We start from the raw sequence: 57671 nt of genomic DNA, 5'->3' as shown, positions 1-57671 counted from the left end.
CGCAGCCGGCCAGCACGCTGCGCACGGTGTCGTGCGCCGCGGCCCAGTCCGTCATCACCAGGCCGTCGAAGCCCCATTGGCCGCGCAGCACCTCTTCCACCAGGCGCCGGTGGTCGGCCATGAAGCTGCCGTCGACGCGGTTGTAGCCGGTCATCACCGCCCAGGCGCCGCCCTCGCGCACCACGCGCTCGAAGGGCAGCAGGTAGAGCTCGCGCAGCGCGCGTTCGGGGATGTCGGAGCTGATGGTCAGGCGCTGGAACTCGCTCTCGTTGCCGACGAAGTGCTTCACCGTCGCCGCCACGCCGGTGCGCTGCAGGCCGCGCACATAGGCCACCGCGATCTCGCCGGCCAGCCAGGGGTCCTCCGAGTAGCACTCGAAGTTGCGGCCGTTGTAGACGGTGCGGTGCAGGTTCACGGTGGGCGCGAGCAGCACGCGAGCGCCCTTGAGCCGCGCCTCGCGGCCGAGGGCTTCGCCGGTCTGCTCGATCAGCGCGGCGTCCCAGGTGGCCGCGAGCGCGATGCCCACCGGGAAACACGCGGTGCTCGGCCCGTCCTTGAAGATGCCGCCGCGCGCGCCGTTCGGCCCGTCGCTCACCTTCACCGACGGCACCGCGAGCCGCGGGATCGGCACGGTGTGCCAGAAGTCGGCACCGGCGAGCAGGCTCACCTGCTCGGGGAGCGTCATCGCATCGAGCAGGGCGTCGAGGTCGAGCGGCATGGGGGCTCCCGGGGTTGTGTGCCGCCGCATGCTAGATCGGCGCGCCTGCCGGGGCCGCTCCGACACCTGCCGAACTAGGGATACGCGCGTGCGGCCAAGGGACTACGGTGCCGGTGCCGCGTGCGATGGGCGCCGTGGCACCGGCCCGAGGAGACCCCGCGCGTGGAACTGCCGTTCGTGCTGGCCGGCCCGATCCTGCGGCGTGTGGAGCCGCGTGCGGTGGCGGTGTGGGTGGCGCTGAGCCGCAGTGCCACGGTCACGCTGTCGGTCTGGGAAGGGCTGCGCAAGTCGGGCACCACGGTCAAGGCGATCTCCGTGTCGCCGGCCACGGCCACGCTGCGCATCGGCGAGCGGCTGCACGTGGCGCTGGTCGTCGTGCGCCGGCCGGCCCCAGCGGTGGCGCTGCAGCCGGGGGTCAACTACGCCTACGACCTGGCCTTCCAGCCGGCCGACGGCACGGGCAAGCGCAGCCTCGCCAGCGAAGGCCTGCTCGGCCGCTTCAGCGCCGCCGGGCTGCCGCCGAGCGCCTGGGTCAGCGAGGCGCCGCTCGGCTACACCGCCGGATTCCTGCCCAGCTTCGCGCTGCCGCCCGCGCTGCTGACCGACCTGAACGTGCTGTACGGCTCGTGCCGGCGCGTTGCCAACGACCACTACGACGCGATGCCGTGGATCGACACGCTGGTCGAGCAGGCGTTTGCCGGGCAGTCGCGCCAGGAGGGCGATCCGCTCGGCCCGGCGGCGCTGAAGCGCCCGCACCAGCTCTACCTGGGCGGCGACCAGATCTACGCCGACGACGTCTCCGCGCCCCACCTGATGCTGCTGAACCGCCTGGCGCACCGCCTGCTGTCGGACAGCGAGTCGCCCGCGGCGCCCAAGGTCGAGACGCTGCGGGCCGCCGGCACGCGGCTCAAGACCTTCGCGACCTTCCCCGAATCGCTGCTGGTCGGCCGAGTGCCGGTGCTGAAGGACGCGAAGCTCGACCTGGCATCGCAGCGCTACCCGGCCACGCTCGATGCCTTCCCGCCCGGCGGGCGGCTCGAGCTGACGCGGGCCGATGCGCGCTTCACCTCGAGCGATGGCAGCAGCCACCTGCTCTCGTTCGGCGAGTTCGCGGCGATGTACCTCACCGTGGATGCCGACTGGTGCTGGGAGGCGCTGAAGGAGATCCCGCTCGACGCGGTGGCGCGCTCGCCCGGCAAGGACAACATCGACGCGGCGCCGATGTACGCGCGCAGCCGGCTGGACGATGCCTCGGTCGACTACTTCGGCAACGCGCGCTGGTCCGACTGGAACGCGATCCGCCCGCGCCCGGACGAGAAGACCGGCGTCGTCGGCCCGCGCAACAAGCGGCGCCTGGCCGACTGCTTCGCGCACTTCATGCTGCAGCGCCTCGCGCGGTCGAATCCGCCCCGAGGCCATGCCGGCTTCCTGGCGCTGATCGGCGACCCCGACAGCCTGGCGCTGCTGGGCGCCGAGCAGCGTGCCGAGCTCGACCCCGACACCGGCCGCGCGATGGAGGAGCTGGCGCGCAAGCATGCCGCGGTGGTGCAGACCTTCATGCGCCAGCTGCAGGCGCGCGTGATGCGCGCGCTGGTCAAGCGCTTCGGCATCGCGCGCGTGGCGGACGTCGACTGCGTGATCGACCCGCAAGCGCAGCCGCCGCAGCGCGTGCTGCTGGCCGGACCCACGGCCATCCTGGCCGAGCTGCGCCGGCGCCGGCAGCGCTACGACGACCAGCAGGAAGATCGCTGGTGCGAGCACCTGAAGACGCTGGTGCCCGCCGCGCAGTGGGCCGCCTTCCTGCGCGAGGCGCTGCAGGTGGCCGAGGCCCGGCCCTGGCTCGCACCCGAGGTGCCCACGCTCGGCGGCGTGGCCGTGTCCGCGCCGCCCGACGTGGCCGACGCGGCGCTGGAGGGCGCGCTGCTGGAGTGCCTGGTCACCGGCTGGACCGACGACCCGACACCCGCCCAGCGCAAGACCTTCGCGGACGACGGCTACGTCAACCTGGGCCAGACCGCGCTGGCGCGCTGCGTGGAGGAATTCGCGCGCGAGCATGTCTGGCCGGTGTGGCGCGGCGTGCATGTCGACCTGGCGCGGCTGCGCCGCTTTGCGGCCGGCCAGCCCAAGGTGCGCCGCGCGCTGGCCAACGTGCCCACCTACATGGTGTTCGACGACCACGACGTCACCGACGACTGGAACCTCAACCCCGAGTGGTGCCGCCGCGTGCTGGCCGCCGACGCGGTGCGCACGCAGCCGCTCGGCCGCCAGGTGGTGCGCAATGCGCTGGCCGCCTATGCGGTGTTCCAGGACTGGGGCAACGATCTGCTGCGCTACGAGGCCGGCGCGCCGGGCCGGCTGGTGCTCAACCAGGTGGTGCGGCTGTTCGGCGCCGCTGCCGCCGAGTGGCCGCTGCCCGCCGCCACGCGCGAGCTCGACCGGCTGTTCGGGCTCGACCTGCTGCCGCAGCCGGTGGACCCGGCGCGCCCGCACGGCCGCCACGCACCGGTGAACGCACCGATGAAGTGGCACTACACGGTCGACGGCTCGAGCTTCCAGGTCGCCGTGCTCGACAACCGCACGCGGCGCAGCTTCGCGTCGCGTTTCGGCCCGCCGGGCAACGTGGCCGCCACGATGATCGACGACCAGGTGCCCGCCGCGCCGCTGCCGGCCGGGCGCGAGGTGCTGCTGGTGGTGGCGCCGCTGCAGGTGCTGGCGCCCTCGGTGTTCGACGAGGTGGTGGCGCCGGGCGCGTACCGCGCGTTCGATCTCTCCACGCCGGGCCAGATCGGCGCCGGCCGCGGCGGCGAGGGCATGCCGGGGCTGAACCCGGACGCGATCGAGAGCTGGGCGCTCGACCCCGCCACCTTCGAGGCGCTGACGGCGCGGCTCGCGCCGCACCGCCGCGTGGTGCTGCTGTCGGGCGACGTGCACTACAGCAGCGCCACGCAGATGAGCTACTGGCGGCGCGGCGAGGCGCAGCCGGCGCGGCTGCTGCAGTTCACCTCGAGCGGCCTGAAGAACGTGATGCCCTCGTACATCACGCTGATCGACCACAGCCTCTCGTTCGCGCAGGACCTGGTGCGCCGCGACATCGGCGGCGACCGGCTCGGCTGGCTCGACGGCGCCGATGGCGCGTTCGCCTTCCCGCCCGGGCGCAGCGAGCGCGACGTGCCGATCGTGCTGCGCAAGCGCATCCCGCAGCGGCCGGCCTTCCTGCCCACACAGGGCTGGCCGGCCGGCACCACGGTGCGCAGCGAGCGCCGGCCCGACTTCTCGTGGACCCTGCGTCCGGTGTTCGACCTGCGGCCGGATGCCGGAACGACGACGCGCCCGGCGATGGCGCGGCCGGCGCCGATCGCCGGCGGCGCGCCGAGCCGCGCGCAGCTCGAGGAAGGCGGCGACCGCGCGCGCGACGCCTATGCGCAGGTGGCCGCGCGCCACGTGCGCCAGCTCGACCGGCTGAGCCACTCGCGCTTCATCCTGTTCCGCAGCAACCTCGGCCGCGTGCTGTTCGCTCGCCGCACCGAGGGCAGCGGCAGCGCGCGGCGCGACGTGCTCGAGGCCGTGCACCAGGTGATCTGCCCCTTGCCCGATCCGCTGGACGGCGCCGAGCAGCCGCACCTGCTGACGCCCGAGGTGGCGATGGAGCAGCGCGCCGAGCTGACGCCGCCGGCCGGCGCGGTGCGGCCCGAGGACGAGCCGCTCAAGGCCCCGCTCGGCGAATCGCTGGTCGACAGGCTGCGGGCGCTCGGAAGCTGACGCGATGACCGACGACCACGACGGCTCCCTGCTGCGCGGACTGGTCGGCGAGCTGATCGCCTTCCTGCGCTACGTCGAGGCGACGCTGGGCGATGCGGCGCAGCGCGAGGCGCTGGCGCGCACGCTGGGCATCGCGCTCGGCCCGCTCGGTGCCGCGCCGGCACCGTCGGGCGGCGACACGGCGCTGGACCGCTACGTCGGCGGCGAGGACATCGACCTGCTCGCGCTGCTGCAGGCCCTGACCGAGCGGCGCAAGAAGCTCGACGAGCTGCTGGTCGACGTGGCCGACGAGGTGCAGGTGCTGGCCATCGACCTGCTCGCCACCGACTACGTCTACCGGCACCGCCCCAAGCTCTGGTTCGTGATGCAGTTCGTCGGCTGGATGGCCGAGACCGCGTCGCCGCTCGGCGAGGGCTACACCACGCTGGACCGGGCGCTGTCCGCGGTGGTCGGGCTGCTGAAGTTCCTGTTCGCCGGCAGCGGGCCGTTCGAACGGCTCGCGAGCGAGGGCGACGCGCAGGCGCTGTCCAACCCGACATTGCGCCTGGCCGCCATCGTGCTGGCGGTGATGCGCATCGCGAAGAAGGGCCTGTTCCAGGACTGGGCGAAGCAGGACGCGCTGGACATGCTGTACGGCTGGGACACCGTGCCGCCACTGCAGGCCATCCCCACGCCGGAGTCCACCGCCGACCTGCTGTCCAGCCGCATGCTGACGGTGCGCTGGCATGCCCGCGACAAGGACGACGACCCGACCAGCACGCTCGACGCCTCGCTCGCCACCACGCTTGCGCTGATCCCCGAGGCGCATGGCGGCCCCGGCCTGTTCGTGGGCCTGAGCGGCGAGGAGGACCTCGAGGTCGCGCTGTCGAAGCGGCTGCGCCTGCGCTTCGAACTGCAGGCCGCCGGGCTGCCGCTGTGGTTCAGCGCGAACGACATCAGCGCGGCGGCGCCGGCCGGGCAGCGCATCGCGCTCACCCTGCGCTCGACCGAGACGCCCGACCGTGCGCTGCTGTTCCGCTTCCCGGACACCAGGATGCTCAGCTTCGGCGTGCGCAGCGTCGCGCTGAAGGCCGCGGTCGACGAGGGCGGGCCGAGCCTGGACCTGGCGCTGCTCGGCTGCGTGCTGAGCTTCGACGCCAGCACCATCGACGGCTTCATCGGCTCGCTGCTGCCGGACCGCAAGACCACCGTCAAGTTCGACATCGGCACGCGCTATGCCAGCGGCCAGGGCTGGCAGCTGACCGGCGGGCTGAAGGACTTCGAGAGCCAGAAGGTGCCCGCGCCGCCGCCCAAGCCGCCGCAGCCGGTGCCCGACCAGCCGCTGCCGCTGCTGCCCGGCGGCGAGCCGGCCGCCAAGGGCCTGCACCGGCGCATCGCGGTGGGCCGCAGCCTCGGGCCGGTGCGGCTCGACGAGCTGCTGCTCGGCGTGGACGGCGGGCTCGACCCCGCGCCGCACCTGGACCTCTCGCTCGGGCTGTCGCTGTCCGGCCGCATCGGGCCGGTGCTGGCGCGCGTGGACCACATCGGCCTGCGCGCCACCGTCACGCACCCGCAGGACATGGCCAAGGCCAACCTCGGCCTGGTGAACCTCGACCTCGGCTTCCTCGCGCCGCGCGCGATCGGACTCGTCGTCGACGCCAAGAGCGTCAAGGGCGGCGGCTTCGTGTTCCACGACCCGGTCAAGGGGCAGTACGCCGGCATGCTCGAGCTGGAGATCTCGCAGCTGGTGTCGGTCAAGGCGGTCGGGCTGATCTCCACGCGCCTGCCCGACGGCGCGCGCGGCTACTCGATGGTGCTGCTGATCACCGCCGAGGGCTTCCGCCCGATCCGCCTGCCGATGGGCTTCGAGCTGGCCGGCATCGGCGGGCTGCTGGCGATCCACCGCACCGTCAGCGAGGACGCGCTGCGCGAGGGCCTGCGCCAGCGCACGCTCGACCTGATCCTGTTCCCAAAGGACCCGGTGGCCAATGCGGCAGCCATCCTGGCCGGGCTGGAGCGCGTGTTCCCGGCGCAGCGCGGCAGCTACGTGCTCGGGCCGATGCTGCGCATCACCTGGGGCGTGCCGGTCATCGTGACCATGGACCTGGCGGTGCTGGTCGAGTGGGGCGTGCGCGACCGGCTGTTCGTGCTGGGCCGCATCAGCGCGCTGCTGCCGCGCGAGCAGAGCCCGCTGCTGGTGCTGCGCATGGACGCGCTCGGCGTGTTCGACCTCGACCAGGGCACGGCCGCGGTCGACGCGGTGCTGGTCGACTCGAAGCTGCTCGACAAGTTCGTGCTGACCGGCGCGATGGCGCTGCGCATGCGCTGGCGCTCGCCGCGCAGCTTCGCGCTCGCGGTGGGCGGGCTGCACCATGCGTTTGCGCCGCCGGCCGGCTTCCCGAAGCTCGAGCGCCTGGCGCTGAACCTCACCACCGGCAGCAACCCGCGCCTCTCCTGCGAGGCCTACTTCGCGCTCACCTCCAACACCGTGCAGTTCGGCGCCGCGGCGCACCTGTATGCCGAGGGGCCGATGAGCTTCAACGTCACCGGCGACGTCGGCTTCGACGTGCTGATCACGCTGAACCCGTTCCACTTCCTGGCCGAGTTCCTGGCCAGCATGCAGATCCGCAAGGGCACGCGCAACCTGTTCAAGGTGAAGGTCGAGGGTGCGCTGGAGGGCCCGCGGCCGCTCGCGCTGCGGGCCAAGGCGACGTTCGAGATCCTGTGGTGGGACGTCTCGATCCGCGTCGACGCGACGCTGATCTCCGGCGCCCGGCCGCCCGCGCCGCCGGCGGTGGACCTGCTGGCGCAGCTCGTGGCCGCGCTGACGGACGCGCGCAACTGGCATGGCGAGCTGGCGCCCGGGCAGTCGCGCATCGTCGTGCTGCGCGAGCCCGGCGGTACCACGAGCGCGGGCGCGCCGGTGCTGGTGCATCCGCTGGCCAGCCTGGTGGTGCGCCAGGGCGTGGTGCCGCTGGCCACGCCGCAGCCGGTGCGGCGCTTCGGCGGTGCGCCGGTGCTCGGTGCGCGCACGCTCGCCATCGGCGCGGTGAGCGTGGACGGCCGGGCCGAGCCGCCGCAGACGCTGACGCGGCTGCACGAGGACTTCGCCCCGGCCCAGTTCTTCGAGCTGAGCGATGCGCAGATGCTGGCCAGCCCGTCCTTCGTGCCGATGGAGGCGGGCGTGCAGCTCGGCCTCGGCACGCCGGCCTTCCGGCTCGACCAGGCGGCCGAGTACGCGCTCGAGTACGAGACCAAGGTGATCGACCGCTCGCTCGCGCCCGAGTCGCCGCAGCGCGTGCGGACGCTGCCCCGCTACGCCCTGGCCGGCGCGCAGGCCGAGCTGCACGCGCGCCAGGGTGCCGCCGCGCGCAGCACGCTGCGGCGCGCCGAGCCGCTGCTGGCCGACGCGCCGCCGGCGCCGCGTGTGACGCTCGCACCGGTCGCCATGCCGGCCTTCCTCGAGGCGAACTGAGAAGCTGTGAGAGAACCCAACACACCCGCGTGGGCCCCGGGAAAGGGCCCAATGGAGGCGCAAAGCACAGACGTGCCGGGTGGCACGTCGAGCATTTGCATCGCGCAGTGGGCCCTTTCCCGGGGCTCACCCTTCGGGCCGGGGTACCCAAGGGCCTTGGGCCGCGTTGCGCCGCTGGCCCAGACGGCCAGTCTGGGCGGCGCGCCGCGCCTCGCCCAAGGCCCTTGGCCACCCCGGCGCGGGTGCGTTGGGTTCTCCCACAGCTTCTGAGATGGCCACCGCGCGCCTGCTCTTCTTCCCCTGGCTGCGCCAGGGCTTCGCCGCGCGGCTGGCGCAGCCCGACACCGGCGCGCCGGGCCTGCCGGCCTCGGTGAACCTGAAGGTCAGCCTGGCCGTCACCGGCAGCGCCGCCACCGACCCGGGCGTGGACGTGCGCGTGCGCGGCCCGGCCGACGTGATCGGCATCGATCCACGCCAGGTGCTGCGCACCGAGCCGCCGGACGGCAGCACCGACTTCGAGGCGCTCGACCTGGCGGCCATCGAGTTCGACAACCCGGACCTGCCGTGGCTTTTCACGCCCGCCGCGGCCGATGCGCAGGGCCGGCTGCGGCCGTGGATCGCGCTGGTGGTGGTGCGCGTGCAGGACGGCGTGCGCCTGCGCCCGGCCGGCAGCGAGCCGCTGCCGGTGCTGGAGATCGGCGCGCCGGCGCGCGTGGCCGAGGAGCTGCCGGACCTGGCGCAATCCTGGGCCTGGGCGCATGCCCAGCTGAGCTGGACCGGCGATGCGCCGCCCAGCCCCACGGCGCTCGAGCAGCTGGTGGCCACGCGCCCGGAGCTGTCGGTGGCGCGGCTGCTCAGCCCGCGCCGGCTCGAGGCGCACACCGAGTACCTGGCCTGCGTGGTGCCCACCTTCGAGGTCGGCCGGCGCGCCGGGCTGAACCTCCCGCCGCCGGCCAGCGCCACGCTGGCGCCGGCCTGGCCGAACGCGGAAGACCCGTCGCGCATCGCGCTGCCGGTCTACCACCACTGGCAGTTCCGCACCGGTGCGCGCGAGGACTTCGAGACCATCGTCGACCGGCTGGTGCCGCGCGACCTGTCCGAGTTGGTCGGGCGCCGCCCGCTGGACATCGGCCGGCCCGGCTTCGCCTATGCCGCCACGCCGGGCCGCGACGGCCTGATCGCACTCGAGGGCGCGCTGCAGCCGGTGGGCATGGCGCGCATGGCGCTGGCCGACGCGGCCGGCCCGGGCTGGCAGGCCGCGCTGCAGGCGCTGCTCAACACCAGCCTCGGTGCCGACGACGACGACCCGCTGGTCGGCCCGCCGGTCTACGGCCGCTGGCTGGCCGGACGCCGGCAGGTGGGCAGCACGCTGCCGCCGACCTGGCTCGACGAGATCAACCTCGACCCGCGCGAACGCGTCGCCGCCGGGCTCGGCACGCGCGTCGTGCAGGCGCAGCAGGACGAGCTGGTCGCGCAGGCCTGGGCGCAGGCCGGCGAGATGGCGGCGGTCAACCAGCGGCTGCGCCAGCTGCAGCTGGCCGGCGCGGTGGGCACGCGGCTGCTGCAGCGCCACGTGCGCCCGTTCACGCAAGGCGCCGCGGGGCAGGACGACATGCTGTGGCGCCTGGCCGCGCCGGCGCGCGCGCAGCTGCGCCTGCCCGATCCGCAGGACCCGGCGCCGGGCGCCACCGCGTCGATGCGCGCGCTGATCGCGCGCACCAACGCGTCGGACGCGACGCTGTCCGCGCCGCTGCGCCGCCTGACGCGGCCGCGCGGCGCGCTGGCGCGGCGCTCCGCGCGGGTGGCGCGCAAGCTCGACGTGGCCGCGCCCCCGGTGGTCGCCACCGGGCGGCTGTTCCAGGTGTTCTTCACCGCGTCGGTGATCTTTCGCCCGGTGCCCGAGGCCCGCGGCTGCGTCACGGTCGACGACGTCAGCCGCCGCGCGCCGGCGCCCAACCCGTCGCTGCTGTACGCCGGCATGACCGACGCCGCGGTGGCCGGCGCGCCGCGGCGCCCGGGCTTCGTGGTCGCGCCCGAGCCACCGGCGCTGCTGGTCGCGACGCCGGCCACGGTGGTCACGCGCGGCGCGCCGGCGCCGGCGCGGCTGATCCCGATCTTCCCGCCGGGCGAGGGCCCGCCGCCGATCGACCCCGATCCGGACCCGCCGCCGCCGGTGGAGCCGCCGGCGCCGCCGCCGGTGCCGGTGGACAGCGCCGACGCGGCCCGCTTCCGCGCCGCGGCCCGGCGCCACCTTGCGCTGGTCAACCCGGCGCCGGCGCCGACGCCGGTGCTGACCCTGCTGGCCCTCGAACCGCTGCTGGTGGCGCAGCGGCCCAGCGTGCAGGCGCAGCTCGACCCGGCGCCGATGCTGGCGCAGCGCTGGCGCGCCGCGGTGCAGCGTGCGGAACCGGCGCCGTCCCCCGCGGCCGCCACGCTGCCCGGTGGCGCGCTGGGCCTGATCCCGCGCTACACGCTGCCGGCCTCCGAGGCGCTGGCGCGGCTGTCGCAGGACTGGCTGCTGCCCGGGCTGCAGCAGGTGCCGGCCGACACGGTGGCGCTGCTCGAGCCGAACCGGCGCTTCATCGAGGCCTTCATGCTCGGCCTGAACGTCGAGATGACCCGCGAGCTGGTCTGGCGCGACTTCCCGCTCGCGCACGAGACGGGCACGTATTTCGAGCGCTTCTGGCGCAGCGCACGTGCCACGGTGCCGGGCGACATCGTGCCGCTGGCGGGCTGGGGCACGGCGCGGCTCGGCGAGCAGGCCCCGCGCGAGGTGACCGGCGCGCCGATGCCGCCACCGCTGGTGCTGCTGCTGCGCAGCGTGCTGTTGCGGCGCTACCCGGGCACGGCGGTGTACGCGGTGCGCGGCGTCGCGCAGGGCGCGCAGCGCCGGCCGCCCGAGGGGGCGGGCGAGGAACGCCTGCCGCTGTTCCGCGGCGCGCTCGAGCCCGACATCGCGTTCTTCGGCTTCGACATCCCGGTCGCGGAGGCGATCGGCCACCCCGGCTGGTACTTCGTGCTGCAGCAGCAGCCCACCGAGCCGCGCTTCGGCGTCGACGCGCCGCCGGCCACGGGCGCCGGCAGCCACCTGCGCCTCGACCTGAACCCCGATGGTTCGCCGCGCCCCGCCGCCACGCCCTGGGCCGTGCATGCCGGGCAGGCCGCACGTGCGCTGCTGCAGCTGCCGGTGCGCGTGCTGATCCACGCCAGCGAGCTCTTGCCCGCCTGACCGCGCCCCCACCATGCCGACGGTACTGCCCTCGATGATCCAGCTGCTGGCCTTCTCGCCGCAGCCCGTGCCGGCCGAGCTGGCCGCGCCGCTCGCACCCGGCGACCTGCCGCTCGCGCTGCTGCCGGTGCGGCTGGAGACGCGTTTCTTCGCGCAGCCGGACGGCCGCAGCGAGCTGCGCGTGCGTGTGTTCCCGGACCAGCTCCATGTCGACGCGCACGAACGTGCGCTGACCGCCGCCGAGATCGAATGGGGCAAGCACTTCTGGACCCAGACCTGGCTGGCCGGCACCAGCGAGGACAAGCGCCGCGCCGCCTGGCAGCAGCTGGCCGACCGCTTCGACGCGGCCCGCGCGGCCTGGATCGCGCAGGTGCTGACGCCGACCAACGCGCCCGGGCCGGACCCGGCGAAGCCCGGCACGCCGCGCTTCCCGGCCGTCACGCCGCGGCCGGCGGCGGGCGCCTCGGGCTGGAGCATCACGCCGGTGGCGCGGCTGATGCCCGAGCGCTGGTTCGCCGTGGCCCGTGCCGGGGGGCAGGTCGTCGCGCAGGCGCAGGGGCGGCCGATCAAGCGCGCCCCGGCGCTCGGGCCGGCGGTGACCGGCAGCAGCCCGCCGACGCGCGAGGACCAGCTCGCCATCGACGCCGGCATGCGCTGGATGGTCGATTTCGAGACCGCCGAGCGCGAGGGCATGGCGCTGCGCCTGCTGCTGCCGGTCGGCGTGACCGGCGTCGACGTGCTGCTGGTGTTCGGCGTGGGCGCGGCCGCCGACGCCTCGGCCGGCCTGGCCGGGCTGCTGGAGGCGCACCGGCACACCGACGGCCTGGCCTTCCTGGCCAGCGCGACGCCGACCAACAACACCGAGGACGAGCCCTCCGGCCACGACAGCGGCGACCCCGGCCACCGGCGCAGCTTCGACACGCTGTGGCGCGACGCGCTCGCCACGCTCGCGCCGCACACGCAGGCCGAGCGCCTGGCGCGCTCGCTCGGCCTGTCCGACGCGCCGGCGCTGGCCGCGCTCGGCCGGCTCGAGGGCGCGGCCGCGCGCGAGCAGCTCGACGCGCGCCAGATGGCCGCGGCGCTCTGGCCGGCCACCTGGGGCTACCACCTCGCCAACCTGATCGGCTTCGTCGGCACCGGGCTCACGCCGGCCGCGCTCGACTGGGTGCGCGGCCATGCGCTCGACTTCCTGCGCCCGTTCGGCCCGCTGCCGGCGCTGCGCGTCGGGCGCCAGCCCTACGGCCTGCTGCCGGTCACGCTGCTGGCGGACCTGGCGCCGCGTGCCGGCGACCCCGACGCGGCGCGCGAGCAGCGCCTGCGCGACCTGCTCGTCACGCTGCGCGACCGGCTCTGGCGGCCACGCATCGACAGCGTGCCGCGCCTGGGACGCCCGAACGGCGGCACGGCCGACGCCGAGCTCGCCGCCGCGCTGCAAAGCGATGCGGTCGCGGCCGGCTACCGGCTGCGCCAGCTGCTCGGCCCGCGCTACCTGCAGCACCTGCGCAGCTTCCTCGGGGTCGACCCCGCGGCCAGCGGCTGGGCGGCTGCCCGCGACACGCTGGCCTACGCGGTGTGGCGCCAGCTCGGCCTGACCGGGCGACCGCGCCTGGCCGAATCGGCCTTCGCGCCCGGCAGCGAGGCACTCGGCGTGCCGCTGGTGCGCGACGACGAGGCCGCGTTCATCCAGGCCCTGCTGGCCGCGCCGCCGCTGCAGCCGCCGCCCGCGGCGCCGGGTGCGCCGACCGATGCGCGTTCACTGCTGCAGGCGCTGCTGCGCCACGCGCTGCAGCTCGAGACGCTGGCCGCCGCGCTGCGCCTGGCCGCGCGGGGCCAGGCGGTGCCGCCAGGGCCCTGGCGCGATGTCGAGCTGATGAACTTCAACGCCGCCACGCGCAGCACCACCTGGCGCGAGCAGCTCGCCGCAAGTGCCGAGGCCAGCGGCGGGCAGCCGCTCGGCGCCTTCCTTGCCACGCCGGCCGGGCTCGAGGCCCCCGAGGCCGCGCCGCTGCGCGACCTGCGCGAGGCCTTCGCCCACCTGGCCGGCCTGCCCACCCCCGCGCTGCAGCGCCTGCTGGCCGGCACGCTGGACTGCGCCGCGCACCGGCTCGACGCCTGGATCACCTCGCTGGCCACGCGCCGCCTCGCGGCGCTGCGCGGCACGCGCGCCACCGGGCTGCGCTGCGGCGGCTACGGCTGGGTGCTGAACCTGCGCGCCGCGCCGGCCATCGCGCCGCTGCCCACGCCGCCCGGCGAGACCGGCCCGGTCTACCCGCTGCGCGACGACCCCGGCTTCCTGCACGCGCCCTCGCTCGAGCAGGCGCAGACCGCCGCGCTGCTGCGCAACGGCCACCTCGGCAAGGCCAACCTGCAGGCGGCCGGCGCCTTCGCGGTGGACCTGTCCTCGCGGCGCGTGCGCCTGGCCGAGCAATTGCTCGACGGCGTGCGCCAGGGCCAGCCGCTCGGCGCGCTGCTTGGCTACCGCTTCGAGCGCGAGCTGCACGAACGCGGGCTCGACGCCCAGGTGCCGCGCTGCCGCGCGCTGGCGCCGCTGCAAAGCGCCGACGCGCCGCCCGGCACCAGCGCCGAGAGCGTGGCCGCGAACCGCGTGGTCGACGGCCTGCGGCTGCACCAGCTGTGGCAGCAGGCGCTGGCGCCGGGCGGTCCGCTGCCGGCGGACTCGCCGTTCGCGGTCTGCGCGGCGGCGCTGCGGGTGCTCGACGACACGGTCGACGCGCTGGCCGATGCGGTGCTGGCCGAGACCGTGCACCAGACGGTGCGCGGCAACACCGCGCGCAGCGCCAGCACGCTGGCCGCCATCGCGCACGGCGAGGCACCGCCGCCCGAGCTGACGGTGGCGCGCACGCCGCGCAGCGGCACCGGGCTGACGCAGCGCGTGGCCTGGCTGCTGGCCGCCCCGGCCGCCACGACGGCGCCGGCCGGCTGGGCCCGGCCGACGACGTCGCCGCGGGCCACCGCCGAGCCGCGCCTGAACGCCTGGGCCGCACGGCTGCTGCCGCTGCCGGCCCGGGTGCGCTACGGCGTCGAGCAGCTCGACGCGGCCGGCCGCGTGCTGCGCCGGCTCGAATGCCGGCTGTCGGCGCTGGCGCTCGCGCCGCTCGACCTGGTCTGGATGGCGCCGGCGCGCCCCGGCGCCGCCACCCCCGAGCTCGACGCGCTCGCGCTGCAGGTCGCGCGCGGCCAGCTGGCCGGGGTGCCCGCCGGCGCGCCGCTGCGCCTGGACCCGCGCCGGCGCAGCGGCTGGGCGGCGGGCGAGTTCAGCCTGCGCGAGGCGCTCGAAGTCGCGGCCCGGGCGCGCCAATGCCTGGCCGGCGCACGCATGCTCGACCCGCTGGACCTGGCCGGGCCGGCGGCCAGCGCGAACGGCCAGCCCGCGGCCGAGGACCTGGAGGCACGCGCCGCGGCCGCCGAGGCCGGCCTGGGCGCCGCGCTGGCGCCGCTGCAGGCCTTGCTGGCCACGCCCGACACGGCGGCCATCCCGGCCCTGCGCAAGGCGCTGCTCGCGCTGCTGCGCTACGGCGTGGCCGGCACCGTGCCGGGTGCGCCGCTGGCCGAGGCAGCCGCCGAACGTGCCGCGCTGCTGCTGCAGGCGCGCCCGGTGCAGGCCGAGGCCGCGCGGCGGCTGGCGGCGCTGGCCGCGCAGCGCAGCCCGGCCGGCGCCGACGCGCGCCAGCGGGCGGCCTCTGCCTCGGCCCGGCTGAAGACGCTGTTCGGCGCCGACTTCCTGGCCCTCGCGCCCTTCGTGCCGGCCAATGGCGCCGAGCTGAACGCGTCGCTTGCCGCCGGGCCGGTGCTGCTGGGTGGCGACCCGCTGGTGCTGCACCCGTGGTGGCAGCGCCTGGCGCGCGTGCGCGAGGGCGTGGGCCGCGCCGGCGCGCTGCTGCACGCGGCCGAGGCGATCGGTGCCGCCGAGCGGCCGCGCCTGGCGGTGGCGCAGCTGCCGCACGTGGCCGGCGAGCGCTGGGTCGGCCTGGCGCCGCTGCCCGGACAGGCCATCCCGGCCGGCAAGCTCTCGCTGGTGCTGCAGGCCGACGACGGACTCGACGCCACCCAGCCGCTGGCCGGCCTGTGGCTGGACGACTGGGTCGAGACGGTGCCGAACGAACGCGAGAGCACCGGCATCGCGTTCCAGTTCGACGCGCCCGATGCCTGCGCGCCGCAGACCGTGCTGCTGGCCGTGCCGCCCGATGCCGCGCAGCCCTGGACCGGCTGGTCGCTGCACCGCCTGCTGCTCGAGACGCTCGAGCTGGCCGCGCTGCGCGCGGTCGACGCCGAGGCGCTGGACCGCGCCTTCGTCGACCCGGTCGGCGCGGCCGGCAGCGCGGTCGGCGAGCTCGCGCACTTCCTGCCGGCCCTCGGGCTGGCCGTCAACGCCGAGGGCGACGCGGTGTCGCCCGGCCTCGCCACCTTGCGCTGACCATGGTCACCCGTCCCACCACGGCTGCCACCGGCGCCACCCTCGCGGCCACGGTCGTCGTCGCCTCCTCCGGACCGCAACCGTCCATCACCAGCTGGGTGCGCCTCGAGCCCCGCTGCCGCGATGCGGCGATGCGCGAGGGCATCCATGCACGCGTGTTCGATCCGCTCTGGCTGCTGGCGCGCCAGTGGCAGGTGGGCGAGTTCGAGGGCGAGGACGCCGGCTCGCCGGTGCAGGCGCGCTGGCGCGGCCTGAGCGCGCCGCTGACGCGGGTCTGGCCCGGCGCTGCGCAGCCCGGCCAGCCGATCCGCCCGCAGCCCTACGACCCGGCCGCGCTGCCGCTCGAGGCGGTGGTCGAGCGCCGCCCGGTGCGCGCGAGCGGCCCCTTCGATGCCGGCAGCTCGATCCGGCTGGCGGCCGAGAGCGGGCTGCACTTCCTGCGCCTGCTCGAGGCGCAGCCGCTGTCGCGCAGCTACCGCGCCGGTTTCATCGCCCAGCATGCGCTGGAGGCACCGACCGCCGCCGAACGCGCCACGCTCGACGACGAATCGCGCGACTACTGGGACCTGATGGCCGGCCGCGTGCCCGACGGCCGCCTGCTGGCCGCCGCCTGGCGCGCGGCCGACGGCACACGCTTGCCGCTGCCCGCCGAGCCCGCCATCGCGGGGCCCGACCGCGCCGAGGTGAATGCCGCCGTCGACGCCTGGCTCGCGACCTACGAGACGCTGTTCTGCGAGCCCGCGCCCGGGCCCGACGCCTGGCAGCGTGAGCGGCTCGAATACGCCTTCTCGGCCGGCGCCGGGCTGGGCGCGGCGGACCTGACGCTAACCGCGGCCGAGTACGACGGCGGCCGGCTCGACTGGCACAGCGTCGACCTCGACCCCGCCGTGCCGCTCGGCGCGGTGTTCGACCAGGCCGCCGGCGAGGTGGCCCGCACCGTGATGCCTGCGCCGGTGAGCTTTCGCGGCGCGCCGGCGCGGCGCTTCTGGGAGTTCGAGGACGCGCGCATCGACCATGGCCTGTTGCCCGCCGGCCCGGGCGACCTGCCGCAGCTGCTGCTGGCCGACTTCGCCGGCAGCCACGGCAACGACTGGTACGTGATCCCGGTCGACCTGGCGGTCGGCACGCTGACGCAGACCCGCTCGCTGGTGGTGGCCGACACCTTCGGCGTGCAGACCCTGATCCGCCCGCACGAGCCGGGCACGGCCGACCAGGCCAACGTGTTCTCGATGTTCGCGCTCGCCACGCTGCAGCGCCCGCCGGCGCGCGACAGCATGAGCGCGGCGATCTACCGGCCCTCGGCGCCACGCGCCAACCTGTTCTACCTGGCGCCCGGCCTGCTGCGCAGCCTGGACGGCAACCCGCGCGACGAGGTGCTGCTGCTGCGCGACGAGCTGGCCAACCTGGCCTGGGCGGTGGAGAAGGTGGTGCAGGGGCGCGTCGAGCAGCGTGTCGAGCGCGCCACCGACGAGCGCCGCGACGCGAGCGCGGCCGATTCGCCCGGCGCTGCGCTGCCGTCCTACCGCCTCGCCACCGAGGTGCCGCCGCACTGGATCCCGCTGGTGCCGCAGCGCCAGGCCGCGCCCGACGGCAGCCTGCGCCTGGTGCGCGGCCGGCTGCAGCAGACCGGTGGCCTCAACGCGGCGCGTGGCGCGATCCTGGCCGGCGCGCCGCTGCGGCTGCACGACGAGGAGGTGCCGCGCGAAGGTGCGCTCGTCACGCGCGGCTACCAATGCACGCGCTGGATCGGCGGCAGCACGGTGCTGTGGCTCGCGCTGCGCAAGCGTGTCGGCCGCGGCGAGGGGTCGAGCGGGCTGCGTTACGACGGCATCGAGCCGTAAGGCGGCCGCGCCGCGGGGAACGCACGCGCGGCAGAATGCGTGCATGCACCCCGCCCGCCGCCTGCTCCCGTTTGCGCTGCTGCCCCTGCTGGCCCTGGCCGGCTGCGCCTCGACCCAGGTCGACGCGCAATGGAGCGACCCGCAGCGCCCGCCCGACCTGCTGCGCGGCGCCCGTGTGATGGTGGCCTGCGAGGCGCCCGACCTGACGCTGAAGAAGCTCTGCCAGGACCAGCTCGCGTCCGAACTCGTCGCGCGCAATGCGACGCCGGTGCCGGCGCCCGAGTTCGCGCCGGGCCAGGGGGATGCGCCGCTGCTGGCCGCGGCCGGCAAGCTCGGCGTGCGTGCGCTGTGGGTGAACCGCGTCAGCGTGGCCGGCGCCGGCGCAACGCCCAGCTTCTCGATCGGCCTGGGTGCCTTCGGCCTGGGCGGCGGCAGCGTGCGCGGCGGGGTCGGCGTGTCGGCCCCGATCGCCGGCGGCCAGACCACCTACGGCTTCGCGCTCGAGGGCCGCGTCAGCGACGTGCGCAGCGGCAAGCCGGCCTGGAGCGCCCGCGCCAGCACGCCGCCCTCGCAGGACATCAACCAGCAGATGCGCGAGCTGTCGCGCAAGCTGTTCGAGGCGGCGGACCAGGCGGCGCTGTTCTGAGCCTCTGAGCGCCCCCCCGCCGGGGGTTCAGCGCGAGCGGCGAAGCCACATCGGCTCGAAGGCTCAAGTCCTTGCTGCCGGGGCCGAAAGAAGGGGTGGATCGGCCCCCCTCCGCCCAGCGATGCCGATCCGCCACATGCAGTACAGCGGACCGCCCCTTCCCGACACGCCGGCGGCGACCACGGCGTCGCCTGCCCAGGCCGGCCCTGCCGGCCGCGCGATGCGTACGCAGGGCATGGTGCTGGCGTTCTACATCCTCGACGCCGTGCTGATGGCCGCCTTTGCGGTGCACGGAGCGCTGCCGCCCCTGGCCGCGCTGGCCTATGCCGCCGCAGGCTGTGGCCTGACGGGCCTGTTCGTCGCTCTCGTGCGCACGGGTGTCCATCGGCGCATGGGGGGTGCATGGTTCACGACCCTGCAGTTGCTGAGCGCCTGCACCCTGATGCTCGCCACGGCCGCCGCCGTGCCGCAGATCGGCATGCTGCTGATGCTGACGATGATCGTCGCCGTGGCCACGGCCGCGCTGCAGTTGCCGCTCAGGCATGTGCTGGCCGTCTCCGGCCTCATCGCCGTCGTCTCGCTGGCGCTGCTGTGGGCCTACGGCGGTCGCTTCGGCATGCCGCTGGACGACGGGTGGTTGCGCCTGCTCAGCGGCACCTGGTTCGCGTTGATCCTCGGCAAGATCGCGGCCATCAACCTGATCGGCACGCAGATGCGCAAGGCCCTGGCGGCCAGCAACGCCCGGCTGGCCCAGGCATTGACCCAGGTGCGCGAACTCTCGGAGCGCGACGAGCTGACCGGCCTGCAGAACCGGCGCAGCATCCTGACCTTGCTGACCGAGGAACGGGCGCGGTTCGCACGCGGCGGCCCGGCCTTCGCGGTGGCCATCATGGACATCGATCACTTCAAGCGGGTGAACGACCGCCATGGCCATGCCACCGGCGACGAGGTCCTGCGCAGGTTCGCGAAGATCGCTTCCGGCATTCTGCGCAGCACCGATCGCATCGCCCGGTTCGGCGGTGAAGAGTTTCTCCTGCTGCTGCCCAACACCCCGGATGCGCGCCTGGCGGGCCTGGCCGCCGAGCGGTTTCGATGCGCGGTGGAGGCCCACCCCTGGGCGGATGTCTCCGCGGATCTCGCGGTCACCTGCTCGATCGGGCTGACGATCAGCCGCGCCGGGGAGGAAGCCGCCGAGATGCTCGAGCGGGCGGATGCCGCCCTGTACCGCGCCAAGTCCGCCGGGCGCAACACCGTCTGCGCCGGATGAGTCGCCCCGGCCGGGGGCCGGTCAGGCCTGCGGCACGTTCGAATCCAGCTCCGCCAGCCAGGCCGCCGCTTCCCCGTCGCTCGGGGCGCGCCAGTCGCCGCGCGGCGAGAGCGAGCCGCCCGAGCCGACCTTGGGCGCGTTGGGCACGCAGCTGCGCTTGAACTGGCTGGTCTGGAAGAAGCGGTGCAGGAAGGTCTGCAGGTGCCGCTTGATCTCCGCCAGCGGGTAGCCCGGCTCGGCGCCCTGCCAGGCGTGTTCGCACAGGTAGGCCACCTTCGAGGGCGCGAAGCCGAAGCGCAGCAGGTGGTAGAGGCTGAAGTCGTGCAGCGCGTACGGGCCGAGCCGCGCCTCGGTGCTCTGGGCCGGCTGGCCGTCCGCCTCGCCCGGCACGAGCTCGGGGCTGATCTCGGTGTCGAGGATGTCCAGCAGCACCTCGCTGCACGGGCTGCCCACCTGCTCGCTCTCGGCGACCCAGCGCACCAGGTGCTGGATCAGCGTCTTGGGCACGCTGGCGTTCACGCTGTAGTGCGACATGTGGTCGCCCACGCCGTAGGTGCACCAGCCGAGCGCGAGCTCGCTCAGGTCGCCGGTGCCGACCACGATGCCGCCCACGTGGTTGGCCAGGCGGAACAGGTGGCTGGTGCGCTCGCCGGCCTGCACGTTCTCGAAGGTGATGTCGTACTGCGGATGGCCGTCGACGAAGGGATGCTCGATGTCCTTGAGCATCTGCAGACAGCTCGGCCGGATGTCGATGGTGCGCGCATCGCAGCCGATCGCCTCGAGCAGGCGCAGCGCCTGGCCGAGCGTGCGCTCGCTGGTCGCAAAGCCGGGCATCGTCACGCCGACGATGTCGCGCCGCGGCCGGCCGAGCCGGTCCATCGCCTTGGCGCAAACCAGCAGCGCATGGGTCGAATCGAGCCCGCCGGAGACACCGATCACCAGCTTGCCGATGCGTGCGGCGCGCAGCCGCTGCGTCAGCGCCTGTACCTGGATGTCGTAGACCTCGCGGCAGCGCTCGCTGCGCCGCGCCGGGTCGGACGGCACGTAGGGGAAACGCGCGACATGCCGCTGCAGCCGCAGCGCCGGCCCGGCCGGGCGCCCGAGCGCGAAGGCCAGGCGCCGGAAGCGCTGCACCTCGCCGGCATGGCGCGCCGCGTTGGCGGAGAAGCTGTTCTGGCGCACACGCTCGCGCATCAGGCGGTCGAGGTCGATGTCGGCCGTGACCAGGTGCGAATCGTCGGAGAATCGCTCCGAGGCGGCCAGCAGCTCGCCGTTCTCGGCGATCAGCGCCTGGCCGTCCCAGGCGAGATCGGTGCTCGACTCGCCGGCCCCGGCCGAGCTGTAGAGGTAGGCCGCGAGGCAGCGCGCCGACTGGCCGCGCACCAGCTGCTCGCGGTAGTCGGCCTTGCCGATCACGATGTTCGAGGCCGACAGGTTGACGAGCACCGTCGCGCCGGCCAGCGCGGCGAACGAGGAGGGCGGCACCGGCACCCACACGTCCTCGCAGATCTCGGCGTGGAAGGCGAAGCCGGGCAGGTCGCTGGCCTCGAACAGCAGCTCGGCGCCGAAGGGCACGCTCTGCCCGGCCAGCACGATCTGCGTCGAGCGCGCCTGGCCGGCGGGCACGAACTGGCGCGCCTCGTAGAACTCGCCGTAGTTGGGCAGGTAGGTCTTGGGCACCACGCCGAGCAGCCGGCCGCGGTGCACCACGACCGCAGCGTTGAACAGTGCATGGTCGGCGCGCACCGGCAGGCCCACCAGGCCGACCGCGGTGAAGCCGAGGCTCGCCTCCACCAGCCGCGCCAGCGCCGCCTCGCAGGCGTCGAGCAGCGCGCGCTGGTGGAACAGGTCGTCGCAGGTGTAGGCCGAGATCCCCAGCTCGGGGAAGGCCACCAGGCTGGCGCCGCGTTCGTCGGCTTCGCGCCACAGCGCGATGGTCTGCTCGGCGTTGAACGCGGGGTCGGCGACGCGGCAGCGCGGCACCGCGACCGCCACACGCGCGAAGCCGTGGCGGTGCAGGTCGTGGAAGGGCAGGTGCATGGCGACCGTCGTGTGCTCGGACTCCACCATTGTCGGGTGGATCGGGCATGGAGTAGGCTGCCGCGGATGAGCATGAACGCCGTTCCGCCCGAATCGCTCGCGCTGCAGCGCCTCTACCACTGGGAGCGCAGTGCGCCCGGGCGCATCGCGCTGACGCAGCCGATGGGCGGCGGCGTGGTGCGGGACTTCACCTGGGCCCAGGTGGCCGAGCAGGTGCGCCGCATGGCCGCCCACCTGCAGGCCCAGGGCTGGGAGCCCGGCGCGAAGGTGGCGATCCTCTCCAAGAACTGCGCCTGGTGGCTGATGAGCGACCTGGCCATCTGGATGGCCGGCTACGTGTCGGTGCCGCTGTACCCGACCCTGGCGGCCGACACCATCCGGCAGATCCTCGCCCACAGCGAGGCGCGCGCCTGCTTCGTCGGCAAGCTCGACGGCTGGGAGGGCATGAAGCCCGGCGTGCCGGCCGGCCTGCCGTGCATCAGCTACCCGCTCTCGCCGCCGGACGCGGTCAAGCGCTACGAGGGCTGGGAGGCAATCTGCGCCCGCACGGCGCCGCTGCAAGGGACGCCGGTGCGCCCCGGCGAGGAACTGGCCACGCTGATCTACACCTCGGGCACCACCGGCATGCCCAAGGGCGTGATGCACAGCTTCGGCAACTTCGCCTGGGCGCTGGAGCGCGGCCTGCGGCGCATCCCGATGTCGGCCGAGGACCGCATGCTGTCCTACCTGCCGCTCGCGCACGTCGTCGAGCGTGTGCTGGTCGAGCACGGCTGGCTGAACACCGGCATGCGCATCTGGTTCGCCGAGTCGCTCGACACCTTCACCGCCGACCTGCAGCGCGCGCGGCCGACGATCTTCTTCTCCGTGCCGCGGCTGTGGGTCAAGTTCCAGCAGGGGGTGCACCACAAGATGCCGGCGGCCAAGCTCGAGCGGCTGCTCTCGATCCCGCTCGTCGGCGGCCTGGTGCGGCGCAAGATCCTCAAGGCGCTGGGCCTGGACCAGTGCCGCTTCGCGGCCGGCGGCGCGGCGCCGATGCCGGTGGCGCTGCTGGCCTGGTACCGCCGGCTCGGCCTGCCGATCAACGAGGGTTACGGCATGACGGAGAACCTGGCCGTCTCGCACCTCACACTGCCGGGCCACAACCAGGAAGGCACGGTCGGGCCGCCGTACGAGGACGTCGAGGCACGCATCGACGCGCAGACCGGCGAGATCCAGATGCGCAGCGCCGCGCTGATGCTCGGCTACTACAAGGAGCCCGAGCAGAGCCGCGCGGCCTTCACCGCCGACGGCTTCCTGCGCACCGGCGACAAGGGCGAGATCGACGCGCAGGGCAAGCTGCGCATCACCGGCCGCGTGAAGGACCTGTTCAAGACCAGCAAGGGCAAGTACGTCGCGCCGGCGCCGATCGAGGACCGGCTGGTCATGCACGACGCGGTGGAGGCCTGCGTGGTGACCGGTGCCAACCTGGGCCAGCCGCTGGGCATCGTGATGCTCAACCCCGAGGCGGCGGCGCGGGCCGGCGACGCGGCTGCACGCGCCGCGCTCGAAGCCTCGCTCGGCCAGCACCTGCAGGCCATCAACGCCACGCTGGACCCGCACGAGCAGGTGGCCTGCATCGTCGTCGCGCGGACCGCCTGGACGGTGGACAACGACTTCATCACGCCCACCTTCAAGGTGAAGCGCAACCGCATCGAGGAGGCCTATGCCGCGCAGTACGAGGCCTGGGAGTCCTCCGGCCGCCGGGTGATCTGGCTGCCGGCCTGAGGCCCCCATGCGCGGCGCCGGCATGCGCCGGCGCAACGGGCTACGATCACGCCCCCGCGTGGAAGGATCCGCCATGACGAGCTTGCGCCTCCAGGTCAACGGCCAGCCGGTCGACACCCCGGTCGAACCGACCACCCTGCTGGTCGAACTGCTGCGCGGACCGCTGCACCTGACCGGCACGCACCAGGGCTGCGACACCGCGCAATGCGGGGCCTGCACGGTGCTGGTGGATGGCGCGGCGGTGAAGAGCTGCAGCGTGCTGGCGCTGCAGGTGCAGGGGCGCTCCGTCACCACCGTCGAGGGCCTCGCGCCGCCGGGCCAGGTGCACCCGCTGCAGGAGGCCTTCATGGCCTGCCACGGCCTGCAGTGCGGCTTCTGCACCCCGGGCATGCTGATGGCGGCCTGCGGGCTGCTGCAGCACAACCCCGCGCCCAGCGACGCGCAGGTGGCCGAGGCGCTGGAAGGCAACCTGTGCCGCTGCACCGGCTACGTCAACATCGTCGCGGCGGTGCAGCAGGGCGCCCGCGCGATGGCCGGGGGGAACGCATGAACGCACCCGTCGACGTCGGCCGCTTCGGCAGCGGCAAGCCGGTGCGCCGGCTGGAGGACCCGGCGCTGGTCACCGGCCGCGGCCAGTTCACCGACGATCTGCAGCGCGAGGGCCTGCTGCACCTGGTGTTGCTGCGCTCGCCGGTGGCGCATGCGCGCATCCGCTCGGTGGACACCGCGGCGGCGCGTGCACTGCCCGGCGTGCTGGCGGCCTGGAGCGGGGCCGACCTCGCCGCCGCCGGCGTCCAGCCGATGCCCAACGAGGTGCCGTTCCCGCGCCCGGGCGGCCAGCCGGGGGCCACGGCCGTGCGCCACGTCATCGCCACCGAGCGCGTGCGCTACGTCGGCGAGGCGGTCGCGGCGGTGGTGGCCGAATCGCGCCAGGCCGCGCTCGACGCGGCCGAGGCGGTGATGGTCGACTACGAGGACCTGCCGGCCGTGGCCGACCCGCTGGCCGCGATCGCGCCCGGCGCGCCGGCGCTGTGCGACGCGGCGCCGAACAACATCGCCGCCGAGATGAACCACGGCGACGCGGCTGCCACCGCGGCGGCGTTCGCACGCGCCGCGCACACCGTGTCGGTCGAGGTGGTCAACCAGCGCCTCGCGCCGGCCTCGATGGAGCCGCGTGTCGTGCTGGCCGAGCCGGTGGACGGCCGCGTGCAGGTGACCCTCTCCAGCCAGATGCCCACCGCGGTGCGCGACGGCGTGGCCGCCTGCCTGGGCCTGGCGACCGACGCGGTGCGTGTGCTGGTGGGCGATGTCGGCGGCGGCTTCGGCATGAAGACCGGCCTGTACCCGGAGGACGTGGTGGTCGCCTTCGCCGCGCGCACGCTCGGCCGGCCGGTGCGCTGGTGCGCCACGCGGCTGGAGGAGTTCACGGCCTCGGTGCACGGGCGCGACCAGCTCACGCGCGGCGAGATGGCGCTCGATGCGGACGGCAAGGTGCTGGCGCTGCGCGTGCGCTCGTTCGCCAACGTGGGCGGCTATGCGATGACGGTGGGCGTGGCGATCCCGCTGCTGGTGGGCCCCTGGGTCACGACCAGCATCTACCACGTGCCGGTGATCGACCTGAAGCTCACCGCGGTGATGACCAACACCACGCCCACCGGCGCCTACCGCGGCGCCGGGCGGCCCGAGGCGATCTACCTGACCGAGCGGCTGATGGACGCCGCCGCGCGGCAGATGAAGCTCGACCCGGCCGAGCTGCGCCGCCGCAACCTGCTGCGGCCCGAGCAGTTCCCCTACACCAACCCGATGCAGCAGGTCTACGACGTCGGCCAGTTCGAGAAGATCCTCGACCAGGGCCTGGCGCTGGCCGACTGGCACGGCTTCGCGGCGCGCCGCGCCGACGCGAAGGCTCGGGGCAGGCTGCGCGGCCGCGGCATCGCGAGCTTCCTCGAGTGGACCGGCGGCGGCGCGCTCGGCGAGCAGGTCACGGTCAACGTGCGCGCCGACGGCATCATCGAACTGGCCACCGCGACGCAGGCGATGGGCCAGGGCATCGCGACCAGCTTCGCGCAGCTGGCGGTCGATGTGTTCGGCGTGCCGATCGAGCAGATCCGCGTGCTGCAGGGCGACACCGACCGCGCCAACGGCTTCGGCAGTGCCGGCTCGCGTTCGCTGTTCACCGGCGGCTCGGCGGTGCAGGTGGCCTCCGAGCGCACCATCGAGACGGCGAAGAACCTGGCCGGCGACGCGCTGGAAGCCTCGGCGCGCGACATCGAGTACCACCAGGGCCGCCTGACGATCGCCGGCACCGACCGCGGCATCGGCCTGTTCGAGCTGGCTGGCCGCCAGCCCGGCGCTCGCATCAGCGTGGCCGGCAGTGCCACCGCCGGCGCGCCGAGCTGGCCCAACGCCTGCCATGTGTGCGAGGTCGAGATCGATCCGGACACCGGCGCGGTGGAGATCGCCGCCTATGCCTCGGTCAACGACATCGGGCGGGTGGTCAGCCCGGTGATCGTGCGCGGCCAGATCGAGGGCGGCGCGGTGCAGGGCATCGGCCAGGCGCTGTCCGAGAAGGTGGTCTACGACGAGAACGGCCAGCTGCTGACCGCCAGCTTCATGGACTACGCGCTGCCGCATGCCGACGGCTTCCGCGGCTTCAAGACGGTGTTCGACACCTCGGTGCCGTGCACGACCAATGTGCTGGGCGTGAAGGGCGTCGGCGAACTCGGCACCATCGGCGCCACGCCGGCGGTGGTGCTGGCGGTGATCGACGCGCTGGACGCCGCCGGCCTGGGCCGCGACGCCGAGAAGGTGCAGATGCCGCTGACCGCACCGACCGTCTGGCGCGCGCTGCAGCGCGAGTTCGACCGCGTCGGACTGCCCTGATCAGGGCTTGCCCGCCGCCTCGAGCGCGTCGACCAGCTCGGCCAGCGCATCGGCCAGGGCCTGGCCGGCAGGCATGGTCTCGGCCGCCGGCCGGCTCGCCGCCACCACGCTCTCCAGCGCCGCGGCCAGCGCCGCCACGCGGCGGGCGCCGACCGTCAACGCCGCCCCTCTCACCGAATGGGCCAGCCGGCGCAGCGCCGCCGGGTCGCCCTGCTGCAGCTCGTGCCGGATCTCCGGCAACTGGGCGCGGTAGTGCGCGGCGAACCGGCCCAGCACGCGCTGCATCAGCGCGCCGCGGCCGCCGAACAGGCGCGCTGCCTCGTGCGCGTCGATGCCGGGGATGTCCGCGGGCGCGGCGGCGCCGGCCGGTGCCGCCGCCACCACCGGGGCCGGTGCCACGGTGGCGGCGCCGGGCAGCCAGCGCAGCAGCGTGTCGTAGAGCTGGTCCGGGTCGACCGGCTTGGCCACGTGGCCGTCCATGCCGGCGGCCAGGCAGGCGGCACGGTCCTCGCCGAAGGCATTGGCCGTCATCGCCAGGATCGGCAGGCGGCCTTCGGTCTCGCCGGCGCGGATGCGTCGCGTCGCCTCCAGGCCGTCCATGCCGGGCATCTGCATGTCCATCAGCACCAGGTCGAACTGGTCGTGCTGCAGCCACTGCAGCGCCTCGATGCCGTTGCTGGCCACCTCGACCGCGAGCTCGACGCCGCGCAGCAGCTGCACCGCCACGTCCTGGTTGACCGGGTTGTCCTCCACCAGCAGCACGCGTGCGCCGGCGCAGCGCCGGCGCAGCTCGGCGGCCGGCTCCGGGGGCCGCGCGGGCAGCGCCGCGTCGTCGGCCGGGGCGTCGGCGCGGGCAAAGCGCGCGCTGAACCAGAACTCGCTGCCCTGGCCGGGGGTGCTGCGCGCGCCCACGCCGCCGCCCATCATGTGCGCCAGCCGCGAGGTGATCGCCAGACCCAGCCCGGTGCCGCCGAAGCGCCGCGTGGTCGAGGAGTCGGCCTGGGTGAAGGGGTCGAACAGATGGTCGATCTTGTCCGGGGCGATGCCGATGCCGGTGTCGCGCACGGTGAAGCGCAGCAGCGGGCCGTCCGGCCCGTCGTCCAGGCACTCGACGTGCAGGACCACGCCGCCGTGCTCGGTGAACTTGACGGCGTTGCTCAGCAGGTTGAGCAGCGCCTGCAGCAGCCGCGTGGGGTCGCCGCGCAGGGCGTCGGGTCCGTCGAAGGTGTCCAGCGTCAGCGACAGCCCCTTGGCCTGGGCCCGCTCGGCGATCAGCACGCGGCAGCGCTCCAGCACGCCGGCCAGCGAGAAGTCGATCTGCTCGAGCGCGAGCCGGCCGGCCTCGATCTTCGACAGGTCGAGGATGTCGTCGATCACCCGCAGCAGGTGGCCCGCGGCGTCGGACACCTTGTCCAGGCGTTCGAGTTCGACCGGGTCGTGGGCGTCGCGGCGCAGCAGGTGGTTCAGGCCGATGATCGCGTTCAGCGGCGTGCGGATCTCGTGGCTCATGTTGGCCAGGAACGCGCTCTTGGCGCGGCTGGCGGCCTCGGCGTGGTCACGCGCACGCATCAGCTCGGCGTTGGCGGCCTGCAGCTGCAGCTCGGCCTGCTTGACCTCGGTGATGTCGGCCACCAGCGAGAGGAAGCCGCGCACCTGGCCGTCCACCACGTCGGGGATGTAGCTGGCCAGCACGTGCATGCTGCGCCCGTCGTCGCTGCGCACCAGGCGCTGGAAGCGCTGCGGCTGGCCGCGCAGCGCGGCCTCGGCCTGCTCGCGCACCGCGTCCCAGCGCGCGCCGAGGGCCTCGCGGATGTGCAGGCCGACGATCTCCTCGGCGCCGCGCGCGAACCACTCCCGGTAGGCGCGGTTGGCGAAGCGGCAGCGCAGCTGGTGGTCCCAGTAGGCGAGCAGTCCCGGCTGGTTGTCGGCCACGGTGCGGATGAAGCGCTCCTGCTCGATCAGGGTCTCGTTCAGGTGCTGCAGCTGCGCGGTGCGCGCCTCGACCAGCCGCGCCAGGTCGTGCCGGTGCGCCTCGAGTTCGGCGGCCAGGCGGCGCTGCTCGGTGACGTCGCGCACCAGCCCGAGCACCGCCGGGCGGCCATGGAACACGAAGCGCGAGGCGCGCAGCTCGATCCACACCAGCGTGCCGTCGCGGCGCCGGAACTGCACCTCGTAGTGGCCGGTCGGCTCCGGGCCGCTGCCCACGCGCTGGTCGAAGCGCTGCGTCCAGATCGCCAGGTGCTCCGGGCCCACCACCTGGTCGAACGGCAGGCCGACGAACTGCTCCGGCGTGTGGCCGAGCAGGCGCGGCAGCGCCGGGTTGGCGAACACGAAGCGGTGGTCCTGCGCGACGAACATGCCGTCGGCCATGGACTCCAGCAGCGCGCGGTTGGTGACCTCGCTCTCCAGCAGCTTCTGCTCGGCGCGGCGCCGCTCGCTGACATCGCGCGAGATGCCGAACATGCCGATCACCGCGCCCGCCTCGTCGTGCAGCGGGCCCTTGATGGCCTGGTAGTGGAGCCGGCCGTGCGCGGTGTCGAGGTTCTCCTCGTAGCTGCGGATGCGGCCCTCGTCCATCACGCGCGCGTCGTTGGCCATGATGTCCGCCGCCTGGGCGGGCGGGAACAGCGTGCGGTCGTCGCTGCCGATGATCAGCTCCGCCGGCTTGCCGATGGCCTGCGCCGCGGCACGGTTGCACATCAGGTAGCGGCCGGCACGGTCCTTGGCGAAGATCGCGTCGCCGGAGCTGTCGGCCACCGCCTGCAGCAGTGCCGCGGCGCGCAGCTGCTCGCGCTGTTGGTCGCGGTCCTGGCGCACGCGCTGCAGCGCGCGCCGCCCCTGCCAGAGCGCCTGGCCGACGAACACGCTGAACAGCGCCAGCGCACCGGCGGCCGCCGTCCAGGCCGAACGCAGCACCACCTCGCGCTGCAGCTCCGCGCGGGCCACCCGCGCGAACACGTACCAGTCGGTGCCGGCCACCGGCCGCACCGTGCCGAGCACCGGGCCGCCCATCAGGCCCTGGCCCGCGTCGACCGCGCCATAGGCCAGCTCGCCGCGCAGCGCGCGCGCCACCAGCAGGTCGGGGTCGTCGAGCGAGCGTGGCCGTTCACCGAACACGTCGACCACCGTGCTGCCGACGCGGCGCACCAGCTCGACGGCCGAGTCGACGCCGTCGGCCGGCTGTTCGCGCAGCTCGGACAGCAGGCCCTCGGTCGGCTCGGAGCGCAGCACCACGGCGCCCAGCACCGGGGCGCCGCCGGCCGTCAGCGGTGCGATCACGTCGAGCGCGACACGGCCGTCGGCACCGCGGTACAGGTCGGTGTTGGTCACCTCGCCGGAGGCCATGGCGGCGAACGCCGCGGCCTGCAGCTCGAGCGGCGGTTCGCCGACGTTGTCGGACTCGCCGGCCACGCGGCGGCCGGCGTCGTCCACCACCATGATCGACACGGCGCCGAAGGCACGCCGCATCTCGACCGCCCGGCCGAGCAGTTCGCCCAGCGCTGCGGCGTCGCGCTGCTCGTGCCAGCGGCGGTACAGGCGCGCCCACAGCTGGCTGCTGCGGGCGAACTGGGCCTGGGCGCGCCGTGCCGCGATCCACTCGGCGATCTGCTCGGCGCGCAGCTGCGACGCGGAACGCATCTGCTGCGCATGCGCGTCATGCACCTCGCGCCAGTGCTGCGCGATGCCGAGCCCGGTCAGCCCGACGATGGCCGCGGCCAGGAGCAGCGCCGGCCAGCGCGGCGGCCTGCCGGCGGCACCGCCGGCCGCAGCGACCGGCTCCGGGGCAGCGCGGCGCAGTGCCCAGTAGAGCAGCCCGGCGGTGATGGCCACGAACACCCAGCCCTTGAGCGCGCCGGCGCGCACCAGCCAGGCACGGTCGCGCACCAGGCTCTCGAGCAGCCAGTCGGAGCCGAGGATCCAGAGCGCGCCGAACAACGCATAGATGAGCGCCCAGCGCCACGCCGCACCGCGGCCGGGGCGGGCCGCGATCGGCGGGGGGGCGGATGGGATCGGATCGCTCGGCAAGGCGCGCGCGCTCGGCTGGGGCCCGAATGCGTAGATTGCCGCAAGCCGGCCCGCCGCGGTAGGGCCTGCGACGGTGCATTCTTGCGCCCAGACAATTACGGCACGCGAACCCGCGGTGCATGCGCATCAATTCACGCGCTAGCACCCGGCGCGGTCGCGCCGGCGGACTCAGTCGGACTTGCCGAGCAACTCGAAGTGCTCCACCGCGGGCGGCTGCGCGAAGTACGGGCCGACGATGGCGCGCCATTGCACGAACAGCGGGCCGCCGCGGAAATCCACCGTGTGGTTCTCCAGCGTGTCCCAGAAGATCTGCAGCACGTAACGCTCCGGGCTCTCGATGCCCTTGTTGACCTTGTAGCCGCGAAAGCCCTTGGACTGGCTGACCACGGTGGTCAGGCCGCGCAGGATGGCGGCATCGAATTCGGCCTGCTTGCCGGGCAGGATGCGGATGTCGGCGAGTTCGAGGATCACGGTTCGCTCCTAGGGGGATCAGACGCCCAGATGGCGGGCCAGGCCGGCCACGTCGCTGGCCAGCGCGTCGCTTCCGCCCTCGAGCACGACGCGGCCCTTCTCCAGCACCACGGCGCGGTCGGTGTGGGCGAGCACCTTGCGCCAGTCGCGGTCGACGATCAGGGTGCTGATGCCGGTGGCGCGGATGGTGCCGATGACGCGCCAGATCTCGGCCACGATCAACGGTGCCAGGCCCTCGGTGGCCTCGTCGAGGATCAGCAGGCGCGGATTGGTCATCAGCGCGCGGCCGATGGAGAGCATTTGTTGCTCGCCGCCGGAGAGCTGGCCGCCGCCGTGGCCGAGCCGCTCGGCCAGGCGCGGAAAGGTGGCCAGCACGCGCTCCTCGGTCCACTCGCGCCGGCCGTCCACGCCGGGGCGCGCGCTCATCAGGAGGTTCTCGCGCACCGAGAGGTTGGGAAACACGCCGCGGCCCTCGGGCACGTAGCCGATCCCCAGGCGCGCCATGCGCTCGGGCGGCGCGCCGGTCACGTCCTGCCCGTGCCAGGCAATGCGGCCGCGCGCCGGGCGCACGTAGCCCATCACGGTGCGGATGAGCGTGGTCTTGCCCATGCCGTTGCGGCCCAGCAGGCCGAGCGCGGTGCCCTCGGCCAGCGCGAAGCCGGCGCCGCGCAGGATGTGGCTGTCGCCGTAGTAGGTGTCGAGCTCGGAGATCGACAGCACGTTCAGTGCCCCTCGCCGAGGTAGGCGGTCTGCACGTCGCGGTTGGCCCGGATCGCCGCCGGTGCGTCGCTGGCGATCACCTCGCCGTTGACCATCACGGTGATGCGGTCGGCGATGCGGAACACCGCGTCCATGTCGTGTTCGACCAGCAGGATCGCGTGGCCGGACTTGAGCCGCTCGAGCAGCTCGAGCATGCGATCGGTCTCCTCGGCGCCCATGCCGGCCAGCGGCTCGTCGAGCAGCAGCACGCGCGGGCCGGTGGCCAGGCACATCGCGATCTCGAGCTGGCGCTTGCCGCCGTGGCTGAGCAGCCCGGCCGGGCGCTGCGCGTGGTCGGCGAGCCCCGTGGAGGCGAGCGCCTCGCGGGCCGCGTCCAGGCTGGCGGTGTCGCGCTGCGCGGCCTGCCAGACGGCCCAGGCCCCGGGCTGCATCGCCTGCGCGCACAGGCGGCAGTTCTCCTGCACGGTGAAGCCCGGGAAGATCGTGGTGCGCTGGTAGCTGCGCCCGATGCCGGCGCGGGCGCGGCGCGGTTGCGGCCAATCGGTCACGTCGTGACCGTCGAAATGGATGCTGCCCGAGGACGCCGGGATCTCGCCCGAGAGCATGTTGATGAGCGTCGACTTGCCGGCGCCGTTGGTGCCGATCACCGCATGCACCTCGCCGACCTGCAGCTCGAGCGAGACCGCGTTGACCGCGGTGAGGCCGCCGAAGCGGCGCGTCAGCAGGTTGGCGCGCAGCAGCGGCTCGGTCACGACCGGGCTCCCGCGAGCCGCTTGCGCAGGCCGATCAGGCCTCCTCGGCCGAACAGGCCGATCAAGCCGGACGGCAGGAAGGCGACGAAGGCGATGATCGTGAGGCCGAGCGTGAGCTGCCAGCGTTCGGCCAGCGGGCCGAGCAGGGCGCTCTGGTAGAACTCCTTCAGCAGCGTGAAGGCGACGGCGCCGAGCACCGCGCCGCGCAGGCTGCCCAGGCCGCCGAGGATGATCATCAGCAGCACCGCGCCGGACTCGTGCCACGACAGCAGCTCAGGGTTCACCGCCCCGTCCTTGGCGGCGAGCAGGAAGCCGGCCAGCCCGGCCAGTGCGCCGGCCAGCACGAAGGCGGCGAGCTTGTAGCCGGTGGTGGCGAAGCCGGCCGCGCGCATGCGCTGCTCGTTGGCGCGGATGCCCGCCAGCGCATGACCGAAGCGCGAGCGGTTCACCACCGCCAGCAGGGTGTAGGTGAAGGCCAGCGCGGCGAGCACCGTGTAGTAGAGGTGCGCCTTGACGTCCAGGTCGAGCAGCGTCGTGCCGCCCACGGCGAGCACCGGCTTGACGTACAGGAAGATGCCGTCGCTGCCGCCGCCGACCTTGGTGTCGTGGAACACGAAGTAGGCCATCTGCGCGAAGGCCAGCGTGACCATGATGAAGTACACGCCCTTGGTGCGCAGGCTGAGCGCGCCGACGAAGAGGGCGTAGGCCGCCGCCGCGCCGACCGCCAGCGGCAGCAGCAGCGCGAGCGAGCCGCCGCCGTCGCCGCTGGCCAGCACGGTGACGTAGGCGCCGATGCCGAGGAAGGCCGCGTGCCCCAGGCTCACCAGCCCGGTGGTGCCCACCAGCAGCTCCAGGCTGAGCGCGAAGATCGCGTAGATGGCGATCTTCAGCACCAGGTCCTGCGTGTACGGGCTCAGCACCGCAGGCAGCGCGGCGAGCACGAGCAGGGCGACGGTGGGCAGCAGCCAGGGGCGCATCAGAAGCTCCGCTTCATCAGGCCCTCGGGGCGCCAGATCAGGATGATGGCCATCAGCAGGTAGACGCCGATGCCGCTGACCTCGGCGAAGAACACCTTGCCGAAGGTGTCGACGAAGCCCACCAGCAGCGAGGCCACCAACGCGCCGGTGATCGAGCCGATGCCGCCGATCACCACCACCACGAAGCAGATGATCAGCACGCTGCCGCCCATGCCCGGGTACACCGAGGACAGCGGCGCGGCGATCATGCCGGCCAGCGCCGCCAGCGCCACCCCGCCGGCGAACACGATGCGGTAGAGCCGCGCGATGTCGATGCCCAGGCCGCGCACCATGTCGCGGTTGCTCGCGCCGGCGCGGATCATCATGCCGAGCTTGGTGCGGTTGACGATCCAGTACATGCCGACCGCGAGCACGACGCAGGCGAGCGACGCGAACACGCGGTACCAGGGGTAGGACATCAGCTCGCCGAGGCGAAAGCCCCCGGCCAGCCACGAGGGTGCCTGCACGCCGTGCACGTCGTTGCCGACGAGCATCGAGCGCAGCTCCTCGAACACGAGGATCAGCCCGTAGGTCATCAGCACCTGCTGCAGGTGGTCGCGCTGGTAGAGGAAGCTGAAGAAGGCCCACTCCAGCAGGTAGCCGAAGGCCGCGGCGAGCAGCACGCCCACGAGCAGCTTGGTCAGGTACCAGTCGCCGAAGTACGGCGCCAGCACGAAGGCCAGGTAGGCGCCGATCATGTAGAAGCTGCCGTGCGCCAGGTTGATGACGCCCATGATCCCGAAGATCAGCGTCAGCCCGCTGGCCACCAGGAACAGCAGCAGGCCGTACTGGACGGCGTTCAGGCACTGGACGAGGAAGGTGGCGAGGTCCACGGCGGGCTGGAAACGGAAAGGGCGGCCGGGGCCGCCCTGCGCGAGAGACGGGCGGGCGGACTTTACAACTTACATCCGCGCGCCGGATCGGCGAGCGCCTTCACCGCCACCGCACGGTACTCGTTGTTGACGCCCTTGGCCTCGCGCAGGTACATGTCCTGCACCGGATTGCCGGCGCCCGAGAGGGTGAACTTGCCGCGCGGGCTGTCCACCGTGACCTTGCGCATCGCGGCGGTCAGCTCGTCGCGCTTGCTGATGTCGCCCTTCACCGCGGCCAAGCCGGCGCCGAGGATCTGCGCCGCGTCGTAGCCCTGCACCGCGTAGACGTCGGCGTTCTGCTTGTAGGTCAGCGCGAAGCTCTTGCGGAAGGCGTTGTTCTTCGGGATGTCCAGGCTGTCGGCATAGTGCAGCGTGGTCTGCAGGCCCTGCGCGCTCGGCCCCTGGGCCTCGAGCGTGCCGTCGGTCAGGAAGCCCGAGCCGAACAGCGGCACGCTCGTCTTCAGGCCCGCGGCGTCGTAGTCCTTGACGAACTTGACCGCGCCGCCGCCGGCGAAGAAGGCGAACACGACGTCGGGCTTCTGCGCCGCGATCTCGGTCAGCAGGGCCTGGAACTCGACGTTCGGGAAGGGCAGGTTCAGGTCCTTGAGGACCTGGCCGCCGCCCTTCTCGAAGGCCTCGCGGAAGCCCTTGACCGTCTCCTGGCCGGCGGCGTAGTTCCAGGTGATGGTCATCGCGCGCTTGTAGCCCTTCTGCGCGGCGACGACCCCGGTGGAGTAACCCGGCTGCCAGTTGCTGAAGCTCGAGCGCACGATGTTGGGCCCGCACATCGGGCCGGTGATCGCGTCCGCGCCCGCATTGGGCACGATCAGCAGCGTGTTGTTCTCCTTGGCTGCCTTGGCCATCGCCAGCGCCACGCCGGAGTGCACCGTGCCGACCAGCACGTCGACGTTGTCGCGCTTGATCAGCTTGTTGACGTTGTCGGTCGCCTTGGACGGGTCGCTCTCGTCGTCGACCTTGAAGTACTGGATCTCGCGGCCGGCCAGCTTGCCGCCCTGCTCCTGCACGTAGAGCTTGAAGCCCTTCTCGATCATGTCGCCGAGCGCGGCGAAGGTGCCGGTGGCCGGCAGCATCAGGCCGACCTTGATCGGCGCGGCGGGCTGGGCGAAGGCGGCCGGGGCGGCGAGTGCAAGAACGATGGCCGAGAAGCGCGCTGGGATATTCATGCTGCAGAAAAGGCTGGGCAGGAGCAAAGAATGCTACTCGCGGCGCCTCCAAGGGTCTGTTGGGGTTTCACAGGGTACCGCGCAGGCCACACCACAAGCGCCGTCGATTTGGAACTGTTCGGCCTTACAGGTTGTGCGCGGGCTGGGGCGAAGGAACACTGAATCGCAGTCCAATCGCGTATGGCGTTAGGACGCCGATACCGACAGCACCTCCACCGGCACGAAGTGGCAGGGCTCAGAGGAGGAAACACATGAGCGCACGCGCGATGCCTTGCTTTGGCAGGGACAGACTGTCCAAGAGGCAAGGGTCGGGGGAGCCGCCCCCGGTGCCCGGGCGCGAAGTGGTGTTGATGCAGCCAATGGCAACTGTCTTCGATCTGCCGGGTGCGCCGCGGGGGGGCGCAAAGACCGCGTCCACGGGTTCGATGCAGGTCAGCAGCGATTGCACCATTGTTCAAGAGGAGCCGACATGAGGGTTTGTTTGTCCGCAGCACTATTCGCACTGCTTGGGTGGTTGGCATCGACTGCACACGCACAGTCAAGCATGATCACTGGAGCGGTGGGAAAGATCTATCCATCCTCCACTGGGGCAATCTACTTTCAGTTGAAGTCGGACTCCTGCAATGCCGGGAATGCCTACTACACGATTGCAGCCGACAGCTCTGCGTTGAAGATCTGGTACGCCATGCTTTTGACGTCGGCGGAGTCGGGTGCTGCGGTCACGGTTGCTCTCCCGCAAGCGACGGCTTGTGGCACGACGGACAACAAGCCGATCAACTATCTCTACCGCAACTACTGATGGCTCCCGTTGTTCTCGCCTCGATCGCTGGATGGCTTGGCGTTTAGCGGAAGGCGACAGGATGAACTTGCGCAGCCGTCAGGCTGAGATCGGCTACGCCTTATCCACCGTGTGGCGGAGAGAGTCGATGTTTGCTTGTTTGGAGAAGCGTGTACTCGCCGCTGCGGCCTTGTTGTCGATTGGCGCTGTTGCCGTCGGCACGTCACGGGCCAACGGATTTGTCACGGCTCAGCAATTCGCGGTGAGCGAGACCGGCGCAGCCACCATCACGATACCCATACAGGTCCCCCGTGGCATCGGTGGAATGGAGCCGCAGCTTGCCCTGAACTACTCCAGCGCGTCCGGAAACGGTCTACTGGGACAGGGCTGGACATTGAGCGGCCCCTCGGCCATCTCTCGCTGCCCCAAGACGCTGCGTCGCGACGGGGAACGCGGCGCGGTGCGGTTCACCGTGGGCGACCGGTATTGTCTTGACGGTCAGCGATTGGAGCAGGTCGATGTTGCGGTCGATGCCGATTCGACCTATGGCACTGCGGGAACGGAGTACCGCACCGAGCGCGACAGCTTCAGTCGTATCACCGCGGTCGGTTCCTACGCGGGGCAGGCAACGGTTCCGGCAAGTTTTCGGGTGGAGACCAAGGCGGGCTTGAAACTGGAGTTCGGCCTCAGCGCCAACTCGCGGGTGCTGACCAACTTCTCCGATGCCGTGCCGACAACGCCGACGATCAACCGCTGGATGCTGCAGCGCATCTCTGATCGACACGGGAGCTTCGTCGAGTTCGTGTATTGCGCTGGTGAGGTGAGTGCGGAAGCAGCGAGATGCAATGCCGTGACACCGTGGACAGGGTCGCAGGTTCTGCACTACATCCGATACACAAATCGCGGCTCGGTGAACGGCACCTTTGCCGTGGTTCTCGCCTATGAGTCGAGGCCCGACCGCATTCAAGGCTTTCACGCAGGGTCGGGTTCGCGCCAAACGCAGCGGATCGCGCGCATCGAGACGCACAAGGACTTTTTGGGCCCAGGTTCGGACGGCTCGCTTCAGATCTCTGCGACCGGCACCCTGGTGCGCAAATACGTCATCGCTTACGACCCAGTCGAGATCAATGGCGGCAACGTGCGGGCCACCAATGCGAGCCGCATCAAGACCATCCAGGAGATTGCCGCGGACGGGTCCGCGATGCCGCCGCTGAGCTTCTCCATGGCGTCCGACCTTGTCTTCGGGCAAGCGGTGCGCCATCGGGTGTCGGCCACGGCAACGCCCCCTTTGCCACCCTCCGGCTGTGGCGGTGTCATCGCCAATCGGCGGGTGATGGTATGCCCTTGAAACCGGATGCCGAGTCCACCATGACGAGACCCATTGGCGTGCTGCGTGCACTGATGCGCCAGACAGCGCTGACTCTGTTCATCGCGCTGACTTTGAGCGGGCCGGTGCAGGCGCAATTCGTACGAAACGCGGGCATCACCGACATGGGCTTCAACTGGTCCCGTGTCTGGATGGATATCGATGGTGACGGGAAGGACGACTTCTGCGTCCTGGCCGGCGGCGAAGCTACGAGATTGGAGTGCTACTTCTCCGACGGAACGAGTTTCGGGCCGAAGCAGACTTTCGGGGACATCGGGCAAGGGCAAGTACCAGGCAACATTCGGTGGGCGGACATCAATGGGGACGGTCGTCCCGACTTCTGCCGTGTGCGTGGCGCCTTGGGCTCGTCGCCTCAGGGTGACCTGAAGTGCTGGTTGGGTCCCACGTTCTCGGCATCGATTCTGACGACCATTCCGTTTGCCTATGCCGAGTGCAACGGACTGCCCTGCAACGGCGAGCAGACGCCGACCGCCACCTATGTGGGGATCAGCAGCTTTTCCGACGTCATGTTGGCCGATGTCGACGCGGATGGGCGTGCGGATCTGTGCTACGCGATCAATGTCACGGGGGGTATGTTCGGAAGCAATCGACACGGAGATCTCCACTGTAGGCAGTCACGGATACTGGAAGCGGCAGGTGCGTTCGCGCCTGCTGCGGAAGCATGGGGAGTTGCTTCGATCTTTCTCGAAACGAATTCACTAGGGGCAGGTTCCTGGCCAAGAGGTTTCTACGATTTCAATGGCGACGGGTTCGCCGACTTCTGCCGCATCGACACGAACACGTCGATCCTCCATTGCGTGCTTGGGGGCGCGAACGGCTTCATCGGGCATGCACAGCCGTCTTCCAGCCTGGCAGTTCCCAAGCCTTCACACTCCTTTGGCGCAGCCTTCGTGGACGTCAATGGAGACGGCAAGACGGACTTCTGCCGCTACGTCGGCTCGAGCGGGAACTACCAGCTGGCCTGCCGCATCTCGAACGGCGTCGGATGGGAAGCCACTGAAAGGCTCTCGCCCGTGATTCCGGACAGTGACGTCGGCCACCAAGACAACCGCTGGTGGGCAGATGTCAATGCCGACGGCCTGCCGGATTTCTGCCGCTTGAACGCGTCGCCCACCACCGCCGATGCGTGGGACATGTTGTGCCGGCTTTCGCGCGGCGACGGTGACGGCGACTCCGCCTTTGCGTTCGGATTCTCGGACGTTGTGGTCCGCGACGTCGAAATCGGCACCTACGACGGTGGTCGCGCCTTCTGCGATGCCGTAGGCAACGGGGTTCAGACCTTCTGCAGGCTGGCCACATGGAAGACCGGCGTCACGCAGCATTGCTTCACGGGTGCGATCCGCAGGGTGTGCTTCGATGTAGAGGAGAGCGATACCGGGCTCGTGGCCGGCCTGGGCGATGCGGAAACGTCTGGAATCTTGCAGGCGCGCGCGCCACTCCTGACCGCCTACAGCGACGGCGCCGGGGCGGAGACCCGCATCACCTACCTGCCGATGTCGGACCCTGCCGTCTACGTGCGCAGTGGCGGCGGCAGCTACCCGCTGTCCATCGCCCAGCCCCGGTCGCCGCTGGTGTACGAGACGCGCGCCTGGCGCAGCGACGGCTCGGAGGCGCTGACGGGCATTGCCCGCTACATGTTCAAGGATCTCCGGGTCCACGCGCTGCAGGGCTCGCGCGGCTTCCGCGAGCGCTGGATCTTCACCGAAGGCTCGAACACCTTCGATCACGTGATCCACTACCAGGGTTTGGGGCCGTCGGTCGACGCGGGGTCGGTCGTGGACGATCCGCGCGAAGTCGGCCTCGTCAAGGTCCAGGAACGCTTTGCCGTGGCCGGCGGGTTGGTGCCCACGCCGCCGATCGCCCAAGGCACCCAATGGCCCTCGTTCCGGCTCGGGGTGCTCGGAAAGGTGCTGGAACTGGTTGGAACATTCGCGCTGCAGGGGGGGCTGGTCCTGCCGACGACGCCGACGGCCGAATCACCCTACCTGTTGCTGCAGCAGACGACCAATTCGCTCAGGAACACGACGCCGGCCAATCCGCGTTACCGATTCCTCGGCGCCTCCACGGTGAAGAGTTGGGACTGGGACGGCACCACGCCCATCGAACTGCCGCAGGTGGAGACGTCCACCACCATGTCGAGCCTGGGCAACGTCACCAGCATCGTGCAGGTGACCAAGGTCGCAGGCAGCGAATGGAGCCGCAAGACCACCACGAACACGTACAGCGACGACGAGACCAAGTGGCTGCTCGGGCGCTTGACGGCGTCCCGCGTCGAGAGCACGGTTCCGGCTGCCGCCACTCAGCTTGCCGCCAACGGTGCCCGCAGTGCAGGTTCTTCGACGGGTGCGTCGGACACCTCCTCCACAATGGCCCCCGTTAGGCAGCCGTTGTCCCCTGCAGCCCTGTCGGCCATCCTCCACCTGCTCCTGGAGGATTGAACCATGCGAACCGTGCGCTGCCTTGTTCTTGCACTCCTGGCCGCGGCCGGCCCCCTGGCCGCACTGGCGCAGTCCACTGTCGTTCGGGATACGGAGTTCGAGTACGACCCCGAGACCGGCTTGTTGACCCTGGAGCGCATCGATCCCGGCAAGGTCTCGTGCCTGGAGACGCGCTACACCCATGATGCGTACGGCAATCGGTTGACGGTCAAGACCCAGCCCTGTGGCGACAATACGGCGGCCCGCTTCACCCGCAATTACTTCGCGTCCGGCGCCGGCTACCCGGCCGGGGCCTACCAGACGCGAAGTGTCAGCGGCACCGCCAACGGTGACGGCACCGCCGTGGGCACCGCCATGGCGGAGACCCGTGCCACCTTCGACGCACGCTTCGGCACGGCGCTCACGCAAACCGAAGTCGCGCTGGCCGACGGCACGAAGAGCCTTACCCAGACCAGCCTTTACGACGGGCTCGGCCGTCTGTCGCAGCATTTCGTGCCGGCCAGCATCAGCGGCGGCACGGTGCAGAACACGAGCGTTCGCCAGCAGCGCTTCTACTGTCTCGGCGCGCTGGCCAACCCACCGGGCCCCGGTTGCCTCAACATCACCGGCAACGACGCCTCGCTTTCGGTATCCGTGACCTATGCCAGCCAGCGGCTGACGAACGGCAGCGGTGAGGCCATGGAAAGCGTTGCCGTCAAGATCGTGTCCGCCTATTACCTGGAGTCGACGCCGATCGGCACCAATGGGCAGACGGTGATCGGCGCGCGCACTCGCGTCCACTACGACTCCCTGCACCGCCAGATCGCCAAGGAAACACAGTCCTACGATGGGCGCTGGGTGCGCACCTTGACCGGCTACGACGCGCTCGGCCAGGTGGCGGCCACCTGGGGCGCGCACTTCGTCTCCGGCACCGCTCCGCAGGCACCGCCGCCGCGCGAGCTGCGGCAATGGACCGCCGCCCGCGACAACCTGCACCGCCCCACCGACCAGCGCCAGTTCTGGCGCGGCGCGCCCAGCGGCCAGAACGTCGTGACCGAACTGCAGGCGACGGTGACCTACCTGGGCCTGCGGACCAAGGCGACCGTGCCGGCCACGAGTGCGCCGAACAACATCGCGCGCACCGTGCGCACCGACAAGAACCCGGTCGGCCAGACCACCCGCACGGTGAACGCCGACGGCGCCACGCTCGACATGGCGTACGACGCGGCCGGCAACCTGGTCAAGACCGTCGATGCGCTCGGCCACGAGACCACGATCACGTACACGCCCGGCACGGCCCGCTTCAAGACCGGCATGGTCGACCCCGACCAAGGCAACTGGCAGTACGGCTACGACGCCTTCGGCCAGCTGCGCACGCAGACCGACGCGCGTGGCAAGACCATCACGATGGACTACGACGCGCTGGGGCGCCTGGTCAGCAAGAACACCGGCGACCTCAACGCGAGCTGGTACCACGCCAAGCGCGAAGACGGCAGCTGGTGTGCCTGGGGCCTGAACCGCCCCTGTGAGAACAAGACCGGAAACACCGCGACGGTGACGCGGCAGTCGCTCGGCTACGACGCGCTGGGCCGTGCGACCAGCAGCGCCGTGACGCTCGACCGCGTCTACACCAGCAGCTCGGCCTTCGACAGCGAAGGCCGCCTGTCGCGCACCACCTACCCGACCGGCTTCGCGGTCGACTACGCCTACAGCAGCGGCGCCGGCGGCAAGGTGCCCGGCGTGCTGGAGAAGGTGAGCGACGCCGCGGATGCCACGCGTGTGTTCTGGCGTGTCGACACCCTGACCGCCGCTGAGGTCTTCGACGCCCAGGGCCACCTGCTGAAGGCGAAGCTCGGCAACGGCGTGGTCACCGACCATGTGTTCGATCCGGTCAGCGGCAAGGCCTTCCACCTGCGCGGCGGCACTGGCAGCTCGAACGCCAACGTGTTCGACCAGCGCTACACCTACGACAAGGCCAACAACCTGGCCACCCGCACCGAAGGGCTGAGCGGCGTGGTCGAGACCTTCGCCTACGACGTGCTGGACCGGCTTACCCGCTACGAACTGGACTCTGCCTCCGACGCCGGCGCGGCGCACGTGGTGACGACGAAGTACAACGCGCTGGGCAACGTGCTGGAGAAGGGCGATGTCGGCGGCTACGCCTACTCGGCGGTGCTGAACGACAAGCCGCACGCGGTGCGCAGCGCCGGCGGCAGCAGCTACAGCTACGACGCGAATGGCAATGTGCTTTCCGCCACCGGCGTGCAGAGCCGCACCCATGTGTGGACGGACTTCAACCAGCCCGCCACGCTCGCCTACGGCGGCAAGAGCGTCGCGTTCAGCTACGACGCCGGCTACAAGCGCGTGAAGGAGGTGGTGAGCGAAGCAGGCAAGGTGCGCACGCTCTACCTCGTGCACCCGGACAACGCCGGCGGCCTGGGCTACGAGCGCGAGGAGACGCGGGTCAACGGCAGCCTGACGCGCAACGAGAACCGCCACTACATCGGCGTGGCCGGTGTGGTGGTGGCAGTGGTCAAGACGCTGAACAGCGGCGACCCGGTGAGCGGCCAGTTGAACGGGGTGGTCTCCAGCGATCTGACGCTGACACAGTACTGGCACAAGGATGCGCTGGGCTCGATCGTCGCGGTCAGCGACGCCGCGCTGAACATCGAACGCATGGCCTTCGACGCCTGGGGGCGGCGGCAGCGCGACACGGGGCGCGTCGATGCGTGGGTGAATCCGGCGCATGGCGACCGGGGGTACACCGGGCACGAGCACCTGGACGAGCTGGCGCTGGTGCACATGAACGGGCGGGTGTACGACCCGCTGCTGGCGCGCTTCCTGAGCCCGGATCCGGTGCTCCAGGCGCCGGAGGATCTGCAGAACTACAACCGGTTCAGTTATGTGCTGAACAATCCGGTGAGGTATACGGATCCGACGGGGCAGTGCTTTGGGTTCCTCGGGGGTGTCGACACAGCCATATGCGGATTCGTGATCGTCGCGTCGACGGCCATGGCCGTATCCGGCAACAAGTACTGGAGCATGGTTGGCCAGATGTGGATGATGGCTATCGCTTCGCCCATCGTGGAAGCCGGTTTGGGGGTGAACGTTGTCGGTCCGTATGGCCCGCAACTGCCGAATACCTTCAATGTCGGTGGTTTGGGTAACGCGTTCGTGGCGGCGGCCGGAACAACGTTCATTGTCAGCAATGGCGATCTGGGCCAAGCCCTGCAGGAAGGCTTGTTTGCCGCGCTGACCTCCTACGTTGGCGGAGTCAAGAACGACGGATTGAAGGTGATGGGACATGCACTGGTCGGGTGCGCGCGGGGCGCGGCGACTGGCGGAAAGTGTGGGCCCAGCGCGATGGCGGGAGCGTTCAGCAAGATCGCCACGATCGCTTTTGAGGATGCTTCGGGGCCCGTTCACATTACCGCTTCCGTCGTTGCTGGAGGGACGGCTTCGGTGATTGGAGGTGGAAAGTTCATCAATGGAGCGGGGCAGGCGGCGTTCGTTTACCTTTTCAACTACTGCTCTAGCGGCAAATGCACGACGGAATTTGAGCAGTTCATGTATGACTGGTGGCCTGGATACAAGGCTGGGACGTTGCTCTACAACCAAACGATGGGAGATGGAAGTTGGACTGGTTGGGAAGTTCTGGACGCTGGATCAGTCGGACTTGGGGTGGCAGCGAAGGGTGTCTCTCTCGGCCTGAGTGGCGGCTCCCGCAGTGTCTTTTGGTCCGGTTGGGGTGCTAAGAGCGAGGCTGCGAACCTTGGCATCACGCTAGAGACAACTCCAGTGGGGCGAGTTCTCGATTTCGCCCAGGGTAAGGGGTGGTTGGGCGATGGAGCGATTAGCCGATGGATTTGGAACGAAGCGTCAGCGACCTTCGCCGGCAATGCAACCGGACAAGCGCAGACGGTAATTAGGTTTAATAGTCCAGGCTCTGTCTTTTACAGGACTGAACTTCCGATCCTTCAAAGGAATGGCGTCCCCATTCAGTCGCGATAGGGCAAAGCAGATGCTCTCTTGGTTTCAGGAGTTCTTTAGTAGTCGGCGACCTCGAGAGCGAGTTTGGAAAAGTGGCCGGGATCACTATTCAGTGGTATTGACTACAGGGAAGAGATACGAAGTCGACGCTTACGAATCTGAGAGTGATGGCCAGGTGACTCTTACGATTGTTCTTTCCAATGCTCGGAGTTCGTCAAACGAGGTCATCGCGATGTCTGACAAGGTGAATGTGCGGGAAGCCATTTGTCGGTATTGTTCGGATAGGGGTCGACTCGTTTCATTTATCTAACGCGAAGTCGGGATCAGGTCTTGCCGAAGTAGCGGAGGATGGCATCTACTGAAACGTCTAGAAGTCGGGGTCAGGTCTTGCATTCCAGCATCCCCGCAGATGACGAGGACCCAAGGCGCTGAATACGCAAGACAGATTGAGGTTGATTGAGAAGAAAGAAGGAGGGAGGGAGGGGTCAGGTCTTGCATCTTGCGAAGTTGGCGAGGACCCAAAGAGAAGTCCAAAGAGAAGTCGGGGTCAGGTCTTGCATTCCAGCATCCCCGCAGATGACGAGCAAAGAAGCCAGGGGCAGGTCTTGCATCTCGCACAAGCCAAACGGGAGGATTCGATGATGAGACGAAGGAAGAACAGGATTGCCTGCGCGGCTCTCCTGGCAGCGTTGAGCGGCTTTGCGCCGCACGCTTTCGCGGACTGCTCGGCGACTGCCTGCAAGGGCATCGTGGAGAAGATCTTCACCCGTGCTGACGGCATGACATTCTTCAAGATCGCAGGTGATCGCTCGCTCGTGAACTGCACGCTTAACAGCAACGTGTATTTCACTTTGCCGGGCGATGCACCGGGAGCCCGAAACATTCTTGCCCTGGCCATCGCTGCGCAGTCTGCCGGCCGCGAGCTGACCGTTCGCATTGTCGAGGGCTCCACAGGGTGCACGGTGTCGTTTGCGACGCTGGACTCGTGAATGTGGGCGCTCGTGGCGCGGCGTTGGGGTCCTGGCTGCCGCGTCGCGTGGAGTTCGGAGTCAGGGCCTGCATTCCGGCGTTCCCTGCAGACGCCGAGGATCCAAGACCTTGAGCAGCCAGGACAGTTGGGTCGATTGAGAAGAACGGCGAGTTCACGGAGGGCCAATGTCGAGACCATTCCGAATCGGCTGGGCAAGAGGGCGGTGTCAGGCCACGCTGTGCGGCGACCGGCGTGAGATCGTCGTCGAGCAGAGAGCGGCGGTCGTGGCGAAGGGGGCGTCATTCGACAGCAACGCCAGAGGCCGGATCGCCCTTGCCTCAGGGCTCGAACACCTCGATGGCGAGGCCGTCGACGGCGCCGAAATGCTTGACGTTGGACGTGATGAGCGTGGCCTGGTGCTCGATGGCCGTGGCGCCGATGAGCGCATCGGCCAGGCGCATGCCGTGGGACAAGGCCAGGCGGTCGATCAGCTCGGCCGCACGCTCGCTGATGGCCTGCGTGATCGGCACGATCTCGGTATGCCGCGCGGCGAGCCCCTTCTTCAATCGCGCGAGTTCGGCCTTGTCGCGGCAGCCCTGGGCAAGCTCGATGTACGTGACCACGGAGATGCGCCAGAAGTCCAGCGCATGCAGTCGGGCGGCTGCGCCCAGGTGCCCGCGTGTGAGCCACACCAGCACATCGGAATCGATCAGCGTCGATGCCATCGGACCTCGGGCCTCACTTGTTGCGTGAGCCGTCGTCCTCGAAACGCGAGGCGCGGATCCGGCGCACATAGCCCGGCACATCGGCCATGTCTTCGCGATCGCGCCACATGCCGAAGAGCGGATCGTCGGCAAACTGTTCGGCCGATGCGCCCGGGGCGGCCTGGGCCTCTTCCTCGATGCGCACCGTCACCAGCGCATTCCCGGCCTTGGCGAGCCGGGCGCGCCATTTCTCCGGCAGCTCGGCCACCGGCACATGTTCGAACACCACTGCGCCCATCGCGGATCCCTTCGTCTTCAGCCGCCCCGCCGATGCATGCCCGCCACCGCTGCAGGCCCGACGGCACTGCATTGCCGGGCCAGCAGCCATCTCCGCCGAGGCTGTGTCCAACAATACCACTTGCGCTGCGCGGGAGGGATAAGGCGGCCAGCGGCCGAACACGGGGCCCCCAGGGGCTGCCGCGGGGCCGCGTCAGCGGCGTCCAGGCGCCTGGGCGAGCATGGCTCGGCCACTGAGGCTGGAGTGGCCGGGTGCGCTGTACCACGTCACCTCGCGCGGAGACCGGCGTGAGCCGATCGTCGAGGACGATGACGATCGCCAGTCCTGGGTGGCGCTGCTCGGCGAGGCGTGCGCGCGGTTCGGCTGGCGGGTGCATGCCTGGTGCCTGATGACGAACCACTACCACCTGCTGCTGGAAACGCCGCACGGCCGGCTCGCGGAAGGAATGCGGCATCTGAACGGCGTGTGGTCGCAACGCTTCAACCGGCGCCATGGGCGCGTGGGTCATGTGTTCCAGGGGCGCTACACGGCCATCATGGTGGAGAAGGAGTCGTACTTGCTGGAACTGTCTCGCTACGTGGTGTTGAACCCGGTGCGCGCCCGCATGGTGGCCGACGCGGCGGATTACCCCTGGAGCAGCCACACCGCGATGCTGGCGCGCAGCGATCGTTTTCCTCCCGCTCCGCAGCCCGCCTGGCTGGAAACCGATGTGGTGCTGAAGCAGTTCGGCCCCACGCGGCGCCGGGCCGTGGCCGCCTACGTGGACTTCGTGCGCGCCGGCGTCGGGCTGCCCAGTGTGTGGGACGCTTTGCGCGGGCAGGTCTTCCTGGGTTCCGACGAGTTCGTCCAGCGGATGACGGCAGCGCTGGACGCCGACGACCCCCAGCTGCGCGACGTGCCGCGCCTGCAACGGCGCCCGCCCCCGCGCGGCCTGCGGGCTTTGTGCGCTCAGACGCTCCCTGGCTCCGGCGCCACACCGGACCGGCGCGCGCAACGCGATGCGGCCATGGCGGCAGCGTACGCCACCGGGCACCACACCCTGCGCGCGATTGCGGACGCCTTCGGCGTGCACGAGGCCACCGTGAGCCGCGCGCTGCGCCGTCAGCCAATCGGGCGCCAGACACGGGGCGGCGAATGAAGCGGGGCCTTGCGCTGCGATGCCCGCCGGCGAGCTGGTCGCCCGGTTTCGGGTGGGGGTTCTTGCCGAGCGGGCTACACCGTCTCGCGCAGCTCGAGCCGGCGCTCGATCTTCTCGACACGGTCACTCAGCCCGTCGATTCTTGCGTTGACCCCGGCGATGTCCTCATGCACGAAGGCGATGCTCTTGTGCATCTGGACGACCTGGTTCTCGAGCGACGCCAGACGCGCCTTCACGTCGCGCAGTTCGCGCCGAACGTCCCCCAGGTCGGCACGAATGGCCTTCAGGTGCTCGGGGATCAGACTTTCGGTGGCGACGCTGCTCATGACATGCCGCTCGGTATGGGGCGAATGATAGCTGCCGCCAGTGTTCAGCAACGCAGCCGGAGTGCCCGCAATCCGACCATGTGTGCAAAGGGCGGCACGCCGTGAAGATGCCCTTTCTTGCCGCCGCACGCCCGGCCGCATGGCCCTGGCGGGCCGCCTGCGCTGTCGCCGCTCTCGCGGCCGCCGCCGCCATGGCGTGGAACTGGCAGGCTCATCGCAGTCTAGGGCGCATCCAGGCCCAACTGGCCGCAGCGCCGCTGCCGGATGCCGCGCCGCCTGTGGCGCCGGCGGTGCAGGACGAGCCCGCGGACTTCGCGCGCAGCCTGCCTGAAACCGCTGCGGTCGATGCCGTCGTGCGCGAGCTGCAGCGCCTGCAGGGTGCCGGAGGAGCCGCAGTGGTGTCGGTGGACGCGGCGCAGCGCCTGGCCACGCCGGCCAGCCTGGGGCGCGTCGAGCTGGCCGTGCAGCTGCGCGGGGACTACGCGTCGATCAAGTCCACGCTGTCGGCGCTGCTCGACCGCTACCCCCAATGGCTGCTGATGCAACGCCTGAGCCTGCGCCGCGGTGGCGCGCCGACGCAGCTGGAGGCGTCGGTGGCCTTGACCTTGCTGAGCCGGCCCGCCGCCGTGCCGGCAGCAGGCCGCTGACGCCCAACCGCCCTTCGTGATGCGACAGAGTCTTCGCTGGATGCTGGCTGCAACGGTTGTGCTGTCGGCCATCGCGCTCTGGGTGCCCGAGGAGCCGCCGGCGGGTCCTGGGTACGCACCGAGCGAACTGGCGGCGATGGCGCCTCGTTCGCCGGCCGGCGAGCCGGGCCGCGCGGACATGCTCCCCGCCAAGCTGCCAGCCCAGCGCCTCGAGCCCGCGCGCTTCGACCCGTTCGTCGGGGTCGCCCCGCCACCGCCCGAGCCCCCCCCGGCGCCGCGGCCGGTGGCCGCCGCTCCGCCGGCGCCCCCCCCGGCGCCGGAGGCGCCCGTGCTCGCGTATCGTTATCTGGGCCGCATGACGGACCCGACGGGCCAGCAGCATGTCTACCTCGCCAAGGCCGACGCCGTCGTGGTTGTGACCGTCGGCATGCGGCTGGAGGAGGGCTACATGGTGGAAGCGATCGGGCCCTCCGAAATCCGGCTGCACTATCCGCCGCTCGGCGCCCACGCCGCGATCCCCGTTCCGCCCGAAGCAGAGCCGTCCTCCCGATGAAGCCCCTAATCATCACCGGCCGCGGCGTGCGATTGGCAAGGCTGCTGCTGGCCACGTCCGTGTTGCTGCTGGCGGCCGGCTGCGCCCAGCAGCGCATCCGAGACGAGGCGCAGCAGGCGCTGCGTTCGGGCGAGTACGAGCAGGCCGTGCGCACCCTCGAGGGCGGGTTGAAGGATCATCCGGACAGTGCCTTGCTGCGCAGCGGCCTGATCCAGGCGCGTGGCGAGGCACTCGGCCGGCTGGTGGCCGAGGCGGCCGCCGCCCGTGCGGCCGGCCGCTACGACGAGGCCCGTGCGCTGCTCGATCGGGCGCGCAACCTGGACCCCAGGAATGCCCGGGTCGGTGCGCAACTGGCCGATCTGGCCACCGAGCAGCGTCAGCAGGCCGCGCTGGCCGAGGCCGAGGCGCTGCTCGCGAAGGGCCGCGCCGAGCCGGCCCTGCGCGCCATCGAAGCGGCGCTCAAGGACAACCCGCGCCACGCCGGGCTGCTGGCCCTGCAGCGGCGCATCGAGATCGAGCTGCGCCAGACGCGCGTGCGCGCCGCGCAGGCCGCGCTGGCGGAAACGCGGCCGATCTCGCTGGACTTCCGCGACGCGAGCCTGCGCACCGTGCTCGACGTGGTGTCGCGCAACAGCGGCATCAACTTCGTGCTTGACCGCGACATCCGCGCCGAGGCGCGCATCACCGTCTTTCTGCGCCAGACGCGCGTGGAGGACGCGCTGGAGCTGATCACCAGCACGAACCAGCTGGCGAAGAAGGTGCTGGATCCGCAGACCATCCTGATCTACCCCAACACGCCGGAGAAGCAGCGCGAGCACCAGGAGCAGGTGGTGCGCGTGTTCTACCTCGCCAGCGCCGAGGCCAAGGGCGCTGCGGCCTTTCTGCGCGCGATGCTGAAGATCCGCGAGCCCTTTGTCGACGAGCGCAGCAACATGCTCTCGCTGCGCGACACGGCCGAGAACATCCAGCTCGCGGAACGGCTGATCGCGCTGTACGACGCCGGCGAGCCGGAGGTGCTGCTCGAGGTGGAGGTGCTCGAGATCAGCTCGACGCGGCTCACCGAACTCGGCATCAAGTACCCGGATTCGTTCTCGCTGACGCCGCTTGCGCCGGACGGCGGTGACGACCTGACGCTGGGCAACATCCGCGGCCTGAACCGCGACCGCCTTGCGCTCGGCATCGGCGGGCTGCTGGTGAACCTGAAGCGCCAGGTGGGTGACTTCACGACGCTGGCCAACCCGCGCATCCGCGCGCGCAACAAGGAGAAGGCCAAGATCCTGATCGGCGACAAGATCCCGGTGATCACCACGACGACGGGCACCGGCAACTTCGTTTCCGAGAGCGTCAGCTACCTCGACGTGGGCCTGAAGCTCGACGTCGAGCCCACCGTCTACGCGGACGACGAGGTGGCGATCCGCATCGCGCTCGAAGTCAGCGCCTTGGGCTCGGCGGTGAAGACGTCCACCGGCTCGATCGCCTATCAGATCGGCACACGCAATGCGAACACGATGCTGCGCCTGCGCGACGGCGAGACGCAGCTGCTGGCCGGCCTGATCAGCCGCGACGACCGCAGCAGCGCGAGCCGCGTGCCCGGCATCGGCGACCTGCCTGTGCTCGGCCGGCTGTTCTCCAGCCAGCTCGACAACGGCCAGCGGACCGAGCTGGTGCTCGCGATCACGCCGCGCGTGCTGCGCAACATCCGCCGGCCCGACGCGAACGAGACCGAGCTGTGGGTCGGCACCGACGCGCAGCCGCGGCTGCGCCTGCCGGTGCTGGCCAAGGCGGCCGAGGCCGCGCCGGTTGCGGCCGCGCCGGCGGCCTCGGCCGCAGCGCGGGCCGGCGAGGAGCGCCGCGAGCCGACGCCGGCGCCGGCGACGCTGGCGTTCCGCTGGCTCGGCCCGGCCGAGGTGAAGATCGGCGACACGGTCGAGCTGAAGCTGGACCTGAACACCGTGGCCAGCTTGCGCGGCATGCCGCTGACGATCGGCTACGACAGGGCGCGCCTGGAGTGGCAGGACGCTGCCGAGGGCGAGTTCTTCCGCCGCGACGGCGCGACGACGAGCTTCTCGCACAACGTCGAGTCGGCGGCCGGTCGGGCGCGCATCGGCGTGCTGCGCAATCAGGCCACCGGCGCAAGCGGCCAGGGTACGCTGCTGACGCTGAAGTTCAGGGCGCTGGCCGCCGGCCCCGCCGAAGTGCGGCTCGATCAGGCGCAGCCGATCGGGCTGGGTGCCGTGACGCCGTCTCCCGCGCCCACGGCGCCCTGGACGGTGCAGGTGCGTTGATGCGCGGCTACACCTTGGTCGAACTGCTGGTCGTGCTGGCGGTGCTGGGCTTGCTCGCGACGATGGCGATGCCGCTGGCCGAGCTGACGGTGCAGCGCGAAAAGGAGCGCGAGCTGAAGCGCGCGTTGTGGGAGATTCGCGACGCAATCGATGCCTACCAGCGTGCGCGCGCGGCCGGTGCAATCGCCGCCGAGCCGGGTCGCTCGCAGTACCCGCCGGACCTGCTCGCCCTCACACAAGCCTGGCCCGATGCCCGCGCCGAGCGGCGCAGCGAGGTGCTGCGCTTCCTGCGCCGTGTGCCGCGCGATCCCTTCGCCGACCCGGCGCTGCCGCCCGAGGCGAGCTGGGGCTTGCGCAGCTACCTGTCCGATGCCGAGCGCCCGCAGCCCGGCGCCGATGTCTACGACGTCTACTCGCGTTCGGCCCGCCCCGGCTTGAACGGCGTGCCGCTGAAGGACTGGTGATGACCGGACGCAGCGTGGGTTTCACGGTGATCGAGCTGCTGGTGGTACTGGCGGCGATTGCGCTGCTGCTCGCGGTGGCGGCGCCGCGCTACGTGCAGCACCTGGACCAGGCGCGCGATGTGGCGCTGAAGCAGAACCTGCACCAGGTGCGCGACGCCATCGACAAGTTCTATGCCGACCAGGCGCGTTACCCGGCGGCGCTGGAGGAACTGGTGGCGCGACGCTACCTGCGCAGCCTGCCGATCGACCCGGTCACGCAGCGCAGCGACAGCTGGGTGATCGTACCGCCGCCGGCCACGGCCACCGGCGCGGTCGCCGACATCCGCAGCGGCGCGCCCGGCCAGGCGCACGACGGGAGCGCGTATGCGGCGTGGTGAGCAGCGTGGACGGGCACAGCGCGGCTACACCTTCGTCGCGGTGCTGCTGCTGCTCGCGCTGGTCTCGCTCGGGCTCTCGATGGCCGGGCCGCTGTGGTCGCAACAGGCGCAGCGCGACCGCGAGCGCGAGTTGCTGCGCATCGGCACGCTCTACGCGCAGGCGATCGAGCGCTACCGCGACCTGTCACCCGGCAGCCTGAGGCAATACCCGCCGTCGCTGGACGTGCTGCTCCTGGACACGCGTTTCGTCGGTACTCAGCGCCATCTGCGCAAGGCCTATGGCGACCCGGTGAATCCCGGCGCCGGCTGGGGGCTGCTGCGCGACCAGCAGGGCGGCATCGTCGGCGTGCACAGCCTCAGCCAGGCTGCGCCGCTCGCCCAAGGTGCCGTCGTGCTGGACGACCGGGTGCTGCCGCCCGCCATGCGCTATTCGGACTGGAAGTTCATCGCCAAGGGCGCGACATGACCCATCGCCAACCGTCACGCGGCTTCACGCTGCTGGAACTGCTCGTCGTCATCTTGATCATCGGCCTGTTGACCGGGATCGTCGCGCCGAGGTTCCTCGGCCAGATCGCCCGTTCGGAAACCACCGCGGCAAAGGCACAGATCGACGCGCTGGACAAGGCGCTGCAGGCCTACCGCATCGACATGGGGCATTTTCCGAGCGAGGGCGACGGGCTGCGCGCGCTGGTGACGGCGCCGCCCAACGAGCCACGCTGGCGCGGCCCTTACCTGAAGGACCAGGTTCCGCTCGACCCCTGGGGCAGCCCCTACCAGTACCGCATCCCGAGCAGCCGCGGCAAGGACTACGACCTGTTCAGCCCCGGGCGCGACCGCGTGGCCGGCGGCTCGGGCGACGACGCCGACATCAGCAACTGATTGATCGCCATGCAGTACACCGTGCGCTGGTTCGATGCCGCTGCGGCAGTGGTCAGGCAGGAATCCGCCGACGCGGCAAGCGCGCAGGAAGCGGCGGGGCGTTTCGAAGCCGCGGGCCGCGTGGTGCTGTCGGTGGAGCGGGCGGCTCAGGCCGCGCGCGCGCCGCGCCTTAGGCGCAGCGAACTGGACGTGGCCTGGTGGTGCCGCGAACTGCGCACGCTGCTGGCCGCCGGCATGACGGTGGTGGAGGCGCTCGAGACCTTGCAGGCGCAGCCGCTCGGCCGCGCGCGCGCCGAGGTGCACGCGCTGCTGGTCGAACAGTTGCATCAGGGGCGGGCGCTGTCCGCCGCGATGCAGCATGCGGCGGTGTTCCCCGCAGTGCTGGTGGCCGGGGTACGCGCCGGCGAGCGCACCAGCGGCCTGGTGGCGGCGCTGGACGACTACCTGCGCTACCACGAGCTGCTCGAGCGGCTGCGCAGGCAGCTGCTCGGCGCGGCGATCTACCCGGCCGTCGTCGTGGCGCTGGGTGCGGTGATCACGCTGTTCCTGCTGCTCTTCGTGATGCCGCGCTTTGCCGGGATGTACGGCGAGCTGCACGGCCCGGTGAGCGCTGCGACGCGGACCATGGTGGCGCTGAGCCGCACGCTGGCCGCGCACGGCGGCACGGTCGCGCTCGCGCTGGCCGGCGCGGCGGCGGCGCTGGCCGCGGCCTGGCGCGCCGGCCTCGTGGCCCGCTGGGCCATCCGGGCCGCCGAGGCGGTGCCGCCCTTGCGGCGCCAGTTCGACGAGTTCCGCCTCGCCAAGCTGTACCAGTCGCTCGCGCTGATGTTCCGTGGCGGCTACGCGCTCGACGATGCGCTCGGCCACTGCGCGGCGCTCGGGCTGGGCGGCGGACTCGCCGATCGCGTCGAGCGTGCGCAGCGGGCGCTGGCGACGGGCCGGCCGGTTTCCGCCGCGTTCGGGGAGGCCGACCTCACCGACAGCGTCACGCAGCGGCTGCTCGCCGTCGGCGAGCGCAGCGGCAGCTTCGACCGGGTGCTGCAGACAATCGCCGAGCGCCACGCCGGCAACTTCGGCACCTTCATCGAGCGTGCCACCCGCATCGTCGAGCCGGCGCTGCTGCTGGCAGTGTCGCTGCTGGTCGGCGGAATCGTCGTTGCGATGTACATGCCGGTGTTCGACATCGCGAGCAGCATCCGATGAACGCGCGGGCGGACGAGGCCGGCCGTATCGTCGCGGCCATCCAGTCGGCGCGCCGGCTTCACCAGGCCGGCGGTGGCAGCGTGCTCGACATCCTGCTGCGCTCGACCGGCCTGCCGGCACCCGAGCTGACCGTGCAGCTCGGGCGCCATGCCGGCGTCGAGGTGGTGCATGACGCCGACGGCCTGGTGCCGGACTTCGCGCGCCTGGATCTGCAGGCGGCCCGTGCAATCGGCTGCGTGCCGCTGCGGGGCGCCGGACAGGCGACGCTGCGCCTGGCCATGGCCGACCCCTGGGACGACGAGCGTGTGCGCCGCGCCAGCCTGGCGCTTGGGGCTACGCCGGTGCTCGCAGCGGCACCCGCGACGCTGCTCGAACGCTGGCTGGGTGCCTCGAGCGGCCGTGTCGACGGCGATCGGCCGCCGGCCGCCGGGTCGCCGATCGGCGGACCGGTGGTCGACTTCGTCGACGCCGCGGTGCGCTCCGCCTTCCAGCAAGGGGCGAGCGACATCCACTTCGAGTGTGACCGCAGCGGCGTGGCCGTGAAGTTCCGGCAGGACGGCGTGATGACCCGCTTCGCGCGCATGGAGGATCCGCACCGCGCCGAGGAGGTGATCTCGCGCATCAAGGTGCTGGCCCAGCTCGACATCACCGAGCGGCGCACGCCGCAGGATGGGCGCTTCCGCTTCCCGATCGGGGAGGGCGGCATCGACCTGCGAGTCTCGATCATGCCCAGCGTGTTCGGCGAAGACGCGGTGCTGCGCCTGCTCGACAAGGCGCAGCTGCGCGGGCGCGACGCCGCGGTCTCGCTCGATCTGCTCGGTTTCGACGCGCCGAGTGCCGCGCGCATCCGCGACCTGGCCGAGCGTCCGCACGGCATGCTGCTCGTCACCGGACCCACCGGCAGCGGCAAGACGACCACGGTATACGCCGTGCTGTCGGAGTTCAACTCGGGGCTCGAGAAGATCATCACGATCGAGGATCCGGTGGAGTACGAGCTGCCGGGCGTGCTGCAGATCCCGGTCAACGAGCGCAAGGGCCTGACCTTCGCGAAGGGCCTGCGCTCGATCCTGCGTCACGACCCGGACCGCATCCTGGTCGGTGAGATACGCGATGCGGAGACGGCCGAGATCGCCGTGCAGTCGGCGTTGACCGGGCACCAGGTCTTCACGACCGTGCACGCGAACAGCGTGTTCGACGTGATCGGGCGCTTTCGCCACTTCGGGTTGGACATGTTCGGCTTCATGTCGTCGCTCAACGGTGTGGTCGTGCAGAGGCTGGTGCGGCGGCTGTGCAGCGCGTGCGCGGGGCACCGCGAGGCGAGTGCCCACGAGCAGCACTGGCTGCATGCACTCGACATGGCGGACCAGGAGGTTCCGCACGCGCGCGGCTGTGCGGCCTGCCACGGAAGCGGCTACCGCGGCCGCGTGGTGATCGCCGAGGTGCACGGCATCGACGACAGGTTCCGCGATCTGGCCACCTCCGGCGCGCCGGTGTCGGCGCTGCGCGAGCATGTTCGCGCGTCTGGCGTCCCATCGCTTTCGACACGCGCCGCCGCGATGATGCGGGAGGGGCTCACTACAACCGAGGAGATCAAGCGTGTGGTGGGCTGGGACTAGGCCGTACGACCTTTACCTCGGTGATCGCGCCGTGAGCCTGTGCGACGGCGAGGAGCTGCGCCTGTCGCTCGCCGTGGAGCAATGGGAGGCCGGGCTGGCCGCGGCGCGCGAGGAACTGGCGCGCCGCGCCGACCGACGCCGTGTCCGGGTCTGGCTCAGCGGCGCCCTGTGTCGACCCTGCGTGCTGCCGGCGCTGCAGGGACTGCGCAACCGAGCCGAGATGCTGAAGGTGGCGCAGGCGCTCGCCGGCGAGAGGACCGGGCTCGCCGGGCGCTGCCGGGTCTGGCTCGAGCGCGGAGCCAATCCGGCGGTACCGATGGCCGCGGCTGTCAGCGGGGCCTTGCTCGAGCGGCTGACGGATGAAGCGCTGGGCCGGCGGTTGGCCTCGATCACCCCGTGGTGGGCGGAGGCGCTGAACACCTGCTTGCGTGGCCCCCATGCCCCACAGGCCATCGCCGTGCGCGACAGCGACGCGCTGACGGTGCTCGCCGGACCGGCGGAGGATTTCGGCTTCGCCGCCACCTACTTTCTGGCGCACGGGCGCGAGGCCGCGGCGGCGGCCTTCGCCCGCGCGATGCTGTCGGCCGACCTGCCGGCCGGGCCCCGCAGCATCTGGAGCCTCGGTTCTGCACCCGTGGGCCAGCCCGTCTCCTGCGCGCTGGGTGTGTTGGTGGAGACCTGGACGTGAGGCCGCTGAACATCGACGTGCTCGATCGGGGACGTGTGCGCGCCGGGTTCGGTATCGCGCTCGCGCTCTCCTTGCTGCTGCTGGCGGGATCGCAGATCCTCGGCGCTCTCGAGGCAGGGGATCAGGCCACGGCGCTCGCGCTGCGCCTGCAGGAGCGCAGCCTGGCGTTCGAACGGCAACAGGGGACCGGCCGTGCCGCTTCGACACTCCATGCGCAACCCGCGTACTACCGGGACGCTGTCACCATGCTCCAGGCGGCTTCCTTCGACGCGGCTACGGTACTTTCTGCGCTGGAATCGGTGCACGTCGCGGGCGTCCGAGTGCTCGCGGTCGAAATCGTCAGCGCCGAGCGCCTGGCGCGAGTCGACCTCGAGGTCATGGAACCGGCGGCGCTTACCGACTACTTGGACGGTTTGAATGCCGGGCTAGATACATCGCAGCGTTGGGAGCTGCTGCGGGTGCAGTCGCCGTCGGCTCAGGCCGCCGGAACGGCAAGCATCGTTGCGGGGATCGAGTTCGGCCGGCGCTAAAGGCGCCGGTTCCGTCGACCATCGGGGTTTGGCTGGTCCGGATCCGGCCCGGCTGGCAAGTGATGACCCCAAATCGCTCGGGCTCATTCACGGCATAGGATGGCGAATTGGTGAGTTTCTGTGCGGACAAAGGGCCTTGGCTTGCCCGAATGTCCGGTCCGTCAAGGGGACCCGCATTTCGCGGCTGGAGCGAGCGGAAGATGAATCTGCGATCGATCCTCGGGGAGGTGCCTCGCCTGCTGGCGGCCGGCCTGGCCGACGCACCGCTGGCGGCGCTGGCCGCGACACCTGCCTTCAACGGCGCGGACACGGCCTGGATGCTGATCTCTACCGTGCTGGTGCTGCTGATGACCGTGCCCTGGACCTTGCTGTTCTACAGCGGCATGCTGCGGGCGAAGAACGGCCTGTCGATCATCGCGCACACTATCGCGGCCACCGCGGCGGTCACGGTGTGCTGGGCGATGGTCGGCTACTCGATCGCCTTCACCAGCGGCGGCACGCCCTAGGTCGACGGGCTGGGTTGGGTGTTCGCCGAGGGGCTGGTCGGCAGGGGCGCCGGCGCCCATCCCTCGGCGCCGAGGATCCCGGAATCGGTGTTCTTCCTGTTCCAGCTCTCCCTCGCGATCATCACCTTCGCGCTGATCCTCGGCGCCACGGCCGAGCGCATGCGCATGGGCATCACGCTGGTGTTCGCGGCCCTGTGGTCGGTGCTCATCTACGCCCCGGTGGCGCACTGTATCCGGCGCCCCACCGGCTGGCTCGCCCAGATAGGCCACATGGACTTCGCCGGCGGCACCGTGGTGCACATCGCCTCGGGCGTGGGGGGCTGGCTGCGGCGGTGGTGCCCGGGCCGCGACGCGGCTTCGGCACGGAGCCGAAGTGGGCTTCAAGTCCACCACCGGCATCGACGACTCGCTGGACGTGTTTGCGCCGCATGGCGTCAGCGGCATGGTCGGCACCTGGCTGCCGCTGCGCCTGATCGGCCTGGTCGTGCCGCACGGTAGGAGGGCACCATGGCCGGTGACGGCCCCGACGGCCAGCTGATGAACTACCTCGTGCGCATGGTCGTGCCCATGCGCCGCGAGTTCGGGCGGCATGTCGACGTCGGCCAGCTCCCGCTCGACTATGCGAAGTACGTCGAGCGGCGCCTGCACGGCCCGCGCATCGCCGACACGCCGAAGGCCCCGCCGCCGGCCGGCGGGCCCACCGCAGAGGAACTGCGCGCGCGCGTGCTCAAGAAGTACACCTCCGGCCTCAGGTAGTCTTGGCGGCGCGGGCGGTTGCCGCCCGCCCGACCTGGAGCCCGCCGATGAAGATCCTCGTCCCCGTCGACGGCTCGAGCGC

Annotated in this window: 42 protein-coding genes and 1 pseudogene (2 of these 43 running past the window's edge); 31 read left to right on the top strand and 12 right to left on the bottom strand. The window is 71.6% G+C overall.

All coding sequences use genetic code 11. The features are described 5' to 3' along the window. Window positions 1-718: the 5' end (the start) of a beta-glucosidase gene (locus D9C15_RS01745; RefSeq protein ID WP_127995701.1), read on the bottom strand. It extends 1760 nt beyond the left edge of the window; only the first 718 of its 2478 coding nucleotides appear in the window; it begins with the start codon at window positions 716-718; the stop codon falls past the left edge of the window. Window positions 719-880: 162 nt separating this feature from the next. Here D9C15_RS01745 and D9C15_RS01740 point away from each other — a divergent pair, with 162 nt between their 5' ends. From D9C15_RS01740 to D9C15_RS01710, 7 genes are all read left to right on the top strand, one after another. Continuing rightward, complete coding sequence (locus D9C15_RS01740) at window positions 881-4477, top strand: metallophosphoesterase family protein (protein ID WP_127995700.1); 3597 nt, start codon at window positions 881-883, stop codon at window positions 4475-4477. Between the two features lie 4 nt (window positions 4478-4481). Then, entirely contained in the window at window positions 4482-7931 is a 3450-nt protein-coding gene (locus D9C15_RS01735) for a DUF6603 domain-containing protein (RefSeq protein WP_127995699.1), read from the top strand. Between the two features lie 271 nt (window positions 7932-8202). Further along, window positions 8203-11160: a hypothetical protein gene (locus D9C15_RS01730; protein ID WP_127995698.1), complete on the top strand. Its 2958-nt coding sequence runs from the start codon at window positions 8203-8205 to the stop codon at window positions 11158-11160. A gap of 13 nt (window positions 11161-11173) precedes the next feature. Then, complete coding sequence (locus D9C15_RS01725) at window positions 11174-15595, top strand: hypothetical protein (RefSeq protein ID WP_127995697.1); 4422 nt, start codon at window positions 11174-11176, stop codon at window positions 15593-15595. 2 nt (window positions 15596-15597) lie between these two features. Then, window positions 15598-17436 carry a hypothetical protein gene (locus D9C15_RS01720; protein ID WP_127995696.1) on the top strand — a complete coding sequence of 613 codons (1839 nt, stop codon included), beginning with the start codon at window positions 15598-15600 and terminating at the stop codon, window positions 17434-17436. A gap of 43 nt (window positions 17437-17479) precedes the next feature. Next, window positions 17480-18082, top strand: coding sequence for a hypothetical protein (locus D9C15_RS01715; protein WP_127995695.1), 603 nt, complete (start codon window positions 17480-17482; stop codon window positions 18080-18082). Between the two features lie 271 nt (window positions 18083-18353). Further along, window positions 18354-19349 (top strand): GGDEF domain-containing protein, encoded by a 996-nt coding sequence (locus tag D9C15_RS01710; RefSeq protein ID WP_240668277.1) that lies wholly within the window; start codon window positions 18354-18356, stop codon window positions 19347-19349. Window positions 19350-19370: 21 nt separating this feature from the next. Here D9C15_RS01710 and D9C15_RS01705 read toward each other — a convergent pair whose 3' ends face one another. Beyond that, window positions 19371-21389: an NAD(+) synthase gene (locus tag D9C15_RS01705; protein WP_127995693.1), complete on the bottom strand. Its 2019-nt coding sequence runs from the start codon at window positions 21387-21389 to the stop codon at window positions 19371-19373. Between the two features lie 72 nt (window positions 21390-21461). Between D9C15_RS01705 and D9C15_RS01700 the strand changes: the two genes are divergently transcribed. The 3 genes from D9C15_RS01700 to D9C15_RS01690 all read left to right on the top strand — a co-directional run bounded on the left by D9C15_RS01700 (window position 21462) and on the right by D9C15_RS01690 (window position 26036). Continuing rightward, complete coding sequence (locus D9C15_RS01700) at window positions 21462-23153, top strand: AMP-binding protein (protein ID WP_127995692.1); 1692 nt, start codon at window positions 21462-21464, stop codon at window positions 23151-23153. A 73-nt stretch (window positions 23154-23226) separates the two neighbouring features. Next, the gene (locus D9C15_RS01695; protein ID WP_127995691.1) at window positions 23227-23703 is read left to right on the top strand and encodes a (2Fe-2S)-binding protein; all 477 of its coding nucleotides are present in this window, start codon (window positions 23227-23229) and stop codon (window positions 23701-23703) included. After that, window positions 23700-26036 carry a xanthine dehydrogenase family protein molybdopterin-binding subunit gene (locus D9C15_RS01690; RefSeq protein ID WP_127995690.1) on the top strand — a complete coding sequence of 779 codons (2337 nt, stop codon included), beginning with the start codon at window positions 23700-23702 and terminating at the stop codon, window positions 26034-26036. The genes D9C15_RS01695 and D9C15_RS01690 overlap by 4 nt, the downstream gene beginning before the upstream one ends. On the opposite strand, the gene D9C15_RS01685 is transcribed toward D9C15_RS01690, so the two are convergent. The 7 genes from D9C15_RS01685 to D9C15_RS01655 form a co-directional block, all read right to left on the bottom strand. Further along, a complete protein-coding gene (locus D9C15_RS01685; protein WP_127995689.1) occupies window positions 26037-30062 on the bottom strand; it encodes a PAS domain-containing protein in 4026 nt (1341 codons plus the stop codon). A gap of 168 nt (window positions 30063-30230) precedes the next feature. Next, window positions 30231-30533, bottom strand: coding sequence for an antibiotic biosynthesis monooxygenase family protein (locus D9C15_RS01680; RefSeq protein ID WP_127995688.1), 303 nt, complete (start codon window positions 30531-30533; stop codon window positions 30231-30233). A gap of 18 nt (window positions 30534-30551) precedes the next feature. After that, complete coding sequence (locus tag D9C15_RS01675; RefSeq protein ID WP_510630229.1) at window positions 30552-31259, bottom strand: ABC transporter ATP-binding protein; 708 nt, start codon at window positions 31257-31259, stop codon at window positions 30552-30554. Next, entirely contained in the window at window positions 31256-32005 is a 750-nt protein-coding gene (locus tag D9C15_RS01670) for an ABC transporter ATP-binding protein (RefSeq protein WP_127995686.1), read from the bottom strand. The genes D9C15_RS01675 and D9C15_RS01670 overlap by 4 nt, the downstream gene beginning before the upstream one ends. Continuing rightward, window positions 32002-32982 carry a branched-chain amino acid ABC transporter permease gene (locus D9C15_RS01665; RefSeq protein WP_127995685.1) on the bottom strand — a complete coding sequence of 327 codons (981 nt, stop codon included), beginning with the start codon at window positions 32980-32982 and terminating at the stop codon, window positions 32002-32004. The genes D9C15_RS01670 and D9C15_RS01665 overlap by 4 nt, the downstream gene beginning before the upstream one ends. Next, entirely contained in the window at window positions 32982-33854 is an 873-nt protein-coding gene (locus D9C15_RS01660) for a branched-chain amino acid ABC transporter permease (RefSeq protein ID WP_127995684.1), read from the bottom strand. Before D9C15_RS01660 ends, D9C15_RS01665 begins: the two co-directional genes overlap by 1 nt. 62 nt (window positions 33855-33916) lie before the next feature. Further along, window positions 33917-35077 (bottom strand): ABC transporter substrate-binding protein, encoded by a 1161-nt coding sequence (locus D9C15_RS01655; protein ID WP_127995683.1) that lies wholly within the window; start codon window positions 35075-35077, stop codon window positions 33917-33919. A 559-nt stretch (window positions 35078-35636) separates the two neighbouring features. Here D9C15_RS01655 and D9C15_RS01650 point away from each other — a divergent pair. The 5 genes from D9C15_RS01650 to D9C15_RS01630 all read left to right on the top strand — a co-directional run bounded on the left by D9C15_RS01650 (window position 35637) and on the right by D9C15_RS01630 (window position 44638). Continuing rightward, on the top strand, window positions 35637-35876 hold the full coding sequence (locus D9C15_RS01650; RefSeq protein WP_127995682.1) for a hypothetical protein: 240 nt from the start codon (window positions 35637-35639) through the stop codon (window positions 35874-35876). A gap of 61 nt (window positions 35877-35937) precedes the next feature. Beyond that, complete coding sequence (locus D9C15_RS01645; protein WP_164886612.1) at window positions 35938-37203, top strand: SpvB/TcaC N-terminal domain-containing protein; 1266 nt, start codon at window positions 35938-35940, stop codon at window positions 37201-37203. 20 nt (window positions 37204-37223) lie between these two features. Beyond that, window positions 37224-39680, top strand: coding sequence for an FG-GAP repeat domain-containing protein (locus D9C15_RS01640; protein WP_164886611.1), 2457 nt, complete (start codon window positions 37224-37226; stop codon window positions 39678-39680). Between the two features lie 3 nt (window positions 39681-39683). Continuing rightward, entirely contained in the window at window positions 39684-43670 is a 3987-nt protein-coding gene (locus D9C15_RS01635; RefSeq protein WP_127995679.1) for an RHS repeat-associated core domain-containing protein, read from the top strand. A gap of 533 nt (window positions 43671-44203) precedes the next feature. Beyond that, on the top strand, window positions 44204-44638 hold the full coding sequence (locus D9C15_RS01630; protein ID WP_127995678.1) for a hypothetical protein: 435 nt from the start codon (window positions 44204-44206) through the stop codon (window positions 44636-44638). Window positions 44639-44957: 319 nt separating this feature from the next. Here D9C15_RS01630 and D9C15_RS01625 read toward each other — a convergent pair whose 3' ends face one another. Together D9C15_RS01625 and D9C15_RS01620 are read right to left on the bottom strand one after the other, a co-directional pair. Then, the gene (locus D9C15_RS01625; RefSeq protein ID WP_127995677.1) at window positions 44958-45344 is read right to left on the bottom strand and encodes a type II toxin-antitoxin system VapC family toxin; all 387 of its coding nucleotides are present in this window, start codon (window positions 45342-45344) and stop codon (window positions 44958-44960) included. Between the two features lie 13 nt (window positions 45345-45357). Next, window positions 45358-45621, bottom strand: a complete 264-nt coding sequence (locus D9C15_RS01620; protein WP_127995676.1) for a hypothetical protein — start codon at window positions 45619-45621, stop codon at window positions 45358-45360. Window positions 45622-45841: 220 nt separating this feature from the next. On the opposite strand from D9C15_RS01620, the gene D9C15_RS01615 reads away from it, so the two are divergent. Continuing rightward, entirely contained in the window at window positions 45842-46759 is a 918-nt protein-coding gene (locus tag D9C15_RS01615) for an REP-associated tyrosine transposase (protein WP_127995675.1), read from the top strand. Window positions 46760-46833: 74 nt separating this feature from the next. Here the strand turns inward: D9C15_RS01615 and D9C15_RS01610 are convergent, their stop codons facing one another. After that, entirely contained in the window at window positions 46834-47085 is a 252-nt protein-coding gene (locus D9C15_RS01610) for a hypothetical protein (RefSeq protein WP_127995674.1), read from the bottom strand. A gap of 101 nt (window positions 47086-47186) precedes the next feature. Between D9C15_RS01610 and D9C15_RS01605 the strand changes: the two genes are divergently transcribed. The 15 genes and pseudogenes from D9C15_RS01605 to D9C15_RS01540 form a co-directional block, all read left to right on the top strand. Next, complete coding sequence (locus D9C15_RS01605; RefSeq protein WP_127995673.1) at window positions 47187-47732, top strand: hypothetical protein; 546 nt, start codon at window positions 47187-47189, stop codon at window positions 47730-47732. A gap of 40 nt (window positions 47733-47772) precedes the next feature. Then, complete coding sequence (locus D9C15_RS01600; protein ID WP_127995672.1) at window positions 47773-48285, top strand: hypothetical protein; 513 nt, start codon at window positions 47773-47775, stop codon at window positions 48283-48285. Continuing rightward, on the top strand, window positions 48282-50570 hold the full coding sequence (locus D9C15_RS01595) for a secretin GspD/PilQ domain-containing protein (RefSeq protein ID WP_127995671.1): 2289 nt from the start codon (window positions 48282-48284) through the stop codon (window positions 50568-50570). Before D9C15_RS01600 ends, D9C15_RS01595 begins: the two co-directional genes overlap by 4 nt. Beyond that, a complete protein-coding gene (locus tag D9C15_RS01590) occupies window positions 50570-51034 on the top strand; it encodes a prepilin-type N-terminal cleavage/methylation domain-containing protein (protein ID WP_127995670.1) in 465 nt (154 codons plus the stop codon). Before D9C15_RS01595 ends, D9C15_RS01590 begins: the two co-directional genes overlap by 1 nt. Next, window positions 51034-51411: a type II secretion system protein gene (locus D9C15_RS01585; RefSeq protein ID WP_127995669.1), complete on the top strand. Its 378-nt coding sequence runs from the start codon at window positions 51034-51036 to the stop codon at window positions 51409-51411. Before D9C15_RS01590 ends, D9C15_RS01585 begins: the two co-directional genes overlap by 1 nt. Beyond that, window positions 51398-51877, top strand: coding sequence for a type II secretion system protein (locus D9C15_RS01580; protein WP_127995668.1), 480 nt, complete (start codon window positions 51398-51400; stop codon window positions 51875-51877). Before D9C15_RS01585 ends, D9C15_RS01580 begins: the two co-directional genes overlap by 14 nt. Continuing rightward, window positions 51874-52290, top strand: a complete 417-nt coding sequence (gene gspG, locus D9C15_RS01575) for a type II secretion system major pseudopilin GspG (protein ID WP_127995667.1) — start codon at window positions 51874-51876, stop codon at window positions 52288-52290. Before D9C15_RS01580 ends, gspG begins: the two co-directional genes overlap by 4 nt. A gap of 9 nt (window positions 52291-52299) precedes the next feature. Next, window positions 52300-53493, top strand: coding sequence for a type II secretion system F family protein (locus tag D9C15_RS01570; RefSeq protein ID WP_127995666.1), 1194 nt, complete (start codon window positions 52300-52302; stop codon window positions 53491-53493). Next, window positions 53490-55109 (top strand): GspE/PulE family protein, encoded by a 1620-nt coding sequence (locus tag D9C15_RS01565; protein ID WP_127995665.1) that lies wholly within the window; start codon window positions 53490-53492, stop codon window positions 55107-55109. The genes D9C15_RS01570 and D9C15_RS01565 overlap by 4 nt, the downstream gene beginning before the upstream one ends. A gap of 31 nt (window positions 55110-55140) precedes the next feature. Further along, window positions 55141-55797, top strand: coding sequence for a hypothetical protein (locus D9C15_RS01560; protein WP_127995664.1), 657 nt, complete (start codon window positions 55141-55143; stop codon window positions 55795-55797). After that, window positions 55794-56327 carry a hypothetical protein gene (locus tag D9C15_RS01555; RefSeq protein WP_127995663.1) on the top strand — a complete coding sequence of 178 codons (534 nt, stop codon included), beginning with the start codon at window positions 55794-55796 and terminating at the stop codon, window positions 56325-56327. Before D9C15_RS01560 ends, D9C15_RS01555 begins: the two co-directional genes overlap by 4 nt. Window positions 56328-56476: 149 nt before the next feature. Then, window positions 56477-57136 (top strand): annotated as a pseudogene (locus tag D9C15_RS33875) (ammonia channel protein); the annotation flags it as partial. A 70-nt stretch (window positions 57137-57206) separates the two neighbouring features. Next, window positions 57207-57371, top strand: coding sequence for a hypothetical protein (locus D9C15_RS33870; protein ID WP_240668288.1), 165 nt, complete (start codon window positions 57207-57209; stop codon window positions 57369-57371). Next, on the top strand, window positions 57341-57589 hold the full coding sequence (locus D9C15_RS01545; RefSeq protein WP_127995662.1) for a hypothetical protein: 249 nt from the start codon (window positions 57341-57343) through the stop codon (window positions 57587-57589). The genes D9C15_RS33870 and D9C15_RS01545 overlap by 31 nt, the downstream gene beginning before the upstream one ends. A gap of 47 nt (window positions 57590-57636) precedes the next feature. Continuing rightward, window positions 57637-57671, top strand: the start of a protein-coding gene (locus D9C15_RS01540) for a universal stress protein (RefSeq protein ID WP_127995661.1). Its footprint extends 424 nt past the window's final position; only the first 35 of its 459 coding nucleotides appear in the window; its start codon is at window positions 57637-57639; its stop codon lies off the right edge, out of view.

It is taken from the genome of Piscinibacter defluvii, from assembly GCF_004011805.1.
GTDB lineage: Bacteria > Pseudomonadota > Gammaproteobacteria > Burkholderiales > Burkholderiaceae_C > Piscinibacter > Piscinibacter defluvii.
This window is presented reverse-complemented; position numbering and strand designations above follow the sequence as displayed.

Bases quoted from the DNA above. Each gene is read 5' to 3' on its own strand.
- D9C15_RS01655 (WP_127995683.1), bottom strand. From the start codon at position 35,077: ATGAATATCCCAGCGCGCTTCTCGGCCATCGTTCTTGCACTCGCCGCC.
- D9C15_RS01615 (WP_127995675.1), top strand. From the start codon at position 45,842: ATGGCTCGGCCACTGAGGCTGGAGTGGCCGGGTGCGCTGTACCACGTC.
- D9C15_RS01545 (WP_127995662.1), top strand. From the start codon at position 57,341: ATGGCCGGTGACGGCCCCGACGGCCAGCTGATGAACTACCTCGTGCGC.
- D9C15_RS01645 (WP_164886612.1), top strand. From the start codon at position 35,938: ATGAACTTGCGCAGCCGTCAGGCTGAGATCGGCTACGCCTTATCCACC.
- D9C15_RS01725 (WP_127995697.1), top strand. From the start codon at position 11,174: ATGCCGACGGTACTGCCCTCGATGATCCAGCTGCTGGCCTTCTCGCCG.
- D9C15_RS01580 (WP_127995668.1), top strand. From the start codon at position 51,398: ATGCGGCGTGGTGAGCAGCGTGGACGGGCACAGCGCGGCTACACCTTC.
- D9C15_RS01665 (WP_127995685.1), bottom strand. From the start codon at position 32,982: ATGCGCCCCTGGCTGCTGCCCACCGTCGCCCTGCTCGTGCTCGCCGCG.
- D9C15_RS01585 (WP_127995669.1), top strand. From the start codon at position 51,034: ATGACCGGACGCAGCGTGGGTTTCACGGTGATCGAGCTGCTGGTGGTA.
- D9C15_RS01640 (WP_164886611.1), top strand. From the start codon at position 37,224: ATGACGAGACCCATTGGCGTGCTGCGTGCACTGATGCGCCAGACAGCG.
- D9C15_RS01730 (WP_127995698.1), top strand. From the start codon at position 8,203: ATGGCCACCGCGCGCCTGCTCTTCTTCCCCTGGCTGCGCCAGGGCTTC.
- D9C15_RS01690 (WP_127995690.1), top strand. From the start codon at position 23,700: ATGAACGCACCCGTCGACGTCGGCCGCTTCGGCAGCGGCAAGCCGGTG.
- D9C15_RS01625 (WP_127995677.1), bottom strand. From the start codon at position 45,344: ATGGCATCGACGCTGATCGATTCCGATGTGCTGGTGTGGCTCACACGC.
- D9C15_RS01565 (WP_127995665.1), top strand. From the start codon at position 53,490: ATGAACGCGCGGGCGGACGAGGCCGGCCGTATCGTCGCGGCCATCCAG.
- gspG (WP_127995667.1), top strand. From the start codon at position 51,874: ATGACCCATCGCCAACCGTCACGCGGCTTCACGCTGCTGGAACTGCTC.
- D9C15_RS01600 (WP_127995672.1), top strand. From the start codon at position 47,773: ATGCTGGCTGCAACGGTTGTGCTGTCGGCCATCGCGCTCTGGGTGCCC.
- D9C15_RS01710 (WP_240668277.1), top strand. From the start codon at position 18,354: ATGGCCGCCTTTGCGGTGCACGGAGCGCTGCCGCCCCTGGCCGCGCTG.
- D9C15_RS01705 (WP_127995693.1), bottom strand. From the start codon at position 21,389: ATGCACCTGCCCTTCCACGACCTGCACCGCCACGGCTTCGCGCGTGTG.
- D9C15_RS01610 (WP_127995674.1), bottom strand. From the start codon at position 47,085: ATGAGCAGCGTCGCCACCGAAAGTCTGATCCCCGAGCACCTGAAGGCC.
- D9C15_RS01715 (WP_127995695.1), top strand. From the start codon at position 17,480: ATGCACCCCGCCCGCCGCCTGCTCCCGTTTGCGCTGCTGCCCCTGCTG.
- D9C15_RS01735 (WP_127995699.1), top strand. From the start codon at position 4,482: ATGACCGACGACCACGACGGCTCCCTGCTGCGCGGACTGGTCGGCGAG.
- D9C15_RS01720 (WP_127995696.1), top strand. From the start codon at position 15,598: ATGGTCACCCGTCCCACCACGGCTGCCACCGGCGCCACCCTCGCGGCC.
- D9C15_RS01595 (WP_127995671.1), top strand. From the start codon at position 48,282: ATGAAGCCCCTAATCATCACCGGCCGCGGCGTGCGATTGGCAAGGCTG.
- D9C15_RS01570 (WP_127995666.1), top strand. From the start codon at position 52,300: ATGCAGTACACCGTGCGCTGGTTCGATGCCGCTGCGGCAGTGGTCAGG.
- D9C15_RS01620 (WP_127995676.1), bottom strand. From the start codon at position 45,621: ATGGGCGCAGTGGTGTTCGAACATGTGCCGGTGGCCGAGCTGCCGGAG.
- D9C15_RS01695 (WP_127995691.1), top strand. From the start codon at position 23,227: ATGACGAGCTTGCGCCTCCAGGTCAACGGCCAGCCGGTCGACACCCCG.
- D9C15_RS01635 (WP_127995679.1), top strand. From the start codon at position 39,684: ATGCGAACCGTGCGCTGCCTTGTTCTTGCACTCCTGGCCGCGGCCGGC.
- D9C15_RS01700 (WP_127995692.1), top strand. From the start codon at position 21,462: ATGAACGCCGTTCCGCCCGAATCGCTCGCGCTGCAGCGCCTCTACCAC.
- D9C15_RS01590 (WP_127995670.1), top strand. From the start codon at position 50,570: ATGCGCGGCTACACCTTGGTCGAACTGCTGGTCGTGCTGGCGGTGCTG.